This window comes from Enterococcus sp. AZ149 (assembly GCF_051714285.1).
Taxonomy (GTDB): Bacteria; Bacillota; Bacilli; order Lactobacillales; family Enterococcaceae; genus Enterococcus_D; species Enterococcus_D entomosocium.
Genome location: NZ_JBIORO010000002.1, coordinates 1 through 57671, shown reverse-complemented (window position 1 = coordinate 57671; position 57671 = coordinate 1). Strand labels below are relative to the sequence as shown.

Here is a 57671-nt window from a genome sequence, read left to right as displayed (position 1 = left end):
ACGCTTTTTCTGCTAAGGATTCTGACTGATAAATCGACCCTTCCGTGGTGTTTCTGACTCTTATCTTAGGTTGTTGGATCCGTTGCAATCCTTGAGGATAATAGATCGCAGATCCTTTGGAAAATACAGAGATCGTTTCCACTGATCTCATCGGCTGTTTTTTCGCAAATGCAAAACCGGTCGCCGTATTTTTCATCCAATACCAATCATACTTGTAATCCTTGAAGTTACTCATTCGCAGTTGAGTAGAAAAAGGTTCTGCACCAAATAAAACGATCGCACCGTCAGGTTTTATGACTCGCAAATACTGCGCCCATAAGCGATCCCAAGGCAAGATACTATCCCATGCACAAGCTGTCGTTCCATACGGTAAATCACAGATGATCGCATCGATCGAACCATCTGGTATTCTATTCATTCCTTCTAAACAATCTTCAAAATAAATCATATCTTTTTGAATCATTTGGTTCATCCTAACGATTCAGGCCTAAATCTTTTATTCAAGTCTTGATACGTTTATTCTACTGATTGATTTGTTGGGTCAATATCCGTTTTTATTGTCAAAAAAGTTGATTTTAGCCAATTTGAAAGTGTTTTGCTATGAAATAAATGACTGATACAGTAACCGAATTTCCAGCTTGTTTGTACAGCTGACTGTCCGAAGTTTTTTGATCGTATCTGCAGTTATAGTGATCAAGTCCGTTACTGATTATTTCTTCAGCGATCTGCCTATTACCGAATTTCGCTGCCAAAAAGGCCCAATCAGGAAACGACTGCAGTCGCCAACATTCAAGTGGTGTTAGTTTCCGGATCTGAAAATCATCGGTTACTACGGCTTGCTGATCACCTGTAACGACGGTATTTGCTTGCTGATTTCCCACACGTCCCCGACGTTTTGTAGATTTAGGATAAGCGAAATTGATACTATCGCCTGGTAGTGCTGCAGTATAGCCTTTTTTCGTGGCTTCTTTCACCAGTATTTTGGGTTCGTGGCCGCCACCACTCATGGTGGTAAGTGTAGGGCATAGCCCATCTACGGAATGGATCGCTGCAGCTGATCGATAAGAACCATCGATCGACCCTGCCACGATAATTCCGTGACGATCTTGTGTGGTTAAAGTAAACATCGGCGCTTCATTTTCCTTCATTCTACGGCCGTTTTGACGAATAGTAGCTTTATCTGGCGTTAGTATCGGGATCGCAATTTTATTTCCTTCTCCTTTGTTTGTGGTGATCGTAGGACTAAGTCCTGAAGCGTCATACACTTGGCCATTCATTCCGCCACCGCTTGGATTGACGTTGCCAACAACGATTTGTTTCGGTGTTTTGTAGTCCGTTGCGGTCAGAGTCCCCATCAGACCATCCGTGTAGTACGTTCTTTCTCGTGTAAAACGACTTAAATCATTCGCTGCATGTGTCGTTCCAGCTAAACGGATCCTTCCTGATTTTTGATCAGCTGATCCTTCTTCTCTTGTGAGAGGAAAAATCTTTTTGGTACCTGCTCCTCTAAGATGTCCGATAATAAATACACGCTCTCTGTTTTGGGCGACAAACTCTTTGCTGTTAAACAGTTGCCATTCCACGTCATACCCCAATTCATCCAGGGTTCGGAGGATCGTCTCAAACGTAGCCCCTCGTTCATGGTTGAGGAGTCCTTTGACGTTTTCAAGGTATAAAAGCTTAGGTCGCAAGATAGATGCGAAGCGTGCAATCTCAAAAAAGAGAGTTCCTCTAGTATCTGAAAAACCTTTTCTTTTTCCTGCAAGGCTGAAAGCTTGGCACGGAAATCCTCCCGTGATAATGTCCACACGTCCGATTCCTCGAATAAATTCATCTGAAAGTTTTGTGATATCATGCATTTCTACCTCCTGTTTTGTGTCAAAAATTGATTGATAACTTTTTCTGGCATGGCCATCGATCTCACAATACCCAACACATCGAAAGCCAGCTTGTTCCATTCCTAAACGAAATCCTCCGATTCCTGAAAAAAGATCTAAAAAGGTGCCTTTATTTTCTGTTGTACCATTTTCCATTGTTCACTCAGTTTCTTCATGCGCATGAAAGGTATTTCAAGTACCTGATGGATTAAGAATACCGAGAAAATGGATGGTTAAATTTCGGAACAATGGTGGTACTTAGACCTTTTTTAAGAAAGAAAAGCGATCTTTTTTGCCCTCCACGTTCCAGCCGCCTCCACCACTTAGGAGGGCAAAAAAAATAGACGTGCAAGGCACGTCTGTAGAGCAAAAGGTTGATATTTCACTGAAATCTTGCTATACTTACTATGTAAAGAGGAGTTGCGTCAACAACTCCCCTACAGCACCGTTTAAGACGGTGGCAGATATTTAAGTTAAAAAATAACCGCTGACCTGCTAAAGCTGACGGTTATTTTTTTTTGTCATTTTTCACTGCTGTTAGGATGCCAAAGATGATCGTTGCGATTAAAGAACCGAAACTAATCATTAGCCCTAATGCTTCAGCTACAGACAAAAGGCTTCTCCTTTCTAAAGAGTGAACACTTACTTTCATAAGCATCACCACCTTTCAAAAGATAGCCACCGTCACAAACTTTACTGTACTTATATTATACCATACCCCACGCTAAAAACCTAGATTTATCAAGGCTTTTAGCGTTTTTTTATGTCTAAATTCGAGTGAAATGCTTGTTCCTTCAGTCGCTCCAGCCACCACCACCGCTCCTTCAGAAACCGTGTTGTTGACACAACCCGAAGTGATCGATAGAAAAAAAATACCAGGATCAGGCAGAGATCTCTTGTTCTTTTAATACCAGGATAGACAAAGCATTCGCAAACTGCAGTAAGCTGGATTGAGAATCATCGACGATCACATTTTTCTGATAATGGATCCGATCGCTCACATGATTGATTGATAATCCGTAGACAAAACGCATCAAAAAAATCTTTCGTCTCCGATCGGTGATTTCTGGTTTATATGGATGGCTAATGGCCGTCAGACCCAAAGAAAACAAGTGGTGAAAGTAAAGAAACTCTTGTTTGAACTGCTGATTTTCTTGAACAAAGCTAGAGTGTTTGATTTCTGGTATATCTTGGTCTAAGAGCGAATACGTTGAATGGATCGGCGGCATTCTCGTCAATCCCATCCTTTCTCTTGAAACAAGATAACTAGAGAGCATCGATCCAATCTCTCCTTTGGTTTTTTCCCAATCGATCACCTCTTTTTCAGGTAATTCAAATTGGTGAACATCAAATAATCGCACATTATTCCTCTTTTCATGATAGGTGATACAAACAGCTGTCGTTTGCACCTAAATAATTTCTTTTTTAATTCAAAAAAGACCTGGAAAAAGATTCCAGGTCTTTGTTTCTCAAAATGGTAAATCATCATCTGGTAAGTCGATTGCCGAACTGCTTTGTGCAAATGGATCCGTTTCTTGTTTAGGTAGCGGTGGCGGTGTTGGTTTGCTTTTTTCAGCTGTTTCGTTGGATTCATTCGCACGCTGCTCAGACACATCTTTTGACTCCATTAATTGAAACGTCTCTGCCACGATTTCTGTGACGTACACTCGCTGTCCTTGTGGGTTATCGTAAGATCTTGTCTGAATACGTCCAGTCACGCCGAGAAGCGTCCCTTTCTTGGCGTAATTGGCAAGGGTTTCGGCTGGTTTACGCCAAATGACACAATTGATGAAGTCAGCTTCTCTTTGACCGCTTTGATTGGTAAAATTTCGATTCACGGCCAAAGTGAACGTGGCCACTGCAGCACCGTTCGGTGTAAATTTTAATTCTGGATCTCTTGTTAATCTTCCTACTATTACGACGTTATTGATCATGCTTTATTCCCTACTTTCTTCGCTTTTTTTGGCGCATTGACAAATGATACAAAAGTGATCTGTCCGGTATCGCTCAACTTGATTTTTGCATTATAGGTCGTCTTGTCAGCTTTTTTGATTCCTGAAACCACGGTTTCTTTCCCGAATAACAAATCCTTCAGATTGGTTTTCGTCAATTTTTTCTTCCGGAACTGATCAGATAACGTAAACGTACAGTTAGGATAATTCGAACAACCGTAGAAAGACTTTTTCAACACCACATTTCCGCCACATTTCGGACATTTACCGATCGTCTGCTTATCAGCTTCTTTTTTAACTTCCGCTTGGTAGGTATGGAAATTCAATTTCTGTATATCATCTGGCACATGTTCGATCAAATGCACGATAAACTTCTTGATATTGGCAATAAAGGTCTCTTGATTCCCTTCTTTTTTACCGATTTTCTTTAAGTACGTTTCCCATTTTGCCGTCATTTCAGCACTTGTCAATAAATGCTGGCTTTCAACTGCCTGGCACAATAATTTTCCTTTTTCGGTAACGATCAATTTATTTTTTTCTACTTTGATATATTCTTTTTGCTTCAGTGTTTCAATAATGCTCGCACGTGTCGCTTCTGTACCGATTCCTTCGACTTCCTGAAGGATCTTGATCGCTTGTTCATCATCTACGGTCTTATTAGCCGTTTTCATTGCTGTAAGCAACGTGCCTTCAGTAAATGGTTTCGGCGGCTGCGTCTCTTTCTGTACGCTTTTTACCTCCGCTTGAATCGCTTCACCGATCATCACAACTGGTAATGTTTGGCTCTCTTCGTTCTCCTTGTTGGTATCGGCTTTGAATAAGATCTTCCATCCCTCGACTTTTGGCACTTTTCCCGTCGCTTTAAAACAGAGAGTTGATACCATAGTTTCTATTACGGTTTCTTCATACGTGTAATCTGGTAAAAACATGGCGATCGTTGTTTTCATGACGAGCAGATAGATTTTCTTTTGTAGATCATCTAATTTATTAAAGGCTGACTCACTTGAGACTTGCTTCGTTGGGATAATGGCGTAATGCTCTTGCACCTTACTTCCATCGACATATCGCTTTCTTGGCTGATCTTGTGCCATGGGTTCATCTATGGATAAAAAACGGGCATAACTGTCGTAATTCGCTTTTAAGTACTGAAATTCACTGTCTGTAATAAAGGGTGTATCTGTTCTCGGATAGCTCAACAATTTTGCTTCATACAGTCCTTGCATGGCTTTCAAGGTCTGACTAGCTGTTGCTTTGTACAGCTGATTGATTTTTGACTGCAGGCTGCTCAATGAGAATAAATTGGGACTATTCGTTTTCTTCATTTTTGTTTGAAGATCTTTGATCGTTCCTGGTTGTGTGCCGATTGCAGCGCCCTTAGAAGAAACAAAGGAAAGTAGTTCCTCTTTAGTAGAAAAACGCTGTGACGGGCTTAATAGGGCTTTGAACGAGCCATTCGTTGCCTTGATCAATGATTCGATTTCATAAAATGGTTCTTTTTTGAAATGCTCGATCAGTTGTTGGCGTTGATAGATCATGTAAAGCGTTGGTGTTTGTACCCGTCCAAGAGAAAACGTTCCATTTGCCCCTTTTGAACGAAGATTCAACGTGTAAAGCATACTCCCGTTCATGCCAATGAGCCAGTCGGCAATTTGCCGTGTCTGTGCTTCTTGATAAAAAGGATAATAGTCCATTCCTGGTTTTAAGTTTTGAAACCCACTGCGAATCACATCTTTTTCAAGACTGTTGATCCATAAACGCTTGTATGTTTTTTTAGTAGAAAAAGCGCCTGATTCATGAATGATCGACCAGGCGATATTTTCTCCCTCTCGATCGCTATCTGTTGCAATAATGATCGTATCGGCTTTCTTTAGCAGTCCGGAAACGATCTTAAATTGTTTTTTCTTGTCAGCTGCGACCTGAAAATCGTATTGTTGCGGAAAGATAGGCAATGCATCCAATGCCCAACTCTTCCATTTTTCATCATAATGTCCTGGTTCTGCTAATTCGACCAAATGACCGAAGCCAAAGGTGATAAAGGTCTCATCTGAAAAAATTGGATCTTGGATCTCAAAAAAGCCATCCTTCTTCACGCTATGCTTTAACGCACCTGCATAGGAAGCTGCTTGACTTGGTTTTTCTGCTAAAATTACGGTAGTCAATACGTACACACCTCTTTTATTGTGATTGATAATCAGTATAACGAAAAATGGTTTAGATTTCTTATAAACCAGGAATCAGGGCGATAAAATTATAAGCACTATGAACGATCATCGATCCATAGGCTTTTTTTGTTTTGAGTGAAACCCACGAATAGACCAGGCTATTTAAAAAATAGGGCAGTAGAAAAACCTGCCCATGTAAAACAGAAAAAATGAAACTAGAGAAAAGAACTGCAGCTGGTAAATTCGTGCGTCGAATTAAAAAAGGCAATAGTTTGACCCGTATCAAGTATTCTTCAATGATCGGTGCCAATACAATAGAGAACGTTGCGGCGGAAATGGAAATTCCGTGTCTTGCTTCAGGAAGTCTAGGAAGATACGTTGAAAAAAATTGTTCGCCGATCCACATACTAAGAAGGGATAGCACCACGGCCATCCCTATTCCCTGAATGATTGTAAAAATCATTCGTTTCATCTGTTCACCTTCTTCATAAGCTCAATGCTGGTTCAGATTTGAGAGACTTTTTTCTTTGATTTTCGCCCTCGTTTACTTGATAGACCAGCTCATTGTTCCAATCCCATTTTTGCGTTTCTTGTCCGACCGGAGCTTGCGGAAACTCTGCTTGAAATTCAAGCGGCGCTTTTTCTTTTTGATTGAAAGTAAATTGTTGGAACTTATCAAAAAAGGCTTTTCCGGCTTCATCGTTATCGACACACAAGGCAATTTCTTCAATTCCTGAAGGACTGACTTGTTGTGCTTCTTCCAAATAGTGATAAACCGTTTCTGGTTTCAATCCTTCCATAGAAACAAACCAGGTATCTTTTAGATCGCTTTTATTCAAGGACATATAGCTCATAAGATCGACGCCAGCTTCAAAGAACTTCAACTTTTTCGGCTCGCCATTGCGTACATTAAACCCGATTTTACTATCGGATCCTGTCTGAATTTTCTTCCACGTTGAATCCGGAATCGTGCCTTTTTCGCTGCAGCCAGCAATCTTTCCATGATCATTCCATAATAACAAGACATTGTTGCGCTTGTCTTGCTGCAAGAGACCTTTATTATGAAGAACGCTAACGATTTCTTCATCAATGCAGCGATCCTCGGTCAAATACTTCTTCGCACGAACAAAGTCCCGTTCGTTTTCTTTGTTGTAGGTAAATACCCGTTGTCCAGACGGTGCTACATCGGAAATCTCATACTCGCTATCTGTAATATGGTGTACAGCGGATTTAAAATCCTCGATACCAACAACTTTTTGAACGAAATCGATTGGCCCGCCGCCAAAGTTCCCATTATTTTCAATGAACAAGTTCTTATCAGCCGTGATCACTAAGGAATGATTGTCAGCTAGCCGATACTGTTTTTTTGAGTCCTGAATCAAGTCGATTCCGTTTTTCAAAGCAATATCTAGGATCGATACCGTCTTCGCAAAAGCAATCTGTTCTGAGAACGTTTTGTACGTCTTTTGTGATTTGGTCAGCTTTTGTTTTTCTACCGTGGGCGCTTGCTCTTGTTCTTTTTGTTCCAATTCTTGATGGATCATCAGTTGTGTATCGATCTGTTCAATCATTTGGCGAGAGAACACTTTCACCTCTTCCATTTGAGCCAATTTATCCTCAACGGTCTGTCCATTCTTTGTCCAAGCCGCAATATAAGGAATCGATTCTTCTTTCGTATCAATGCCGTAATGGTGGGCAACGATATACGCTGCCAGCTCCGCTTGAAATTCTTTGACTGAGCTAGAATAAGTCGAGTTACTCGTTTTTGAGTGAAGCTTTGCATGTGCCAATTCGTGGATCATGGTTGGCACTTGTTCTGCTTGAGTAAACCGAGGATTCATGAAAAGCATTTCTGAGCCATCGATGCCCTGACCATATGCCCCTTTTGCGGTTCCTAACACCGGAGTAACAGTCGTAAGATCATCAATGATCGTCAGGCCTTCTGATAAGGCATAGGTTTCTAATGATTGGTATAAAAGTTTCGTGTTTGTGGCCTTCGTCAAATCAAAGTTATAAGGACGATTAGGGAAAATTTTCGGCAGATCATCAGCTGTGGCCGTCGTCTGACTAATATCAAAGACCGGCACGTTTTTGAATGCCCTTCTTTCTTCTGTTTTCAGTTCTCCTTTGAGAATTTTCTCTTTTTGTTGCTTGGTGGCTTTTGATAATGACTGCATACGTCCCTGTTCGTTGATAAAACATTTATACGTTGTTGGCGCCAAAACCCGTATGGCTTTTTCTCCCTTGCGAATAAAAAAGCCAGCTTCTTTGAATTTTTTCGCACCGGCCACAGCGTGAGCATGAGGTAATTGCTTTTGGATCAATGCCGTATTTTTTAGTGAGTAATTGTAAAACTTACTCATAAACGCACCTAATTCTAAGACGTCTTCCGGATCATCAAAATGATTCTTGATATTTTCCATGGCATCTTTGACGAGTTGGTCGGTTTCTTTTTTTAATTCATCGGCTGATTTTCTTTTTTTGACTGACTGTTTTTCTTCAGAATGTTCAACTTTGTTTTGAGTGTCTGGATTACTCATTTTGAGTTGCCCTTGTGTTAGCTGCGCTGGCTCTCCTTTATAGTAATCACTCGGATCAAATTCGATCAATCCATGATCAATAGGCAATCCCATATAAACATTATTTTGTTTTTTATAGTCATTCCATTGGCTAATAAAAGAGGAAAGATATTTTGGATTCAATCGGTTATTTACCAAAAAATCACCATTCAATTTCTCTTCAGCTTCTTTATGATCTTGACTGAACCAAATATTTTCTTCAGTTAACTTCGCATGTAAATCAAACTCATAGGACGCTACTGTACTTTTAAAAATATTTTCCTCATTCGTATAGATTCTGAAAAAAGCACCTTCTGCATGGTTTTCAATTCTTAAATAGTACGCTGCTTTTGAACGTTCGTTTGTTACAACATTCGTCTTATCTTGTGCAGCTAACGATTCGAGCTTTTTATAATAGTCTTGGTTACTATTGACCCCGTCCCCGACGTCTAAACGAAACGCATCGACGATTTCTCCATCTTTAATTTCCTGAAAGTAAAATTTGTAATACCCACTTTCCATTGGTCGATCTAAACGTTTGATTTCTTCGATCAAAGGTTGTGAAACGATCTCTCCTTCAAAATTACGAATGCTTTCCGACCCCTCGTTAAATTCCACTCGGTAGAAATGGTTCAAGGCAGCTTCTTGATCTTTTGTAGCATTGGGTATTTCTTCAGTGTTAAAATTTAGTTCGCTTAAAATATCAGAAATGACCGACTGTTCTGCTTCCGTTTTTGCCGCATACCGTTGAGAAGGTTCGAATGTTCCCGACTCTGTTAATTCAACGGCCAGTTTTCGATAGCCTTTTACAAAGTAGATCATTGGATTTTTTTTCCATTGTGTCAGACGTCCACTTTCAATCATTTTTTGCGCTTGTTCATTCATATGTTTATCCGCCCTTTCTGATCGACGCTTCAATTCTTCTAACTCAACCAGTTGCTTTTCGTATTTCCGAATTGTTGCGGCCGAATACATCGAGTTTCCTTGCTTTGCTTGTTCGATTTCTGCTTTGATCATTGCAATATTATCAACGCTCATGATCAGACCACCTTGATTATTTAGGCCGAGTTCTTTGCGTTCCTTTTGGTGTTCCAGCATCGAGATCCGTTCCTCTTGTGCTTCTATTTCACGAAGCAAAGTTCTAGCCCTACCTTCCAGCTGCTCTTGCCTATTAAAAAAAGATCGGCCATTTGCTTTGTCATTCATCGGCTGACCGTTTGTTTGTGCTTGATGATCAAAGACTCTTGAAATTTGCGCACTGTAATCTCTCTTCAGACGTTCCAACTTTATTTTTGCTCTTGCTAATCGACTATTGTCCGTTTCTTGTCGATCATTGTCCTGTTGTTCCATCAACTTTCCCTCCAAAAAAAAGACCGGCTTTCGCCGATCTTCTTTTTTTATTCTGCTATTTACTAATTGAAAGTAGCCGACTTAAATATTTGTTAGTCTACTTTTCAATTATTTTTTTAACAATTCGCGTATGATTTCCTTCAACAATAATCCCTTCATGGTTATTAATAAAACAGAAGTTCAACTGTTCTTTGTATTGTTTTTCTATATCCATCGTCACTTCGCTAAATGGAATATCTTTGTAGTGTGGCAGTGGATAAAAGTCAACCACATTTAGCCCTGAAAAAGAATTTAGACTTGGGGCCTTCTCAGGATCATCCATTGTTTTTACATATTCAACTGTTTTGGAAAGAACTATTGCTCCAGCAGACTCCCCAATATAAATCTTTCCTTTTTGTATTTCTTCAATAATTACTTGATCGGCTCCAGATTTCTTTAGTTCCTGTAGGAGAAAGAAAGTATTTCCCCCTGTGACATAGATACAATCGTTTTCTCTTAACTTCTTCTGTATTTCTTCTGGTTTTGCAGTAGAAACGTCGAGGTGATCCACTATTAACCCCATTTCTTCTAGAGCTTCTTGACCAGATTCAACATAAAAAGTAACCTCTTCAACATTGCTAGCTGTAGGAATAAATGTAACTTTCTTTCCAACCAAATCTCGATCAAATGACTGTAACTCGGTAGAAACTTCTTCAAATGAGGATACTAAAAATAAATTTTTCATAATTACTTCCTTTCTTCTTTTATTCTCCTCTAGATTATCATTTAAAGGTGCCAATTCATGTCACCTTTAATACAAGTCCTTATTTAAACAAATCGAATCTTTCATTTCAGTATAAGGAGGAAAGTTATCAATCTCTCTATAGTCAAGTCCTTTATACATACTCACTGCTGCTCGATTGTTTTTACCAGTCTCTAAAATAAGGCGGCTAAATCCATCATTTTTCACTTGTTTCTCAAGTTCAGACAACAGAATTTTCGATAAGCCTTTCCCTCGATAATTTTTACTGATAAAAACTCTCTTTACTTCAACAGTATCCGTTGCATATTTTTTAAAGGCAGCGCATCCAATAGCAGTTTCTTTATCATACATTACAAAGGCTTTAGTTATATCTGATAGTTCATTAAATGAGGCATACTTAGTTCTTTCTTCTTCCGGTCGATCAGCGCTGATCCCATTTAAATTTTCATCCAGCTCTTTAGTTAATTTAATAAAATCCAAATTCGCTGCATCTGTAATTAATATTTCCATTGAGTACCTCCAGATTTATGAATAGTTCTGTAAAATCAATTGTGATAGTTATTATCCTGTTATCGGTTAGATAGATATCGTAAGTCTGTGAAAAAAAATTTTCTATGGCCGATTTTGACCTTACTTTAGATCCAACTGAACGATCAACGGCTCTCCTTCTTTTGTTGCTTCATCTAACATTAAAGAATAAACATCGACATCTTCTTTCGTGATACGTACCTGTTGAGCACTCATTTCACCTGCACCCACTTCTTGAATGCTCATCGTTTGGTTCTCTGGATCCACTCTATTGATAAAGTAATAATTTTCCATGACTTTCCTCTTTCTCCTAACTGAATAGGTCTGACTCTTGACTCATTTTTGCTTGCTCGATTTCACGCTGCAGCTTTTCAAACGCTACTTTATTTTTGAATTGATTAAATTCATTGCTCGTCACCCGTTCTAGGTGTTTAACTTGATTTGTGACTGACCGACGATACTTGAATGATTCCTCAAATGGTTTGGTTCGCTCACTTGAATATCGTTTTGGCGGCGATCGACTTTCATTCGTCTCTTTCCGCATATAGTAATCATTTTTTAGTTTATCATATATTTCTTTATTTTCACTTTGTTTCCCTGATACAGAAGAAAGACGAAACGGTTTGTCTTGTTGGGAAGAGTCATTTTCCTTTTTCAATTCTTGAAGGATACTATTTCCTAATCGATAGTATATGCCATCCGGCCCGTACATTCGGCCATCGTAAAATGATTTTTTCTCTTTGTTGGGATCTCCCTCACCATAAGTAGCTTTCTTGAAAATGTCTTCCTCTTTTGCCAGCTGTTTGAATTCTTCAAAGTGGCCATTGTCTTTCATCAATGAATCAATCAGCTGGTTCATTGTTTCTCGACTTTCTGGCGTTAAGTTTTTACTATTCCACTTGCTTTGAGTCTCCGGCAGCTGTGCTTTTAATTCCTCAAGCAACAGCACACTTTCTTTTTTTGGTGCAGCCATTTCTGTTTTTATTTCATTACGCAGACCATTTCTCAAATCATTCAATCGTTCCAATTCGCTCGAACGATCAAAGATCAGATTTGCAAAAGTCGATTTCATTTTTTCTAATGTTTCATCGGAACGTTGCCCTTTTCGTTCATAGCGATTATGCTCTTTAACAAAAATTATTTCACGGGTAGGTTCGACTTCCGTCGTCGCAAAATGCACGTGAAAGTGACCTGTATTGTAATGGATCTCACCGACACTTATTGTTGATCCATTTAATTTTTCTTTCTCATAAAGAACGTTCATCATCTTTCGACCGGCCATGATCAACGGTTCCCTTTTTAATTCATTTGAATATGGATTGTAAATGCCTGATTCAATCAATGCTTTTGTATCGAAAGACACCACATCTTGAAACAAAACAGATTCATTTTTGTTCGCTCGATCGAATAATTCTTTGTATTGTTCAACTTCATTTTGTGTCAAATCATCATTATTAAAATCAAACATCCCTGTATTCAGTGACCATATTTTTTCTTGGGTTTCCTTTTGCATGATCTCGATTTGTACTTTGGATAAAGTCGAATAATCAGCGAGACGTTTGTTGATCTCACCTAATGATACTCTTTCTTCAGCTGTCAATTTTGATTGAGCGAGTAACGCATTTTTTCGATCCATATAATCCAAATAGCCTTCAAACGATTGACTCGAATCGTCATTCGTCATGGCCGTTTCAAAGTCAGAAAGATCTTTTTCTTGATACACTTTCTTATCTTCTCGATCCATATACTGTACATACTCAGAATCAAACGAAATAACAAAACCGCTCATTAAGTTTATATAAGAGCCAGCAGATTGTGCCATGTGATCACCTCGTTCATTTAAATGCCATCAGATTCAAATGCACGATACAAAAGCGCATTATTCGTGTCGACGTATTGTTGTAGAATGTGCTTAAAATCATCTAAACTATCTTTAATCGCATCAATTTCTCGATTATTCGTTAGATCATTGATCATTTCATTTTGAAGAATCTGGTTGATTACTTCGTTTCGAGTGACTTTCTTTCCTGTATTAAAGGTTTGTTTCTTAGCTCGCTGTTCGAGGTACGCAACCAACGGCTCGTTTTCAATTATTAAAGTAAATCTTGGCATGAGAAAACCTCCAGCTATTTAATCATTTTGAATCTTATGAGTGCCTAAAAGAGGTAGAACAATGAAAGAGCATAAGGTGAACGCACCACTCTCATGGAGAGAGTGGGAAAATAGGCTGTGCCTATTGCGTTTCAAGACCTTTAGAGAAGTCACCACAACCCTTTTTTTAATGGCACTCAGCTACCACTACAGATGGCACCTAGGTGGTACTTTTTGTGAAAAATGCCACCTAGGTGCCACCATCAACCCTCAATTATTTTGGTAAATATTGGGAAACAATATCATTAAAATCACGTTCTTTTTTGACATCTTCTTGAACAGATTTGACCTTTTTCTTTTCTTCTTTCTTTGATTCGTCCTTCCTATTTTTAAAGCGATAGTTCTTATTTCGAACAACTTTCTTACTCATTGTGACTGCTTCTTGATAAACATCTGAAGAAAAAAGGTCTTGTATTTTGGTATGATCTTGCTCCAATTTTGCATTGGTCATAATCTCTAATAAAGACAACGAATCCAATACTTTTTTTTCGAAATTTATTTCTTTTCTCACCCGATTAAGTAATTCAAGCAGCGCATATCGAATCATCGGACTGTCTTTAATATCCTCGTCAACGGGCAAATAGGTTTTTAATTCTTTCAAAGCATCTTCATGTTCCGTGTCTAAAAATACCGGAATTCGTTTCTTTGACATGCTATCTCACACACCTTTTTTTAGTTCGTCAATTTTCGATTCAATCAACTGAATTGTCTTTTCTATATCGGAAATCTTCGTTTGATTATCTGAAATATTTCCTTTAACTGATTCAATCGTATTCTCCAAAGTAGTGATTGAATCTTCCGTTTTTGCTAACTGCTCTCCGACTTGATATTCTTTTTCTTCAGTGAAAGAAGTAATTTTTTCTCGTGTATTTTTGATTTCTTCGATAAGAGATTTGTTCTCTTCCTCAATCATTTTTCTGGTTAGCTGCTGTAATCGAATATCATTTTCAAGTCCGCTGATTTTCAATTCAGCTTGACTTAAAGTTGAAAGATCACTTTTAACGATCGTCGATTTTTCTTGGGATCCATACAGACTAAGCGCTGATTCATCGGAATCTTTGGATCGTTTATACGTAACATCAAACCGCAAAGCGCCGAATTCATCGTCGATATTTTGTGCTAAAAGAACAAAATAATTTTCAGAAACGGGAATTACTTCTACTTTTAACGGTGTATTGATCTCTTCTTTTGTGACGACAGTTGCCTTTGTAACTGGCTCTCCATCAGATACAAGATCGACTTCTGAATCGACATAAATATCCATTCGATAACTTTTACTAACAGGTGAATATTGTTTTTTTAGTACGGTGACCTCTCCTGCATCAAAAGGAATCGGCTTTTCAACTGACGATTCCGAATACGCATTTGCTGGTTTTGATAACACAGCTTGACCGATGATCGATAGAAATAAAAAACCAAAAGCCATTAATATTTTGGTGTATGTTTGTGTCTTCGTTCGAAAATGTTTATGTTTTATTTTCGATTTCATTTCCTTTACTGAAGAAATAAAGTGAGAAACTTTTCCGAAAATAACCATCATTCATTCCCCTTTTTTAATTTGGTATTTGTTGCGATAAGCTCATAATGATCAATTTGATTAGAGTTACTGACGTGTGCAGATGCTACATAAACAAGAACTTGATTTGAATCCAATCCTTCATATATAAGATCAAAAACGACAAAATAGGTTTGATCATCGTTCGTATAAAAACGTAGATCTTCTACGCTCATTTTGGCATCTTCATTGTCCATATCCCCAATCGATTGCGTCATTTCTTGGTTATATTCGTCAGTAATCAATTTCTTTTCGTTCAACAGCGAAACACGATCTTTAAGAAATGGTTCATCTTTTGTGTTGAAATAGGTCGTCACAAAGTCTTGCACAACGGTACTTTTTTTATCCATTGATTGATTTGTTTGTTCACTCTCAACGGTTTCTGATGCCTGATTTTCAGTAGGATCAACAGTGCTGCTATTGTCCAGATCCGAATGGTTTTCTTCAATAGATTGTTCAATTTTAGGTTCTGAAGCAGCTTCTGACTGTTTGCTTGAATGCCAGATAAAGAGTCCAAAAACTCCCCAGCTAGCTAATAACCCAAGTATTAAAATACCGCTCAATCGTTGATAACTCATGATCTCAACTCCTCATTTTTATTTTCTTCTTGAAAATAGTCCATTCGATAAATACGTGGCTCATCTTCCATTTCAAATCGTATGCCGTGACGCTTATAATGACTGATCAAGCCTTCTTTGGCTGCTTCTTTATAAGATAGGAAGACGGCTTCTCTTTGTAGTTCTTTCCATTTTCGAATGACTACTTTTACAATAACTAGTCCTAAAACAAACAATAAGTATGCTGGTTGAATGATACAGGCCAAACAAAGCAACAAATAATTTACACCGCCAAACAAGAGAAAAATAAGCATATTATTTAGCACCCGAACATCCTTCGGCTTGTCTTTAGATAGAACTACAGTAAAGAAAACAGAGAAAATCATTAGTAATAAAACTAAAATTGTATAAATAAATACAATATTTTGATAGGTTTCTTTTGTAATATGGCTACCCAAAATAGCATTTAGTTTACTAACTGGCAACGTGTAAATAGATAGATAGCACCCGACTAAAATGATATAGTCGATCAAAATAGATCCATTCCTCAGCCATTTGTACTTCTTAAGTTGTCGATAAAGGTCTGTTTTTTTTAGTTCTTCGAACCATTTGTTTTGGATTTTAATTTGTAAATGCTCTTCTTTTAGTTCATGTTTCCACTGTTTAAAAGCTTCTTTTATCATTTTGTTATGCTCCTTTGCTATAACTTATTTAGGTGTGCCATAGCCCATAATATACTGACTGGTCTTGCCATAATTACGCTCTTTCGTGCTGTCTCCTGAGTTTCCTTCCAACGTATAGACTGTGCCGTTTGAGTAGCTTTTTACGATGCCCACATGGTCACTGATGCCGTCTGCGTCCCAATCAAAGAAGATCACCCAACCATCTTTTGGTTCCACACCGACTGGCTGCCATTCATTTTTTTGTTTGAAATTTTGAATACCAGTGGGACAATAGGCGAATTTTTCCATGTTCACATTTGCTTTTGCGGCCACATAGGAAACAAAGACTGCACACCATTCAACACGGCCACCATAGCCATACCATGACCAATATTTTTGTCCTCCTACATGCAAACCTTCATCGATTTCTGCTTGAGCGACTTTCGCCATATCACTGCTTCCACCAGGAAGGCTGGAACTTTTCGGTGTTAGATATTGTTTAACGATCATGGCATAAAACATATTTCCATAGTCATAACGATAGGTATAACCGAGGTTTACTGCTACCGGATTCGTGTAGGTAACTTGTACGCCGTGAGCGTATTTACTCGAAAAAGCGATCGCTCGATTTAAGTCGTAATTGTTTGTCGAAAAGGACAAGAAACCAGGGCCAAAATTATAGGCCTGAATGAGATTTAACAAATCCATATCCTTATGTGCTTTAACCAAACTAGCAAAATACTTTACGCCGACTTCAATGCTCGTATAAGGATCTGAGATCGTATTCGGTGCATTCCCTTGAGACTCACTGGACTGCATGACATCAGGATACCGAATGGCATTTCCTTGCGTCTCCGCTTCAATAATGCCAAGCAAGGGATTCACCATATCAGGGATCCCATTCTTCTCTGCTTCTTTTGTGACCTTATCTTTCCATTGCATCGTCATTTCTGAGACACTAATTCCGCCCCCTTCAATACCTCCATCAGTCGATGTTGTCTGAGAAGCACCACCGATAAAGATCACAAGAAGCAAGCTGGCTACCACAATAACCAGAGCAGTTAAAACAGCGGTTGAACTACCTAAAAAAGCAAGTAAGAGTTGGATTTTCTCCTTCTTACTTGCTTTTCCAGCCAACAATTTAATTATTTTCGATTTCATTTTATTAATGACCTCCTGCAAATCGTTTCAACTGTTCTTGATCAGGATCCGTTTTGATCTTGTAGTTGTTATTTCCTCCTAAATTGACGATTACTTCTCCTTGTTCGAGTAATGCCAGGTCTTCATACTGTCCATCAGTCAACAGATTTCCCATTGCTTTTTTCATTGTTTCACTGACTGAAGCATCCAGCTGTAGAAAGAATTTCGCATTACATAATTCAAAGACTTGTTTGATTTTTGAAATGTAATCATCAGAAGACGTTTCAGGCAATAGCTCTTGCGGTGATTGTGTCGCAAAGAAAGCACCTGCAGAAAATTTCCGCATTTCTTTTAAGAATTTGACCACTTGTTTGACGACAAATACCGTATCAGGACTTAGGATCTCTTGACATTCATCCAAGAAAAAGGCAAAGAATCGAACTTCATCAGGAGTAATATCGCCATTCTCCAAAGCAATTTTTTGTTTCCGGCCATTTTTAAGTGCCTGGTTCCAAACGATATTCATAGCCGTATAAAGCATGCATTTGTACACTTCATCGTCAAAGTGACCGATCGTTTCAATATCAAAGAAAAGGACATCTTCTTCATCAATATTTCGAAACGTGCTGCGTCCATTGAAGATCGACCCATATTGTTCGCACATTGACGTGATCACCGTTTGAAAGTTTTCCATTTCCACCATTTTGACGTCTGTCACACGATCCTTATAGCCGCTTTCCACAAATTGATCAACGAATTTCTTAAATTCACCAACTGTAGGATATTTTGAAGGATCCAATCCAATGATATGAATATCTTTTTGATTCTGTGTATAGTTTTCAGGTAATAGACCGTAAGAGATATAAAAATCATCCATGATCTTACCAAAATCGAGAATATCTACTGAACGCATAGCAGGATTTAAGAAGCGCACTTTGTTAAAAAAAGTTGCTCTATGCTGCAAGTAACTGTTCAGTTCATCGATCACTTTACCGCTAGTATCGGTGATTGTGGCTAGTGGTTCCATCGGATTTAACATGCCTTCTTTTCCAGAAAGATCATAAATTTTCCCGTTTTGCGACTGGATCAATTTATACCAATCTCGATTTTTTTCAAACCCTCGAATGATCGTCCGCTTGCCATATAACAATTCCTCAATTAGCTTCAGTAACGTCGATTTTCCCATACCAGATTTCCCAAGAAGCATAGAACTAAATGATTTTCTAAGTGCAGTGATCATGTACGGATTGTAGATAAATGACCCACCTGTGTCTGTTTTCCCAATATAGCCACCACCCGTATCATTTAAAAATTGGTGATTAAAAGGATAACCGCCACCGATCGCAGAACTTGGCACGGTTATGCCTTCCTTACTGCCTGGTTCATTTTGTTGTTCAGAATAACTTTGAAAGAAAGCTAGCCATTCTTGAGCTTGTTTGCCAATATAGGAAACGGATTTGTAGCCCATGGCTTTGAGCGAACGTCTAAGATCACCCACTTCTTTTTCAAGCTCTTCTTGTGTATCTGCAGTCACATAGATACGTATATCGACCATTTTACTGACTTCGTCGCCTTGATTGATTTCATTTGCGTAACGTTCCAAGGATCGGAACTCATTGACTGCTTCATTTCGTTGGGTACGGGTTCGGTTTTCTTCTGCTTGTGAGTCTAACTCACGCATAGCTTTGTCAATATCGCTTAAAATGACTTCTTTGTCGATCGGCGCTAGATCGAATTTTGTGATTGAATTTTGATTGTTCATGATCGTGGTCAACCAAAATGGCGCTGGCCGTTTGGCTAATTGATAGATGTGAAGGCAAGCATAGGTACCGTCCCCTGCGACCATTCGGTCTTCAGGAAACGTAATGCCGCCTTGAGGTTGGATTTTTTCGATGAAACTGAGGTCAAAGCCTTCTTTAACAAGTGTTTGAATTTCTTTTTCATTTAACATAATTTTTATCCTCCAGACTAAATCGGGGTATTCAGGTTATTTAATTTAATTAAGATCTGCTCAATTTGTTTCGGCGGAATATCCTTGATTCCTAGATTGGATCCGCCTGCTCGTTTTAGAATCGTTTTGGAAAGATTCAGCTCCTTCTCTGTTTTTCCATAAACGATAAAGTAGAATTCTAAATTTGATAGTTCTTGTTCGACCCACACCAAACGGCTGATCTGTTCTCGAATGATTCTTGCTCGAACGGAATTTCTTTCTTCCCTTGCCAGCTGCAGCTGTCGGTTCCAATAGGCAAGATTATCATCGATATTTGTAGGAAACATCATCGATAAAATACTCATTTCTTCTTCGTAGATCCGCAACATATTTTCAAAATGTCGCATAGCCTGATATTGCTCGCTGGCACTGAGACCGTTGATATTTCTTGTCGTGACTTTCAAAAAAGAGAGGTACCGGCCATTTTTTTTGACCACGTTTCCTCTGATCATTTTTTTGATTGGTACCAATTCTTGAATAGAAGGGTTCTCCCCTTTAGTGCGCTTTCGTCCTATTGATCGGAAACTTTGAACTTGTTTTGCGGCCATGCCTTACCCTCTCCTTTTTTTATAGCTTTGTACTTCATACACATTTCGATCCATAACGATCAAGCAATAGATCGTATACAAATTTCTTCTGTTGCCGTTTGACGCTGGCTTTGCACATAGGAACAAGCCAAGGAAAAAGAAAACAATGCCTAATAGGATCGACGTCACAAGAGAAAAATGCAGATACCCTTGTAGATACAAAAGGAACATCGAGGGGCCAAAGACGATCAGAAGATCCAAGATATACAAAGATTTGTATTTTAGTTCTTGTTTGATACTTCGTTGAATCACGATATTATGGTATTTATCCATGTTTTTTCCTCCTCTATTGGTACCAATCTGCTTCGTCATAACTGGTTGGAATATGTTCTACCGCTTGACGGTACTCATTTAAAGCCATTTCTTCTGCTGGCTGACCTTCAGATAAGTGCTTTCTACGACGATCGGTCACTTCCTTGGTTTCTAACAAGTTGTAGCTTTGTACAATATCTTCAGACACGTAACACCGTTCCCCCGACTGATTTTCATACGGTCGGACTTGGACTCTGGCCACAAAGGACACATGAGATCCTCGACACGTCATTTCAACAAAGGACTTTGCGATCGTGCCATACAGCACACATAAAAAGGAATCTGATTGATAGTCAGATTCCTTTTTTGTCTTGAAGTTTCGTTTTGATATTAGCAAGACACGTGTATAACACGTGCCACTTTCCGTTTTCTTTAAGATGGGACTTTCAGCCAGTCGGCCTTCAATACAATGGACATTTAACACGAGATCTCCTCCTAAATATAATCATCGGCATTTACTTTATTCATGGATTGATAGATATCATAGTAATCATTTTCTGGTGTCACACTCGACTCTTTCAAGTATTTGGTGGCCAATTCTTTTGGTGTTGAAAGCTCCTTCGTTTTTGATTCAACCGTTGGAATATGATACGTTGGTGCCGTTGATTTTTCTGCAGGTTTCTGGATAGTCACCGATCGATGGTTCGTTGGTTGTACTGATTGTTTGATCGAACCTGATTTTGGCTCACTCCGTCTAGCAGGTGTTACCGTTGATCGATCAATTCCTCTACTTGGTGATTGTTGCACCGTTTGAGTGCCAGCGCTGGCAGACGATTGATTGCTTCGTTGTACGATCGCAGCTGTAGAAGGACTCACACTTGTAGTCCGTTCAAATGCCACAGAAGCTCCTTCAGACGCTTGTTCACTCGATTGAACAGATTGACTTGGTGCTGCTGCAGAAGTGCCGTAAGACGTTTCTGGTGTTGCTCGTTTCACTTCCTGATCATTGGCTCTTTGATTGCTATCCGGATTTCCTTCAGATGCACTCGGATTGTTTGACTGTTGCGTTTTATTCCCCTGATTGACTTTGTCAGTCGCTGCTTGAATGGCGGCTTTTCTACTTGGCGTATGAATCGGTGGAATGGTCGTTCGTTGGATTTTTTGTGAAGCGTCCGTTTTCCCCGTTGCCAAACCATTCGCACGATTGCCGTTGATAGGGTCGATCGTTGATTCAGTTCGATTGCCGCTTTCACCCATATGTTTCAGCTCTTCAGCTGAAATATTGCCAATGCTTTTTCCATCTGTTTCTTTTCCTTGGGAAACGGTGCTGGAAGAAGCAGAAGCGTTCATTGGTTGATACATTGTTTCTGGTGAAAGATTGGTTCCTGAAGGCAAATCTCCATTAGCAGAAACCTGATCCTTGTCTTGAACCGATGGACTTATCTGATCATTTGGAACCGCTGATCGATTCGATCCTTGCGTTTGTGTCACCGGCTCTTGTTGATCATTCATACCAAATGTTTGGCGCATGTTGGCCGCAAATTCCTGCACACTGCTTTTAGAAGAGCCATTGTTTCCTGGAACCGTTGAGCGACTCTGAATCGATTTATCATTGTTGCTTTCATGTACACCGTTATTGACTCGCATACGACTGATCGCTTGGCCAGCATGATCTTTGATACTTTTTCCAGCATTGATTCCGCCTTTTACCGCACTTGTGCCTGCGCCGGCAGCTGCGGCAGTTCCGGAAGTCGCAGCTTTCGCCGCAACTGCTGTACCAACCATAGCTTGCCATCCTGAACGAACCCCGATATCTATGCCAAGGTATTTACCAAAGAAATTCGGCCCGTCGATCGTGATTCGAACCCCAACGATACACAAGATCAAGTACGCCAAAAAGCCTATGTGCAAGGTTCCGATATAGGAAAAATACAGTTTGAAAATACTCAAGCTAAACCCTGTCAACATGATTGCTAATAAGCTGCTTCCGATATCCAAAAGTATTTTTATTGTTCGTTGTCCGGTTTCAATATCAGAAACAGAAAGAACTGGAAACATCAATTTTGCAAATAGTAGTTCAAGCAAAGAGGTCGCAATGATAAACGCCGAACAAATAAACGCAAAAGACACGGTCACTAATGATAAAGTGATCGTGCCTGTCTTGTATGTGAAACGGAATTTTCCTTCGTCAAAAAAGCTAAAGGTACCATTTTTTATCTTTTCAGATGTAATATTTCCTTCTTCATCTGTTTTTAGTTTATATTCCAAATACGATACATCATCTTTGTTATAGGCCTTTTCTTTCATGTCCTTAAGACTATCTGGAGTAATTATTTCAGTCAGATCGGTCGATTGAAATCCTTTTTCTGATAAATTATTCTTTGGTGTTCCTGCCTGCCCATTCAACCGTCCAAAGCCTTTTTTAGACGCATACTGCAGATCCGCTAAGTTTTCTTTGACGATACTATAAGACAAGGTGCTTGCTTCTCCACCATCTAGTGTTTTTGTTTGTCCGTAAACTTTTTCAGCCAAATCGACACTGGACGTGATCATGCCAGGCAGTTGAATGCCCAAACAAACGATCAAAGCTGCTCGAAACAAGCCAGCTTGTAAATTAACACGTTCATTAAGAATAAATTTATAAGCTAAGATAATGATCATAATGACCAAAATAGTACCAGATAGGATACGCATACTGGTGTAAATCGTACCGATTTTTCCGTTTTCTAAAAAGCCAAATACCTTAAATACTTGATCAAGTATATCTTCCACTCCTGAAGCCAGTTTGTACAATCCCTTGATCCAGTTACTGCTTATCCATTTGAAAATATAGCTAAATAGATTCGCATCATGAATCCATTCGCTAAACTTTTGTAAAAATTCCGTTGCTTTTTCCGTGATTTTCACCTTCCAATCATAAAAAAAGGAAGACTCAATATCGAGTCTTCCTTTGCTATTAATCATTACACTTATTTTTCTTCATACATTGAAACGAAATACATCGGATCATCTTCATAAATGGCTTTCACTTCATTTAATGTTGAATCAGCTTTGGCATAATTTTTTGATACTGGCACAAAGGCATATCCTTCGTGTTTTTGATCGTAAAATGCTTTGAAGTCAGTAGTATCAGAATATCCACCAAGCAATTCAAATATTGCCTTTCCTTCAGCATTTTCTATATGGTATTGATATAGCCCATCTCCTTTTTTCTCTACAGAGTAATCCAACTCTTCTGAAATGCCGCCTTTTATGCTATATGCAGTTACTTTTCCCTCAGAACTTTTTTCAATCGTAAACCTTGGCTGATCTAAAGGCGAATTGGCTAAATAATAGACTTGATCTCCTTCAAAAAGATCTGCCAGTTTGGCTTCAGGTGAATTTGAACATCCACTCAGAAGAAAAACACCACTAAGTACCATTAATAAACCGATACCAATCATTTTTAAACGTTTCACATTAACCCCTCTTTTTCTGTCAATTTGAATTTAGTATAGCACGTCTACTCTGTATCTAATCGGACTAAGTTAGAAATATCTTTATAGTATGAGTCGTTTAAATAAAAATTAGCCAGTTGTAGAAATGCACACCGTTCTTCTTCATTAAAAAGTGGTTTAAGATCTTCAGTAACCGCTTGTTTCAAAAAGTCGATTAAATCAATTTTTTGTGATTCTTCCGGATCCTCGACTATCGAGAGTTTGATAATTTCTCGATAGTTCTCCAAATCTTTTGTATCAAACCGTTTGAGGACTGATGCAAAGGTATCTTCATCGATTTGTAACAGTTCCTCTTCTGGCTGAAGGCCTTCTTCCAGAGACAAAAGCAGCGATCGGTTGATTGATTCTGTAATCAAATCATCGACGTCGATTGCGTTTGCTGCTAAATCAAAGGTTTTATGTTCAGAGGGAATGTTAAAGTCTTCAATCGGTCGGTTTGGGTCAAAGTACTCACCCAAATATTCAAATCGAAAAGGCATCGACGTCTCTTTCGTAGAAAAAATAGAGTACGACCGGATTTTTTGGCGCTTTTTGTTTTCCCTGTGCAACCTCAGTACAACCATTTCACCCATCATAAGCGTAGATAATTTATACGGGGTGATTATTCGTTGAGAGCCGACGTTGGTTTGTTTACTCGTATCAAGAGAAAGTGGATCCTGTTCACCAGTCGAATGTTTTTCTACCGTTTTCTCACCAACTCTTTTCGATATTTCTTCGTGCGTATCTTTGTCTTGGCTCATGATATACAAATGGTTTTGGCAATTTTCTTTGATGATCTTCGCCGTATAGTCTCCATACACAGAGCCTAATTGCGCATAGCTTTGTAAAAATAGATCGAACAGAATGTTTCGCCCTAAACAAACGGTCACAATGTTATCCATACTTTCAATGGCTGGCATGTTCCCAAATTCATCCAGGATAAAATGGACTCTTCGGAAGCACTTCCCACCTCTTGTATTTCCAGCATTTTGTGCAAGTGTTGTATACAGTTGTTTAACAAACATGGAAGAAATCACATTTTTAGACGGATCATAATCCGGCGTGATCATGAATACAGCGATCGGCTTTTCTGTGTAGAAAAGTTCACATTGCTTCAACTCGTCTAAATCTCCGCTGGTTCTATTTAACTCACCATCTTTTTCAAGTAGCGTGATCGAATAGGTTGCTTTTTTATCTTGAAAAACCACTTCTAATTGATCGCCAGTGTTTAAATTCAAATTGAAGTTCAAATCCACCACACCAGCCATATTCGGACGGATCGTTTCTACTCCTAATACTTGCCCATTACGCAAGAAGCGAACTTTCAAAATTTGATCATACATCGATCGATCAAACTGGAAGAACAACGACTTAGGAAAACCCACCGACTTCAGCCGAAAACTATTTTTTGACGTCATCTTCGCAATCGCTTCAAACCCTTGGAAAATCGTTAACTTATCCAAGACAGCACTTTGAATTGGCCCTTTATTCTTCGAATCCATAGAAGAGAATGAAGAGTATTGTGCTTTGGCGATATGCCCTTGCGGCAAACGTTCAAAGTAGAGATCGAGTTGTGTGTACTCTTTTTTCGTGACCCGATCAATGACTTTTCGATTTGTCATTTCAATGATCCACTGTGCCACATTGTACATTGTAATCTTTCCTAAATCGTGTTTTTCTAAATAATAGTCGATTAGGGCTAAGATCACGCCGTTTAACAGTTTCTGCGCACCGCTATAGACCCATTTGTTCTGACCGGCGTTTGGATCGTTGAACAATGCATACGTGAATTGATCCACCAACATCTGCGCAGAAGAAGAATCCCCTCTTACATAAGCATCAATGATCAGCTGCAGCGGATTATAACTCATGGATTGATCGGGTGTTTCTAAATTAAGTACTTGTACCTCATAGCCCCTTTCTTCTAATGTTTCTTTTGATCCTTTGTAGAGTTCTCCTTTCGGGTCATTAAAAATCAGAGAACACTGTTCCTTCGCTCGACTCAAGATATCAGTCAGTGGAAAAACGATCGACTCACCCTTACCTGATCGACTCGTCCCTAGAATGAGTGAATTGACTGTATTGAGATCGATATAAAACTTGTTCATATAGTGCGTGATAGGAATACCGCCCATTCCTTCAAACCGTTCCTTTCGATCAGGTACGGCCGAATATTGCTCTTTGATCTCTTGGATCGTTGCTAAACGGGCGTCTCCTTCTTGCCCATAACTCAATGAATCAAATTTTCGAGTCAGCTTTTTAAAGACGAACCAGGCAAAAAAGAAGGCCAAAGGCAGCGTGATAATCAGCTGCTTGTTCGTTCCTACATGAATAAACAAGGAACGGGCAAAATAAGGGAACATCTGAAACAGCTTTCCAGCCGTTGAAAAGTCTTGGTTAATCGAAAGTGTAAAAGCTTGGCCAAGAATCGGCAGAAATGAAACGATAAAATTGATCAGATAGTTGCTCATAAAATAAACCAAGAAGAAGGCACTGAAAAAGCCAAGAAACGCTATTGGTGCATGACGCTTATGTTCTTCGGCTAGTCCTTCTCCTTTTATCGAATAACCCCTTCCGATAAAAAGGGCAATTTTTTTCAGACCGAACACAGAAAATAATCGGTAGAAAAAGGAGCGTCTCTTACTTCGTACTCGCATAGACGCTCACCTTATTCCAATACCGATTTTGCTTCTTTCGGCTTGTCCTGTAACAAGTAAGCAGAAGCGATCTGTTGTTTTTGACCCATGGTTAAATCCTTTTTCAACGCATCTGACAGCTCTTGGTAGATGGACGTAATGGCCTTTTGATCTTGTTGTAGAATGGCCAGATCCAATAAACCATAATCAGATTCGCCTAGCTTTGTTAGCTGCTTTAAGGTGTCTGTGTCCTCTTTTTCAAAGACGACTTGAACCACATGGTCAATATTTTCAGGATATTCTTTAGCCGCTTCAATATACTTGCCAGCACTGATTTGATCATCATAAGAAGGAACTGCTGGTTCCGTTGATTCGAAACTCGCATAAGAATTCTCTGTTTGAACAGCTGCAGATACAGTTGTTTGATTTGAATCTTGTTGGGCTTTTGCATGAACATAGCCGCCAAATCCTGCCACGGCAAGTAAAACCGCACCACTTAAAGTGATTTTTTTCCATAAAGATGGTTTCCCTACTGCTTGTTGTACGGCACTTGGTTGTGTTGGCGCTGCTTGTAAAGGCGTTCCTTGTTGTTGCTGTTGGATAAATGCCATCAGCTGTTGTTGCGTGGCTAAGTTTTCAGCCCCTCTTCGGGTCTGATCATCAATCAGTTTTGCAAGAAATTGAGAGATTTCCATTTCTTTTTGTTGATTTTGTTGCTTCGTCGATTCAACATTCTGCACGGCTTTATCTTTTAGGGACAATTCTTTTTCTTTTATAGCCAATTCACGATCACGCTGCGCAAGTACGGCTTTTTCCCGTAACTCTTGTTCATGGATCCGACGTTGCTCTTCAAAGACAGGCTGTGATTCAATCAGTTTTGATTTCATTGATTGTAAGTATTGCAGTTCTTGATCCGTGACTTGTTGCACTGATTCGACCAAGATCGTGCTTAACTCTTCGAGTTGACTGTTCTTACGCTCAATCAATTGGCTGTACTGTGACTTATGAGCTTTTTCTTCATAAGAAGCAGTGATTTTTTCTTCCTCTTGTTCGATTGCTTCTTGTCTCATTTGATTGAGTTGTGCCGCTTTTTCCTGTTTGTCTGCCTGCAGTTTGACATCGATTTGATAAAGCTCGTCTTGATGGCGCTTATTCAATCGTTCAAGTTCTTCTTGTTGGCGCTTTTGGATCCTCGCTTTATCAAGCGCTAATTGATTCTCTAAAGAAGTGAACGCTGCTTCGATCTTATCAGTAAATTCTTCACTTAGAATTGCTTTTTTAGCAGCTAATTCCGCAAGACATTCTTCAGAACCGTCGTCTGCAGTAATTTCTTGATAAGCGATCGTCAACTTTTTGATCAATTTGTTCTCTACGTCATTTTTTAATTTATATAGGCTTGAGATCAACTGTTTGTAGAACGTTGGATTGTATTGCGTCCGGATAAATTCTTTCTTTCGTTCACTAATAAAATCATTTTTATCCGCTAAATCAAAATACACGATCAATTCTTGCGTCTGACGATCCAGCTTTGCTTCTAGTTTAGCGATCAGCGATTCGATAGGATTAAAAATCGGTTGAGTCGTTAGATCCAAATACGTATCCAAAGGAGGGATCACGATGCCAGGAGCCGGCTCTTTCGCTGTAGATACACGATTCAATTCCTCTGAACTCTGAGAAATTGTGGTTTCTTGCTTGCTCTCTTCTGGATCTTCAAATGAAAGCTCGCCCTCTTCTATCGTTTCATAATCAGGAATATAATCGTCTTCAGATAAATCTAGTACTTCTTCCTCTTCTTCGACAGGCGCATTTAATTGGTCTTCGGTAATAACAGGAACTGCTTCTTGTTGCTTTTTCGGTAATACACGAGAAAGCAGATTTTCCGCAACCTCCGGCAATTTCACTTCTGGCAAGGACAAGCCGCTAAGAAATGATGGTTTTGGTTCGTTGACTTCTTGTTCAACAGGTTCAAATGGCTGATCGAACTCGATTAAAAGATCATTTTCCAATTCTTCAAACTGTTCTTTTTGGCTTCCCTTTAAGTTTCTAAGCTCCTGAATAATATCCTCGTCGATCAGTAGGTCTAAAGGTACATCTTTTGTTAAGGGGAGAGTGAACTCCCAATAGTCTTTTGTTCCTTCTATACGATGGATCTCTAAAGTCATCTTATTATCCAGCGGCCCAACGTCTGCTTGAACCTGGTAAAAAAGTTCTCTCGCTTCAGGAAGAGAATACTTCTTTTTCAGGGTCAATCGCTTCGTAGCTTTGATTTCTTTTGGTAATTTTGTAAAACGCAAAATATAATTTCCCATGGTTCTCTCCTTTAAAAAAAGATGGAAAGTGCTAATGCTTCCCATCTTTTTATACATTTAATTTTAGAATCCTTTACCAATCCCTTGAAAGTAGGTTGCTAATGAAACAGCTGACATAATTACGATCATTCCTAAAGCAATCCGAAACCACATACTTTTGGCCATGTCCGCTTTTCGATCTGAACTCATGAAAATAATTCCGGCAACGATCGTCATAATAACGGCCAGTGGTAGTGATAGTTTTTGTAGTGCTGTGTAGATTGTTTTTCCTGAATTATCTAAAGAAGTGACCCAATCATTCGTTGGTAGTGTTAGCAGTGCTAGTTGTAGTTTCATTAACATGTTTATTTCCTCCATTTTTCACTTGGTTTTTATCTGATACAAGAGTATTGATTTTTGAAAGCACGTAAGACTCGCATTGTTTTTCAATCGTTGATTCTTCCCATTCCTTGTCTTTTCCTTCAAGAATGGCCATTTTTTTATCTCGTAAATGATCATTCGTCCATTCCTTAAAGGGAATACCTTCTTGAGAAAGTAATTCTTTTGCGGCTTCTACAAATGGTGACACCGCTGATTTTTTCCCTGCCATATACTTCTTCCTTCCTGGCTAATTGACTATCTAAAAAAAGAAAAACCCCTCGATTTTTTCGAGTAGGTTCGCTTTTGTCTTGGTTCCATTTCTGGCAATGCTTTTCGTTCTTCATTGAATTGCCGATTGATTTCTTGGTAAAGCTTTTCTCCTTCCAAGCGGTTTGACTCAAGAGTAGATATCTCCTCTTGCAACATATCTAACAGTTGTACCATGTTCCGTGTAGGATCAACGACCACGTCTTCTAAGATTATTTCTTGTTCGCCATTGTCAATCACTACTGACAATTTCGTAGGCTCCGTGATTGAACGCTGTAGCTGTTCCATGATCTGTTGTGCTTGAAAGATACCGTGAACCATCTTTGTGTTCAATGCACGGTATTTTCGTGTCAATTTTTTGTTGACGTGCGAAAAATGTACCCGATATTGCCCGGACACACGATCACCCCTTTCACATTCTTATGCTTTGCTGCGTCCACCACTGTTCCCATGCAGCTTTTATGACGTCTTGATAATCAATGACTACTTTAAGAAAAAGCGCACCCACGACCAAACTGATAATCACCCGCAATAGCTTTGAAAATACTTTTCCCATATCTTCACCTCACTTGAGAAGGCGCTTGTCCTTCAATGCCGATTTTCACAGAGATATTGTCTGGTAGAAATAAAACTGGATAGGTCGCTTTGATCGTATAAGCCACCGTATCTCCAAAGGCAGCCTTTTTCCCTAGTTGTGTACTTTCTATCGTATACCAGCCGTGAAATTGTTTAGTTGAGTACTCTTTAAGCTCTGAAACTGCTTCAGCTGTCAGTCCACCTTTTCGCTCGATTTGATAATTGACTTGTTGCCGATAAGTAGTGATCGTTTGAAGTTGATAACCGAAAACGACGACGCTCAAAAAGGCAAGTACAGTCAAACAGTAAAACAACATGCTGAAAATTTCTCCCTGACTATCTTCTATATCCATAATTTATGCTCCTTTCTTTAGAGATAAACATAGACTTTTCCAAGTTGGAAAGGAATGATCGCAATAGAAGCACCGAGAACAAAGACCAAAATCGCTCCTACTAGCTTCATATACAACCCCGAAAATCGACTGAGCTTAAAATGGATGATTTGTTCAATACCAGCCATCATTTCTTCGCTGGTAATCCTCGAAAGCTGATCGATCACTTGCAAATTCGCTGATCCTTGTGCCAAACGTGCCAAAGTAACCATAAATAACCGGCTGCTGTCAGTGCCAGACATTTGTTTAGCGAACATCTTAAACGGATCGAAACTGCTTGGATTTCGACTCATATCCAACATGAGCCGTTGTAAGATCTTCTTATCGATTTCATGTGGCATCCTTGGAACGATTCGCTCAAAAACAGAACGAAGATTGATCCCCCCTCTTGTTTGTTTTAATATCGGAACAAGTAGCCGTGAAAATTTTGAAAATTGAATTTGACGTTCAAATCGAAACTGCTGATAAACGACCTTAACTGATTTGATCGTGTCCAAATAAATCAGCACACTGACAACTAGCCCAATAGGAATCAGATACAAACTCATTAAAAAGCCAAGAACCACAAAGATAGAAAAACAGATGGCAGAGGTGCGAATTTTCTTTTTCGCCCACTTTTCAATGTTTTCCTTAGTATTATTCATTTCTAATAGATTTTGATAAACAACATCTGAAAGTAAACGGGAAAAAAATGGTCGATTCTCACTTGGTTCAGCGGTTTTGTTTCGAATAACGAGATTCATTTTTTGGTTCGCACCCCCAATTCCGTGACAGAATCATCAAAATACTGCTTGAAGAAACTATTTAAGATCACACTAAGCGAAATGAGACAAATGGCTGAACTGACATAACCGATTGGATGGTGCGCATAGCCGTCCATGTATTGCGCAAAATCACCATTCATGAAGAAAGAAACCCCATGAAATAGTAAGATAATAGCGCCCATTAAAAAAAGAAGTGTTTGCACACCGCTTAACATTTCATTCTTCTTCTTTAAAAACGAATTGACTTTTTCTAACATTTTACTGTGGTGTTCTGTTAGGTATTGCAACGAATCTGTATTGTTTTTCCCTTCTTGAATAATCGTGTCAAGCTGTTCCAAATACTGACCAAAAATCGCATCATCATGATACTTTTCAGATAAGGTATTCAATAAATAAGAGACCCGTTCCGGATCAGACCCTACACCAAGAGCGGCATACAAGCTTCGGAGATCTTCAGAAAGTTCTCCTTCTGTTTCATCGATCACATAGGCCAAAGACTGAAGAACAGTCAAATCATTGTCCATCGTCACTTGTGTGAGATTCAAAAGAAATTTGTTTCTGGCCACCAATGACTGTATCTGGTACCGCCGATTCACGACCTTTGGCAAGATAAAACGATAGCCGTAGATGGCACCAATCACTGTACACCCGACAACGATCCACCAAATATAAGTCAGAATCAATGAAAAAACGCCTAAGACTACAGCTGGGAGTCCAACGAGCTGAACGATCTCTTTTTGCTTTAATCGCTGCCCGTAAGCACTGTTTAATGCATGTAATTCTTCAAGATTTACACGGTTTTTAGTTTCCGTCTGAAGTTGATTGATCCGCAAACTCTTTCACCGCCTTTTGAAGAATCTGTTCAAGCTCTTCCGATTTATTAATCTTTTCATTGGTCATTTCAGGAAAATCAAAAGTTAAGAAGCGTTCTGCTAGCTTTTCCTTGTACTGATCAGACAACTCACCCGTAGTAACATAGAACTGCCCGTTGTTTAATACTTGTTTAAACAAAGTAGTGGCCGTATCTTTTACTGAATACTCTACGATTTCTGACAAATATCGAATTTTTTTGAAAATAAGATTTTCCGAATCGATCTCGATATAAGCAGTTTTGATCTGAAACCCAAAGTCAAAGAATGTAAGGATATCTTCAGTAACTGCTTCTTCATTGATTTTGTACCCCATACTAGACATGGTGACTAACCTTCGAGGATGTGCGCGACAATTTGTTGAGTGAATCGACGTCAATCCCGAATGGTTTGTCCGTGCAGCTTGGATCATTTCATAAGCTTCAGAACCCCGTGTCTCTGACGGAACGATCCATTTAGGATAATTCCGTAAAGCGGCTTGAACCAGATCTGAAATCGTCACGATATTTCCTGTAACGAGAGAAAAAATATCATGATCTGGCAAAAGTTCCTTGATCCTTGTTTCAGGAACGTCCTCAATCATAAAGATACGGTCTTTTTTTGGTACAAAGGACAACATCATTTTGATCAATTCCGTTTTCCCAGAACCCGTCTCCCCACCGATCACGCTCATTGATCCAGCCTTCATAATTATTTTAAGAAAGTCTAAAACAAAAGATGGCGCAAAATCGACAAACGTTTCTTCGGTCAACACTAGACCTGGTCGACTGACCCGTAAGGACATCGTAGTGCCACTTGGACTGATCACTTGATGCATAGCGTTTAATCGTAAATTTCCTGATACACTATCCAAGATAGGGTCATTTCGAGTAAATGGCTTTCCTACAGTATCCGCAAACTTCTTTACGATTCGAAATACCGTCTTTTCAGGATCGGTCAACTGTAATTGTTCTGCCGTGTAAATTCGTAGTTGATCCGCACTTTCGACGGTTAGAAACGTGCTGTTCCATCCGATATCCGTGATTGTCTCGTCTTGCAAAAGCAGGCGATCGATAAATTCAAAGCCGACGATCTCATTGATAACATAAGCCGCTTTTTTGTGTCCTTCGTCATTTTTTCCAAATCGTTGTTCTTCTTGAACCAACTTAACGAGCTTTTCACGAGAAACTTTAGAAGTGAAGGCACGCATCACTTCATCTGGATAATGCTCGACTAAATCGTCTCGAATCACTTCGACTCGACTATCTTCAACTAATTTTTTCAAATAATCGTCTTGCTCTTCTTCAGCAGCTGAAGGTACATTGCGAAATTGATTGGTAGTCACGAGATTTCTTACATTTCTTAACACGTCTTTTTCATCTTGAAATACGGACTTTTTTTCTCTAATAACAACCATTGATTTACCCTCCTTCCGGCGTACTTAAAATGCATGTGGCTTCGTCAATGGATCCATCGGACTCTACATAGGCACGAATGCCTTTGATTCCTTTGTTATCTGCTTCTTTTAAGTAGTTGAACGTCACTTTTACCGTTTTTTTTGCATAAAACGGCTGCTTCTTGATCGTCTGCTCAAACTCTTTTTCAAAGTTGGCTTGATCCAAGTAAAAAGTGCCTGGTTGAATGCGTGCAGAATCATCTTTGTTACTGATTGCAGCTGTTCTTAACGCTTCAGTAATGTTAAATGCTTCCGTATCTTTCTTGGCATTTCCGATAAAAAACCACGCAATTAAAATCATAAAAAGTGCTCCTACGATCATAACCGTGATCTGTCGCCAATAATGTGTCATTCCTCCCTCTCCTAACCAAGAAAAAGGAGAAGACAAAGAGTGTCTTCCCCGATCATCTTTTTATCCATTATTTTGTTGGTAATGTTGAAACGTAAGTAGTGATTTTAGCGAGCATTTGTTTTGTTAAGTCAGGAAAAAATACGAAAGCTGCACCCCCGACGATCGCAACTAAACCTACTGCAATCGCAATGTTCATCAATGTGTGAGAATGATGTTGAACTGTATCCATGAATGTCACCTCCCTTCAGTAGAAATAGAAACCGGCTATCAAAGCCGATCGTTACTTGAAAAATAGTTGTTTGATTTCATCAAAAAATTTGGTGCAGACTGCCAAGATCCCAGTAACGAATACCATAACGGCCTGAACAAATTGATTTTGTTGAATCGCTGAGGTCAGCGAACCGGAGACATTGCTGCTTCCAGCACCAAAGTTTAAAAACGAAGAACTGATCTGATTCAAGTAATTGAACGGGATCCCGATCAACTGCTTAAAGAGAAAGAAAAAGACCAGGATCCCTAAACTGCTAAAAACTACTTTACGCAATAGGTGCCTGGACTGTTTTAATTCCGATCGTACATCAAAAACGGCTGAACCATACATATTGCCCAACTCCTTACTTTCCTCTTAACCACGTGATCTCTGCTTTTGACCATCCGTTTGGCACAGTCGTATCAGGATAAACCGGCGTGAGTAACAATTCATCTTCTTTCTTTGTTTTACTATCAATCGTCGCATACATGTTTGCGTAGATCGAAAGCGTTTGGTTCATCGATACTTGAATAAAGTTCCGGCCAACCACATTCGATTGCAGCGTCAGATTGTAGTCCCCTTTTTCTGCCCAAATCGGCAAATAAAACTTTCTTCCCCCATCAAGTAATTTGTTTGATATCTTTTTTGTTGGATTTTTTACTTGTTCTTGCGTATACAATGCACCCGTCTTCTCCTCTACGCTTATTTGAGGAAACTCAAATTTTGTAGAAGTAATAGCGGCCGTCGTTTGTTTCGCTACTTGATTGATCGTACGATCTAACGGGATTTGAACGTTCCCTTTTGATTCGACATACTGAAGATCTAAATAGGTATCGACTAGCTTCGTTGGAGAAGAAAGTGTAAACGAGAGTAGTGGCGTATCTTGGATCTCACTACTGTAGATCGGCGCTAATGTGATTGGTAGCCCATAGCCCGTTTTTGACGAACGCTGCTCTTCAAAATCAAACTGAAGAGTCTCTTTCTTTTCTACATACGTTTTGGTTTTTCTCGTTGCTTCTGTTTGGCTCACTGCGCCATAGGAAAGCTTACCGTTTTTCAGATCCGCATTTGTGATAACTTTTTCTGAAGCGGTATACCCGAATGTTGAAAAATCGATCGTATCTGTTTCAGCCTTTACTTTGTCAGGATTTTTCAGCACCTGCAGTGAAAGAGAGTAAGGAACCTTCTCTCCTTTAGTAAAGCCTGCAGTAGGTAAATCAACAGCTAGGTTTGAAGCATAAGAACCAAGCGAAATATCTTTTGTAAAGACAGTTTTCTTCTGTTTTTGATCAGTTACAGTCAATCGATAAAGAACGTTTTTCAATTCTTCTTCGTAACTCGCTGACTTTGAAAAAGTGATCGTCGCCTTCAAGTTGTCCGTCAATGACGCTTTGCCAGTCAGTATTGAAACTTTCTCGGCATTGATCTCTAAGGACGGTAGATAATACGGGATCTCAAGTACAAGATCTTTGCCAGCAACGACCCCACTTCTAGTCACTTTCGAGCGGTAGCGATTGCCTTTCACGTCGAATAGATCATCCAGCGACTTATACTCGTACGACTCCCCATCGTACTTGGTCTCAACGACTTGTTTAAGCAGCGCTTTTTCTGTTTCTGTCACATGATTCACTGTCAGCTTGAATGCTGGTAAAGTCGTTGTAACAGCGTTTGAAGCAGCAGTTTTCGTTCCTGTTTTCACACTACCTTGCTTACTGAAGGCCAGTGTTGCTTTGTTTTTAGCGGTCAGAACTTCTTGTTTTAGCATCATTTTCGTACGTAGATCATATGATTTCCCATAAAATCCAGAAGTTGTAAGGGCGTTGCTTTTTGCAGTAGCAATCACTTTCCCGTTCGTCAGATCTTTGGTAATTGTAAATTGATCTGTCACATCACTACCTTGCGCCAAAACTTGTACCGTAGAAATCGCAACCGTTTCAGCTGGAAACTGGTCTTCTATCACAAAATCAGCTAAGTAACGAGACCCTAGTTTTTCTACCGTACTTGTCGTTAAATCATATTGTAGAAAATCATCGGAAGCAGCTGACCAAGTATTGCTGGTTTTGCCTGTCTCATTCTTGTCTGATACCGTCTTTGAAGCACTCAATTTGTACTGATTGGTGATTGTTAATTTCACCGGCTTTGCTTCAGTCACATCTGCAGTAATGGTAAACGAGTAGTTTTTACTATCTGTTTCAAAACCAACCAATGGCGTTTTTTCCTTAAAGTAATAGGATCCCAGCGTTAGATCCTTTACTTTCAGTTGGCCATTTGTGTCGGTTTTTAGGTTATCTTGTAAAATGGATCCGTCCGATTTGTATAGTGTAAATACCACACCATCTAACGACTTTTGATCGACGTCTGCGATTTTGGTAAGCTCTACAGCGCCAGCGAGTCGCTCGTTTGTCCAGGTCTTCGAAACATTCGTATTTTCCCCTACCGTGATTGAAAACTCCGTTCCGTTTAACTTGTAGCCTGAAGGAGCAATTATTTCTTTCACTTTGACTACTGACCCAGCCTTTAATCGTTCTCCTAGCTTTGCCTTCCCATCCGTTCCTGATTTTACGTCTGTTGTCTTTCCATCATACGTAAAGCGGAAGGTCGCATTTGCTAGCGGCTTTTTCGTATCTGCATCTACTTTCAAGACATCCACTGTCCCTTTTCGCTTCACATTCACGGTTACGGAAGTTGAAACATAAAAAGAACCAGTGACCAGTTTTTGATACGAACCGTTCGCCCAAACAGTAGTGGGATATTTTTCGTTTGTTTTCGAGCCTTTCACCATATTTACAGTGATTTTTGTTGCAGTGGATCCATTCGTATCGACGGTCAGTTTATTGCCACTGATCGTCGCTTTTGCGCCACCACTGACGGATTCTACATAGAGGTTATGATCGCCCCAACTGTTTTTCACAGTAAAGGTCGCTTTTTCTCCTTCATAGACCGTCTTAGACGTTGCGTCCCACTGGGGACGTGTGCGGATCTGACCAGCACGAGTGGTGATTTTGCTTTTCCAGTCCGTCACACCATCTTTGTGGTTAGGGGTAATGGTGATACTTTTTGGTTTTTCATTTGAATTTTCCCAAACAAGAATTTGTGCGGCCATCCAACGTTGCTTTCCAGCGTCGTTATTTGCCCAACCGCCTAATTCACGGTACGCACTAATAATGGACGTGATCGTTTCTTTTTGAGAAGTACTCAAATAGCTGCTTCCGGCATCTGTGTATGTCTTAGCTGCCGTAACCCCTGCTTGTAGACAAAACGCATCTTTCCCATCGATCGTCCGCCGGATCCCACGGTCTTCTGTGTAAGAATAGCCGTTGCTGCGAACGATATACATCAGCCAAGGATAACCAGCTGGCGGATTGATCGTTGTTTCAGAGACTGTTTTTGAAACAGAAGCCAGTAAAGCAACTTTGCTTTCTTTTAGCATAGAAGGAACATCATTCAAGTTGTTCGTTTGGTTCAGTATCTCTTCAGCATAAAAGAAACGTGTCTGCATCAAGATCTGTTCGGATTCTTTTAAATCTTTGGCCTTTGACAATTCTTCAGCGACTTGATCTTCTTCAATAAATGGAAGATCTTCACTATTGACTGCCGATTGCAGCGATTCAACATCATTTAGATCGATTTCATCAAAGTCTTTGATTTCTTGATCTGCCTGATCCGCTTTTTCCTGACGCTTTTCATCGATCCCTACTTCAACAGCTGTAAAATCTCCTTCTGTTTTTTCAGCGATTTGCGGCGTATCTGAAGAAAGCAGCTGTTCTTTGTCTGATTTGTCTGCTACCACGTACAGTAAGCCATCAGCACCTTGAACAACGGTTGATTCCTGTTCTTTGTTTAAGGTCTCTTCCGATACTGCAGCCACTTCCTGATCCGTTTTAGCGGTATCTGTTTGTTCTTGTGCCAAAACATAAGGAAAGTTGGCCATAGCAAGAAGAGAAATGATCATCACTGAAAACGAAACGACGAGTTTGTGCTTCTTTTTCATTGGTACCTGTTCACATCCTCTCCTTCAAAATGGATTTTCGAAAAGGACGGTGGTGCTCGATTACGCATTCTTTGTTCCTTGGCCATATAAGATCATAGGCGGTCTCCTTCGTTTAAATAACTTTTTGAGTTCTTTATATTTAGCGTATGCAGCTCTTGTTTTGATATGTGTTGTTCTTGATCAACGATAAATAAAAAGTCGCCATTCGTGAAAATATCTTTTCCAGCGGCTTTTTGTTTTGTTTTATCTTTATCGATAACCACGTCTACATGATCCGTATTACCGTGTAATACTTGTTTCCCAGCGACCACTTGCACAACGGTCTTATAATTACTTTTCGTGATCAGTGAAACTTCGTCAATTTCAAAAATACTTTGGCGATCGACCAAGCCATTATTAATAATTTCTGCCAGCTTATTCACGCTCAAGCGAATATACTGTAATGCTTCACCGTTTCCTGTAAAACTTAGGGAAACCTCCTTTCCTACGGTTAAATACAAGGTTTTCTTTTCAGCATCCATCTGTTTCTGCCCTCCCTTCACTTGTTGATATTTTCTTTAGTTATGGACTACGACAGACATTCTTCATCTTTTTTCTCCTTTTTGGGTAACAAAAAAACTTGAGAAATTTTCCTCAAGCTCCCGCATTCAAATATTCAAAAAATAAAGTCAATATATTTGTAATAATTCTTCTTTTTATTATAATTACTTAGGACATAATAATTTGGTCTTTCTAGCGGAAACTAGGAGACCTTTTTTTATCCCTTCAAACAAAGATTAAAATCGATCCCAATCATCTAATGCACGTTGATCTGGCGATAATTCGGCTAATTTTTCATTGTAACTATCACCAATAATTTTGTGTTTCAAGGCCTTCAAACTATCGATTTTGCTTGATAGTTCTGCCCTTACTATTAGCCTATCCTCGTTCAGATCCATCAACTGTGCGTTGATTCGATGAATCATTATCTCAATTTCCTGTAGAGTGTGCTTCTTGAAAGAATGATCATAGTAACAATTTTTTAGTAAGGACTCTTGATTTTCTTTTGATAGGTATTGGTCAATATCTTCCAAATTAGACATTTTCCCATATAGATATAGCCCATACAGACATATAGTAAAGGTTACTATCATATAGACAATACTACTCATATTGACCTCCTTTAATTGATTTAACAATTTTGGTGGATAGTGGACGTTTTTATCAGAAAATGGAAGCTATATCTTTTCTTGGTCATTCGCATTTCTCCATCTTTTGTTCAACCCCAAGATAGGTAAAGTTTTTCAGAATCTGCTAAATCAATAATCGTGTCTAAAAAGCTTTCAATTTTTTCTTTAGCTTCTAGGCTTAATCCTAATCTTTGTGATTGAACTTGCAGTTTGTTTTTTGCATTTTTCACATTTGAAAGGGTTGTTGTTCCATCGTAATCTAATCCTTCCCAATCTTCTTCTTTCATATCAGCAGTTGATTCTAAAGTAATTTTTAAAAGGGAAAGTAGAATGTCGTTTTTTTTACTCCCGTAATGAGAGTGAAATTGAGCGAAGCAGTCGAATGATTTTTCACACCACTTTTCTTTGTTTCCACTATATACAAGTAAATCAAATCCCATAAAAATCCTCCTTGATTACGATAGAATGTAGAGCAACCGCAATGTGGACAATCGTTAATTGGTAAAGTCACTTTTTGTCCCCTTCTTTCTATTGGAATAATATTTTAACTTACTTTTCTTTTCCCAAAGAACATCATATTTCGACATATCTTTGGTAACGTAGTAATGATATTTCATTTTAAGACGTATCCAGTAATATCGGATCATCACTCTGCCTCCTATTCCAATATTTATGTCATCTATTAATGGCGAAATTTAAAAGCAATTTCGCTACTATAATTGCAACAGGAATAGATAATAAAGTTATAGATATTCTCCACCACATATTTTTATAATAAAAAATCTCAATTTCATCTTTTACAATCGCAGCTCTTTTTCCGTACGGTAATGTTCTCTTGTTCTCAACCGATAGACCTTTTTTATTAATTAAGAATTCTACGACTTTTCCACTTGCAAAATATAAAACAGGTGGAAAACCTATTAAAACTAGTAATGATATTATTGAGAGTAGAATTTTAATAACCATATCCCCCATTCCATTATTTCTGTCACTACTGGACTAACTCATACCTAATCCGCCCATCGACATGGCGACTCCTAGTCCAAGTCTGACCAGAGATTTCTTCCTCTATATATCGAGCTTCATGTATCATGCCTAAAGATTGAAATACGTCATCAATTGCAATTTTACGTTGTTCAAAATTCCCGTTATAACCCCCAACATCATTCCTATATGCGTTTTCTGCGATACATACGTCTCTGTAAACTGATTTAATTCGTTCTTTACCTTCTGCACTAATTAACTCCATTTCCAACCCTCCAATTCCGTTATTTCTTCAGTTTGTACACTTAATCATTTATTCTTCTTCTCTCTTTTTTCTAAAATAATTGTCCAAACACATAGCTACTATTAACAGAATTACCAAACTAAGCTTTCCTAGCATAGTCCCAAAAACAATATTTATTAAGCCTGTTAAGCTCTCTATAATTTCACCCAAAATAACAGCCATAGCTCTTAGTACTCTATAAAGAATCTCCAATTCTTGCTTCCTCCTAATTAACTACCCTCTTAGCGAAAGCTTTTCTAGAAAAATCTTGATCTGCAAGATGCTTATTAAAAGCAAAATGATGATAGTTATTGCAATAAGCCACTTGATTAAAACAAACGATATAACCAACCCTTGAGTACCGAATAAAAATAATGTACCTATGATTCCAATACCAAATAAAGTTGTTATTACAATTAGCATCGACAATAACCGACTTTTCAGCTTTTCCATTTTTCTTATTTTCTTCGTGATCTTGACTATTTCAGAGACTTTCACTTTTATCACCTTCTAGAAAATGAAGTTGAAGTAGCGTTTATCGCAGCGAACGTGAAAGTGAAAATGAAGATAAATACAGCAACCTTCAGCAATCCCATACTAACTTTAAACATCATCTTCAAGAAAAACATTCCAACTGCCAATAATTTATTTGTCTTCGTCATAACTTCCACTCCCTTTTTAAATTTTAGTATTAACCAATTAAACATCTTTTGTTTACCAGATTCGTAAATAGAACAAAATAAAAGTCGCAGATTTTTACAACCGGAGAAATCTAACTCCTATGAAGGCCGGATATTCGCTCGCACACGTGCGGTCTTGGCAAATCCTTCAATGTTTTTGGCTCACCAGTTCATTGTATTCCTGGTTACTCTAAACCCCTTAGTAGCCATGCTGTTTAGTTTAGAGGGGCGTTCTAATACCCACATTCATATATTCAATTAGTTCTCAATACTCGTTCGTTATCAACTCATATCAAGAGATTTTGCTAGAAACTAGCAAACAAAAGATGTTTAATTTGAGATTCAAAAAGCAGTTACGCTCGTTTTCGTTCCTGGTACCAATAATTTTGAATCATTTCCTCATATTCTTTTTCTTCTATCGCAGTGATCAAGGCATATACTTCTAACGCTCGTTCTGATCGATGATTCCGGACTTTGAAATATTTGTTTTCTCTTGTCGTTATCAGACGACCATTTGAATTTAATCGTTGAGCAATGACTCTTTCCTTTTGATCAAAAAGAAGTTTGATTTGTGGAAAGATCGTTTCCGTTTTTGCAGCCCCGAAAAATATTTTTTTTGGCTTTCCTTTTTCAAAAAGAGTCGTATAGCGATAGGCGTTTTCCCCTTCGATCATCCAATGCTGCGTGTTAAATAGTTGTACCGTTGTTTTGATTCTTGCTAGATCTTTAACGTATACTGCTAACCCTTTTGTCATTGTCATTCCTCATTTCCTAGATCATACTTACATAAAAGCAAACAAAAAGGAGGTAAATTCACGAGAACATGAATTTACCTCCTAAGAATCGCAGTCTCTTCAACGAAAATAACAGATGGCGTCAAAAATGATGATTTGGCCTATCATACACCTAGATCAACTGTAGAAGAAACTAAAGATCAAACATACATTTTTCAATAATACATTGAATCAGAAGTTTCTTTCTACAATCATTATCTGTTATAATTACATCGTTGTAGAGAAGCTACGACGCAAAGGAGCTCAATCCGTTCAGGTGTTGCATCACTTGATTGGAAACCGAGGTTTATCAATGACTCCTGCATGAGTTGGCGCTCTTGCAGTGACGAGATTTACTTCGGGGGCTCCTTTTTGTTTGGCTTCGTACAAGTATGTCAAACAAAAATATTGTTTTATTTTTATGTGTAAAACATAGCATAAGAAATTTATTTTGACAACAATTTATTTTTTCAATCTAAAATAACATCCTTGTCTCTTCTTCTACTATCGGTCATTTTAACTAAGTATTTAAGTTACTACATCAACAATACTATATTTCACTTTCACATTAATATTATACCATTTTGTTTGTATATAGACAAACATTTTTTTGCTTTATATGGTATTTTCAAAAATAAAAAGGCTAAATTAATGACTAATGAAGAGTACACAAATATTAAATATCATCTAGCTAAAGCGATCAAAGAAGCTAGACTCAAACATCAATATACAATAAGGGATTTAGCTGAAATTGCGGATATTAATTACTCGTATCTTTCAACAATCGAAAACAATCGCATTGAAAAACCTTCGATGTATGTCTATCTGACATTGTTTGAAATACTTGAGATTCCAATTACGGAGCTATTCAGTGAAATTGAAAATATGCCGCCATTTAATCGCTACCCACCTGAAAGCTAGTTTCTAACTAGCTTTTTTTGTTTGGATTGAAAAGAGTGAAATTGTAAGCATTGAAAATGTATTGTTACCGCCGGCGTGTTTTTTTAATGATCATGTTTACAAAATCACTCTAAAATAGACTTTAAAACTTTATTTCACAAATACTTTTAGCGTGTACCAATTTGCACATCACGTGTTTGAACACTACCTGAACCAGCAAATAAAAATAAGATCCAATCTAAACTCATAGGTGTTTTCCTCCGATACTTTAATAGTGTAAATTTACAAGTCAAATAGTACCACTTGGTAAAATTTTTACAACAAAAAATTGAGAAATTGCGGAATCCGCAATTTCTTATGGAGGTTTAATGAGCTGTGAATGAGGATTCTATCATTTTAGTGCAAATAATCGAGGATTTGAGAAAAAGTCGTGGATTATCTCAGAAGGAATTAGTTGATACGATTCTTAGTGAAAGTTCGTATGTAAGAATAAAAAAAGGTAAAAGTGAATTTCCGATATATATACTTGTGCCACTAGCAAAAAAATTGAATGCCAGGATTGAAGATATCTTAGATCTCTATTATCGAAGTGAAAATCATGAATACAAAAACCTTTTCAAGCGATACAATATTGTCACTGATACACATGATATAGCTGAAGCAATTATTCTCTATGAAGACCTGATAAAAAATCAAAAAAACAGTCTAATGCTAAGCAGAATGCGATTGTTGCTAGAAAAGTATTTTGCAAAAGATACAAGACAAATACCTAAAATAGATATTCTTGAAGTCCAGGCATTGATGAATCAAATCTTAGTCACAAATCATCTGACTTCTTACGATCTTCAATTCTTCGCAGATTTTATGACCCTGCTATCAATGGATCAGCTTCAGATTGTCAGTCAAAAATTGATAGACGTCGACTTCAATGTTATGGACTCATTTAATCATTTCTACAAAAAGTATTATCCAATCTGCTTAGGAAACCTATCCGATTGCTTAATGGATTTAGGTTATTTTGAAGAAGCCAAGCAGCCTTTAAATAAATTAATAGCTACAGCAGACCATGTTGACTCCATTGAACTGAAAATTTGGGCCCAATACTTAGAGAATGTTCTAGCCATCTACACCGAAAATCAAAACAATGAAAAACAAAATAAGCTAAACAAATTGAATCAAATTGTTACTAATTGGCGCAACTTATTACCCTCAAGTCGTTTGGTAGAAGGGCTATATGGCGGTTTCCAACGTCTATCTGACAGAAACGGTGATCGTCCAAACAATATTCATATTCCACCTGTATACATTTTAAAACCATAAGAAAAAGCCTAGTATTCTTTGCTGGGCTTTTTTTATATATTTAAAACTGAAGTTTCCTATTTTCCCAAATCATCAATACAAAAAAAGAAGAGATAATATTCATCTCTTCTCGAAAAACTATCTTGCTTTAGTTGTAGCAACTACTTTGTTATTTACAATTCTTCTACAACTTCCTGCATCAACTTTCGCTAAAGCCTTCTTCTCCAAATCCTTTGATGAATATTTCTTATTTACAATCGATCTACCAACATTATTATTGAAAAGATCCATCTGCTTTTCATTAGCTGGTTGATTTTTATTCTCCTCGTGAGCATCTGCCCATCTTTTCGCATTTGTTTTACCGTTAGAAGGATTGAAACTTGATCCATATCCAGCTAACATCGTTGCCATCTCAGCATTCCAATAAGTATGTCTAAAAGCATCTCCGTTTCCATTATGCAACCCGTTTTTATATAGTGCATTTGTCCTTTTTGTAGCCAAACTAGAAGCAGTATACACTTGTGCTGCTTGCGCAGGATATGATTTGACAAGCTTTTTTTCCGCACTATTCAAATTCTCATAAGCAGATGGCAGATATCTTGCTGTTACCCTATAGCTTTTTGACTCATATATCTCATTGTATAGCTTAATCATATATAAGTTTTGATCATCTTCAGATAGATCTTTAAATGCTTCATCTGAGCTCGAAATTTCATAAGCTCTAACAAAGTCATCAATTGTTAAACTATCTATTACTTCATCGCTTAGACTCTCATTCGATATTGTTTCTGATACTGATTCATCTGTTGCAATATCATCTGCATAAGCATGGATACTACTTGATACTGAAATACCAAAGAATAAAACTAACGTTAAAAATATTTTTTTCATTTTTAGTTCTCCTTATTTTTGGAAAATCAATTGTTTTTCTGTTTTGTTTATACCATCATCATAGTTGCAATCTAATACTATTTTACCCGTTGATTCGTCATAACTAGCTACTTTTACCAATAAAGAAAAGTTTTTAGTATTGCTATCAACATATCCAGTAACTGTTTGCTCTTCTCCATAAATGGTAACTGAAATAGAACTCTCACCACTTAGACTAGCTTCCTCTATTGGTTGATTCGTAGACTTTATCGAATTACTTTCATAAAGAACTTCTGAATCATTCAGATAATTTCTTGCTATTGTAATAGGAACTTCTATTGCACCTTTATTATTTTCAATAAAAATACCTGTTTTACCATTATTTTTCAGGAAAAATAGTGTACCAAGTACTACCAAAACTGTGCAAGATAAAACAATCGTCAATACTTTCCTTTTTGATTTTTTCATATCTTTCAGTAAATTCGAAAAATGAATCTACTGTTCCCCCTTTCTAACTCAAGTATATTTTAGTAATAGGATATTGTAAATATTTGTTTTATCGATATTTTAAACATAGACAAGATATAATCTTATTTAAATTATACACTATTGCTGTTTTAAATAACCCTTACAAAAATGTAATAATATTACCTTTCACAAATAAATACAGATACTTGGACCTTCCCAAAAAAGTAAACTGACAAAATCATTTATTAAGTTACATTGCCTATATCACTTAACGAACACGTAAAAAACTAAAATACAACGAAGAATGATCGACATAACTAATTAATTTGTTCTTTTTCTTTTTTTGGATTGATACTCTTTAAGAACTTCTCCTCCAATACCAATAAATGACGATAAACATCATCCATCGACCAGCCTGAAGAAAGACTAAGACAATATAAAAAATCACAAGGTAATGTTTTTACTGCACGGTTTCTTGTTACCCAGCTTGCTACTGTACTCTGCTTATAGCCATGCAACTCACAAAATTGCTCTACTGTCATACCTAACCGCGAAATAATAAATACATTGATCGGGTAGGGATATACAAAGGTATTGATACTCATAGTCAGAAAGACCTCCCACCATATTATTACGTTTGCGATAATAGTACTACTCTTTCTTAAGACCAGCAAGCAAGGCGGAGAAAAAAAGGAACGTATCACAGATATAATGTAATAGGCAATTTGCACCTTTTAATTTCAACCTGTATCGATCATGAACAGATCTGTTTGTACGCCGATCTTATTGGGTTCTATCAAGCGTTTCAGTGCTGTCTGGATAAACGTGTATTCTCTTCCAAAAGCTTCTGAGATCGCAGCGAAATAGGCCCCCTGGCTTTCTTTTTTTAGCCGGATAACGGAGCGCATCAATCCATGTATCGAAGCTAGCATAATACCTCCATTACGACCAGCACGAACACGAAAATGAATTTTGTTCTCTTCTCTTAACTGCTTCAGTACTTTGTCCAGGGAGCGTTTTGGGATCTTTAAACTTTCAGTTAAATCTTTTTTTGTAGAAATAATGTATGGTTGTTCTTCATAGGATTGCTCATTCAAATAGGACAGTAGATCTTCTGCCCATTCATGACTATGTGAATACTTGCGAACAGCTCTTTCTTTCTTGAATTTCCACCAACCCCGTTTTTTGTTGAATAGCTGCTCTTCAGAAAGATTGACATCGACCCACTCTTGGCATAATAGGACAATTTTTTCTCTGTGCGCTGCTTGATATTTTCCGGAGTAAGCGGAACGAATGATTCTGGTTAATTCTCGATCAGATAAAGGGTTAGCCAAGCGGTCATTGAATTCTAACATCGTCAATTCACATGCTTCTACTTCGTATCCTGACGAAAAGTATGCCAAAGACAAGGTGAATATGACATTATTTCGACCATATACGCCCTTTTCACCTTGTATTTTTTGACTTTTTAGCAACAGCTGGAACCAGGGTTCATCTACTTGCCGAAATTCTTGAGTAGATGGTAATACAAAAACGTTCTTGATCTCCGCTTTTTTGTCCGCATCTTCTCTCATTGACCAGTCGATCCATTCTTCGAAACTATAACGATACTGTGGTTCAAAGAATAAAACATTCTCTTCAGAAGGCATTCTTGTGATCCCAAAATGATTGGCATTTACATCGACAGGAAACCGATAATCATTTGAAAATTTATTTCTTAGATTTTTTGAGATCATTTTGGCCACATTGATCACTTTAAAATTTGATTTCTTCGTCACGTATGCAGGCTTGTCTAGTACATAGAAAGCTTGAAATCCATGCGGTGTACGTAGAATCATTGTAGGCATAAAGCCGATCTCGTGACTGGCCAAGATAATTTCTCCATAGTCAAAGTTTGGATCCAATGTGTCAAAATCAACAAAGAATGTATTGATTTGACGTAAATTGTCCTCCGAATGACCTTTCGTAAACATTCTGGCTTCATCAGCATACGTTCCATAGCGAAATACATTTGGTGTCCAATGAGTGAATCGATTATTGTTTTCGATCACCCCTTCTTCTGAAGTGATCACTAGTCCAATCCCCTCGATCATGTGTTCCTTTGAACGGTACGCAAAAATAGCCCCCTTCCCCGACTGATCACTAAAAGAGACCGGTTTTAGGTGGCTGTTTTTATATTTGAATTTACGGATACCATTTTGTAATACCGTCGAATATACGACATCCAAAGAAGCTGCCATGACTTTATTCCTTCCCAAACTAAAAGAGAACACAAATAATCTTAAAGATTTGTGTTCTCCCAATAGCTTAGAAGTCTTAAATGAATGACAAAATAAGCGTGTATATATTGAGTTGCTCGTCAAAAAATGGTAGAATAAGTCTGTAAGTTCGGATCGTCAGTCCGAAAGACTTATCAAAATTACATAAGTGGTTGTCAGCCACTTACATAACTTCTGAGACGAGCGAGAACACATAGGCTTTTTATGTGATTCAGATAGAATAGTGAGGCCAATTTCACTTTTTTATCCGTCTCTTTTTTTTTATGTAATTTTCTTTTAAAGTGTAAACTTTTTTTTAAATGCTGTAAACCTTTTTTTTATACTACAAAGTTACCCTATTTTTAAACATTTGTAAAGATTATCAAGCGACTTAATTATAAATTATATTTTATAAATTATAATTTATAAAATATAATTGACAAGATATTTCCTTCTGGTATAATGTTCTTAGACAGATATATATATTATATTTTGCAATTTATATTTTATATTTTATAAACGGGAGGTTTGTTTAATGGAATTATCGCAAGAAAACTTGAAAATTGTTTTTGAATATAGAAATGTCGTCAGAAGACCATTAACTATTACTGTAGCAAATTCCAAGGGTGGAGTAGGTAAAACTACTATTATAAGATACTTGAGCTATGTACTTGCTAATATGGGATTTAAAGTGTTGGTAGTGGATGCCGATCCGCAATCAAATACTACAAAGACAATGTTGTTGACTAAAAATTATCACTCTAAAGACGATGACATTTTCATTATTGAAAAAACTATGCTAGCTGGAATCGTTGAACGAGATTTAAAACAATTAGTTCTTCCAATAATTGAAAACTTGGATTGCATTCCATCACATATAGATTTTAAAAACTTTCCAAAATATTTAACTAAGCTTTATGGGGACGCTATAGAAGGAATAGACGCTGATTATATCGAGGTCGAAAAAAACAGAATTTCAGTCTTGAAAGATTTACTTGAACCAGTCAAGCCGGATTACGATTTTGTTCTCATCGATACCCCACCTACTATGTCTGATTTCACTAGGAATGCTGCTTACGCTTCTGACTATATTATTATGGCTTTTCAAACTCAATCTGACAGCTTGGATGGCGTTGAAGATTATATATCAGAAGAAGTCACTCCACTTGTTGAAAAATTTGATTGTAAGACTGAAATAGTTGGAATACTTCCAAATCAGTTGAGTAAAGGTAGTATAGATCGACAAGTTGTCAATGATGCTATCGAAAAGTTTGGTGATCAAAACCTTTTTGATAATATTTTACCACATGTTAAGCGAGTGCAAACAACACCGAGGACAGGTTTAAATACTGACACTTATTGGGACAAACTTGCTTATGAAGAAGTTTTTGTACCTTTAGCAAAAGATTTCATTCATAGAATAAAGTTATTCGAAGGAGAAAACTAACATGACCGATAATGCAAAACCAGGTTTCTTTTCAAAGCAAAAACCTGATAATTCTTATAAAGAAATCCCTAAACCGAAATCAGCATTTACTTCTGACAACACAGATTTACTAGAAAATATTCACCCTGAAGAAGACGTATTGAAGATAAACAACAAGTCGCTTGGTATACCAGCGATAGTCTGGTGCGAATTTACTGCTTTGCTTGATACTACTGATAATGATTATACCTATGAACTACTCGAAGAATTAATTCACGAAAGAACTGCACGTTTCGATCACAATCAAAAAACAACCTACAACCGAATATTAGAGCGTAAGAAAGATCAGGAAAGAGAACGGATATATAAGAAAGAAAAAAGGAAGAAGATATAAATCTTCTTCCTTTTTATATTTTGTAAAGTACAATTTATAATTTATATTTTGCAAATTATAAATTGCAACAAAAATTAAGCCTTTAGATACAATCAATTACTCGCTGGCAAAGGTTTTATAAATATTATTTTATAATTTATATTCTATATTTTATAATTTATAAATATAACCAGTCGTGTTCTCTTGACTATAAAAGCGAACGTGTGTTCTAATGTGTATATAAAACGTATCTTTTTTTAGAAAAGGGGATTTATCATGGTTATGCAATTTGGCGTAAATCCAAGGTTTGACTATACTAAAGAACCTTCCCGAGATATTCTTTGTATCGACTGTAAGTCATTTTATGCATCCGTAGAATGCGTAGAAAGAGGACTAAATCCTTTAAAGACAAAGTTAGTGGTCATGTCCTATCCTTCAGAAGATCCTTCTCAGCGAGGAAGTGGGTTGATTCTGGCATCGAGTCCGGCCGCAAAAAAAGCCTATGGAATTTCTAATGTCAGTCGATCACGGGATCTTCCTTTTCCGTATCCGGAAGACCTCGTGATCGCACCGCCGAGAATGGCACTGTATATGAGAAAGAATATGGAGATCAACAATATTTACAAGAAGTATGCTGACGAGCAAAATCATTCCGTATATAGCATTGATGAGAGCTTTGTGGATGTCACAGACTCATTAAGGCTGTTCGGTGCAAAGGACGCAAGAGAGCTGGCGAGAATGATTCAAACAGACGTTTATCGACAAACTGGAATTTTCACAACGATCGGGATTGGTGACAATCCGCTCTTAGCCAAGTTCGCACTAGACCTCGAAAGTAAAAAAAATTCAGATATGAAAGCAGAATGGCGTTATGAAGACGTTCAGCAAAAGCTTTGGTCTGTAGAAAACATTACAGACGTTTGGGGGATAGGACGTCGGACAGCAATTAGACTGAACAGAATGGGCATATTTACTATGCATGATTTGGCACACGCAAATTATTATCAGCTGAAGCAAAATTTTGGCGTCTTAGGTACTCAACTATATGCACACAGCTGGGGCATCGATCGATCATTCTTAGGTCAGAAATACAAAGTAAAATCTAAGTCGATAGGGAACAGTCAGGTCTTAAATCGGGACTATACACGTCGAAAAGAAATAGAAATTGTAATCAAAGAAATGGCCGATCAAGTAGCAACTAGGTTACGCCGTACAGGAGCGAAAGCTGAAGTCGTTTCTTTGTGGATCGGCTTTTCAATGGGCTACGTCGATCAATCAGGAAGTCGAGGATTTCACCAGCAAATGAAGGTGCCAGCAACCAATAGCAGCAAGCAAATAGCAAACTACTTACTGAAAATATTTGATCATCATTACAAGTACCAAGACATTCGAAACGTGGGAGTAAACTGTTCAAAGCTCGTTTATTCTAATGCTCTACAGCTTGATCTCTTTGAAGATCCGGACGAACAAGTGAAAGACTTAAAAATTGATTATGTAGTAGATACTATACGCAAAAAATTCGGGTTTAAATCGATCGTTCATGCAAATAGCATAATGGAAGGTGGACGTGCGATCGCTCGCAGTAGCCTTGTCGGAGGGCATGCAGGGGGTATGTCTGGACTTGAAGGTGCTGAAAGTCATGGTAAAACGTACTAAGAAAACATTTACGGACTATAATCAATACAGAGACCGGCCATTCGGGCTGAAATGGGCAACGGCCTACGCCATGGATGATTTGATGAAAGGTGTTTTAGCAAATGAAGCCTGGGCAACGAAAGAAGTTGTTGGCTTGGAGCTAATGAATCGTGAGGAGATCGACACAATACTTTCAGAGTCTTTCCTTTATCACAAACCTATAACGCTGCAATTAAACACTAAAGACGAATTTGGGCGATTTTTGGATCCTGTCGAAGGACAATTTCTAGGTGAAGCATATGAAGATTATTTTGTACTCAATGAACAAGCAATCTATTGGACAGACGTCCGACACGTATCCATAAAAAAAGAGGAAAAATGGTTCAAAGTTGATTATTTTCAGGACGGAGAATCTTCTCGCAACAAACAAAAGAAAAAAGCGAGTAAAATAGAAAAAGAGATTGAATTAATCAAAAATGAGTATTATCAGGACTTTGCAGATGACGATTGAAGATCATTGTCCATCGTTTGCTTATGAAATCGCCTTAGAATGGCTCTGTGGCACACGATTTTTAAACAAATCAGAAAAGGAGGGGGAGAATATGTGTGGAAGATATTTTTTTGATTTATCTTCAAATGAATTAAAGAGCTATTATGATCACGTCGTTTTAAATGCTACAGGTAAACATATTCGTGTTGGTTTTAATGAAATTTTTCCAACTAATTATATAGTAACACTAGGACTTAATCAGGATTCAAGGGTAGTACCAGGAATCACTCAGTGGGGGTTCCAAGGATTTAAGCCTGGCCAACTGATGATCAACGCACGTTCAGAAACAGTAGAAGAAAAGAAGACTTTTTCTAAAGCTTTTAGAGAAAATCGCTGCGTCATACCAGTTTCCGGATTCTATGAGTGGGATTCCGAAAAACGAAAACTATTGTTTACTGCAGGGAATAATGACGTTTTTTATTTGGGAGGATTTTATCGTGTGCATAAAACAGGTGCGGGTTTTGAAACGGAATCGATTATTATGACGACAAAACCTAACGAGTCAGTTGCCCCAATACATGATCGTATGCCGCTTATTATTCAAAGAGATCATATAAAAGAATGGATCACAGATTTGGATTTCGCACGTAACTATCTTACAGCTGATATGCCAGAACTAACTCTTACTGAAGTAGCAAAATAAAAAAGAGCGGATCTTTTATAGATTCGCTCTTTTTTCTAGCAAAAATTCTTCGTATTTTTTTAATGTCTCTCCTAAAGAAATCAAACGTATATAAGTGCCATCTCTAATAAATATTTCATCATTAACCCATCTTCTTTTTTCTACCACTCTTGAGATCATATCTATAAGAGATTTTACTTCATTAGGGAAATTGAAAAATCCATGTTCTGGATAATCAGAGTCATAGAACAAACCAAAAGTAGCAATTTCTTCTTTTTCGTCAATACTGTTGAATAGATCACTTGCATCAGATCTACTACCCTCATCGTTAGAAAAAGAATGAACACGTCCCATACCTATTATGCCAGTAGTTCTTTTAGCATAATTAAGCAATACTTTATCCTGAAACTCAGGATCATTACCTAATTTTCTTTTATAAATATACATTGCAAAATTATTTAACCTAAAAAATGCAGATGAAGACATAGTCGGAAACATATGATTAAACAAATTACTTGCAAAGTAAGAATTAAAAATATGTTTTTCAGAATCGTTAATAGGCAACTGTCTTAACCAATTAAAGTACATTTTAAATACGATAGTATTTCTCTCGTTTTCGGATTGTTCTTTGTTCACCGATTTACCTTTATAAACAAGCTTCTTTGGAATATATGAGCTAAGATCTGTTGTGTTATCTTGCTCAACTTTATATTTTATAATATTAATCATTTCAGTACCTGTTTCTTGCGTTAAATTTCTAGTAATTTCTGCTTTAGCTTGAATAAAAAAATCATCAAAGTCTTTCGTAAAATAATATCTTAAATCTTCTTCATTTATGCTTTGTGTCAAGTATCTTGTATAAAGCCTTTTAAACTGCATTTTTGTGTAAAGATTTCCTGTATTACTAAATAAACTATTTATTTCCTCATATACAAATTTTGAAATCAAACTTCGATTCTCATAATTTATTTCACAATAAGGTGCATAGATAGAAAGTAAACTTTCTCTGTGCTTATCATCATCAAATGCTTTATATTGCTCAATAAATTTTTCTAACAATTCTACTTCATCCATATCCAAACGCTGATTTTCTGTTCCCCATATGACTTTCCAAGTGTCAAATTGATGATCCTTTTCAAGTTTATCCAAGAAATTTTGACGTTTAATATTCCTATAGTTCTTTCCATTTATTTTCTTAGAAATTATCCAGCTGTAACAATTTTTTAAAAAATAACCCATCATTATAATACCTAATAAATATAGAATAACTATAATCGGTTTGGCAATCTCAAATCCCCAAAATATAAGTGGAATTGTAATCAACATTAAAGCAATTATAGTTTTCCCAGTATCTATAATTTCTGAAAAAATAACCATTTTATCCCAGTCAAAAGAGTTGTCTTTTGTGTTGCCATTATTTTCTATAAGCAAAATAGCAATTGGTATTAAAAGTGCAATTATTGCAGCTGATACAGAAATCATACCATCGAGAGATACTTTTTTTAAAAAATCACTTTCACCGATTTCTTTTAAGACCGCAAGTATTGAAACATTGAAATGTATATCCACTTTATCCAAACTTCCTCTCTTCAAACATTTCTTGATAAAAATAAAATTCTTATAGATCTAAGCTTTTTACTGCAGTATCTTTATCCTCTTGTGTAATTCCAATATAACGTAACGTTTCACGCTGTGAAGAATGATTGAGCAGCGATTGAATGATTTCTGTTTTGGTTCCTTGCTTGTAGAGAAAGTAGCCAAACGTTTTTCGCATCGAATGCGGCCCAATCTCATTTAAACCGATTGCGTTACCAGCATCATGAATGATTCGCCAAAGACTTTGGCGATTGAGCGGTTCGTTTGTACCTTTGCGACTTGGAAACAAGTAGTGATCAAATTCCTGCTGAAGGAGCTGCTCTGGAAATTCCTGATGCACATATTCTAAAATCGTTTTTCGCAATTTATTGGAAATGTACACCGAATTGTGTTTCGCTGTTTTTTGTTCCTTCATTGATAGTCGATCTTTGACCACTACACGGCCACGAGTAATTTCTAACACATCGGCCAGTTTTAATTGACGCAAATCAGAAATTCGATACGCCGTATTGATCCCGATTGAAAAAAGAACCAAATTTCGTTGGCCATATTTTCCAGAAGCCAAAATTGCTTTCATGGCATCGATCTTTTTTTTGTCTCGAATAGGTTCAACTGTCTTCATTTTCTCTCTTCCTTCTAATAAGACTTAATATCATTATAACATGTAATAAGTCTTATTTAAAACGAGTGAAAGAAAAAGGCTCAAAAAGAAACGTGTATTTCTCTTAGAGCCACAATGGATAGCGTCTATTTCTCCAATGAGACACAACTAGCTTGTGTCTCTTTGGTTAATAATTAAAATATAGACAGACATGAATTGAAAAAGCAACAAATATTATATCTTCAGTATGAATACCGGACTGTCTAAGGCCTGCACTTGTTATCATTTTGTGTAATCACTACTCTCCTAAGTTGCTTTAGAACCTCTTAATATATTAGTCAGGGTATCCTTTCTTAATTTACCAAAAGAAATATTAATAATCTTTGCTTTATCTTTATACCTTGGATCAAACTGTCTATATTTTGGTTCCAAGGAAGTCGGATTCTCGATTATGAAATCTGTTAATGCTTCATATATCTTTGTTTCCTCTACATTTTTTATTTCTCTAATCATGCCTAAGTAGAAATTGTCATAAGAATTTTTTATTGACCGATAAACATCGCATACTTCTCTCTTAGCTTCTTTGTTTCGTTCATAACAATCTTTTAATTTAAAACTGTCAATCGAGTTCTCAATCTGCATACGTTTCTCTGGATCGACACACTTGTTCTCTATTTTTATTTCAACTTCATTATTCTCATAATTATAATATGATTTGTATGAAATTCTCGTTTGACTAAAATAGACACATGGATCAAACCCCTGTTGCCGTATATTTAATAATCTAGAATATTTGGCATTTTTAAATTTTTGATTACAGTTAGAACAGGAAACTATAAAATTCCCATAACTTAAAGCGAACATAGGAAAATCTACTTGAGATAAAAAGTGGTCTAACTCTGCAGTACTTTTTTCATGATTATCATACTCAATTATAGGGGAGATGTTACAATATGGACAGTAACTGATAGCCCATTCATCAATTATTTTCTTTCTAAACTTATCACGATGATTCGAATATTTAACTAAACTCTTTATCTCGATAGTATCTTTAAGAAACACTTCAAATGCTTTCTTGAAAAAGTCATCAAATGTTGTTTTATCAAAATAGACATCCTTATCTTGACTCGGAAAAATAATAGTATCTTCAAAAAAAAGACCCAGTACTTGAGGGAAATCTCCAATGAATTTTTTGAATGATCTATAAACTCTCTTTCTATCTGCTTCTTCTCCGATATATTTTTTAGTAAAAACAAATTTACTCTTTCCGTTTGTATCGGTTTTGAAACGATAAGAGTTAAAAGCCATCCATTCACAAAGAGAAAAATAAATTCCAAAGTTATACTGGTCTTTACTAAATAAATCATCAAGTTCCAATGACGCTAAATCAGCAATGCTATCCTTCAAAGTATTTGGATTAGAATTTATTTTTTTTATAATATTGCTGTAATTTAAACCATCAAGAGCTTCTAATAATTCATTTTTAACAGCATTCTTCCCTTCCAATATTTTATCATCATCTATTCGAATCATATTAAACATCACCTCTGGTAAGCACATAAGCAAGAAATGGATCATCAATTAAATCAATAATGTTACTTTCTTTTGACTTAATACTCTCTATTTTTTTTCGAGCAAATTCTCCAATCGGATACTCTAAATAAAAGCCCCCGGATATAATATCAAAGATATTTGCTGCGAATGATTTATCTACCGTATTTATTTTCTTATTATTACCTTCACCTACTATTTGATAAACATTCGAATTTGGGACGTCTGAAACAAGAAATGGAGAATGAGTGCTAATTATTAGTTGAACCTTTCTATTTGTGAAAGAGGGAATTAAACTTAATATATTGTCAATAAAGCATCTGCTCCATTCAGGATGCATATTGATATCAGGCTCATCTAGTACTAGTAACAAATTATGATCTGTATATTCGTTTACTGCTTCAAAAATTTGTGTAAACGTACTACAGTATACATACTGACCGTCACTCAAGTGACGTGCTTTTATGTCAATAATATTTGAAAAATACTCTACTATAACACTAGTTAATTCATGCTCATACGTTGTAAATGAGTCTATACTTAAAACAAATTGATTACTATTTTCAAATCGTTCGTGGGGTAATTGCATAATGTATTCTATTAATTCACGTAAAGGTAATTTTGAATCGGTTTGCCCCAGATCAAAGAAGTCATCCAATATTGATATTAAATACTTAATTTTATATTTTAATTCATCTAAATCCCCATTAAGTGACCCTATGCCAAAGATTGTCTTGCGTTCTAGGATTTCTTTAAGAATTTCCCTTTTTGATTGTTTATAGTTTTCATCATTTGTCGACCACTCTAGATTATTGAGTGATGATAAATAAATTTTTTCCAACATTCTTAAAATAAAATATTCTTTTACATTTTCACTATATATCTTATCCTGATTCTCTCTGATATACACGCTTGCAGAATGTTCCTGAAAATCATTCGTTTTAAAACTGAATTCTTCTAAAAACTGCTGATATCCCACTGAATAATCAGACAGAAGACTTAAGTTATGAGAATCAGATTCTGCCTGGTAAAGAAACATAAGTTCACCAGGCTTTGAATTGTACTTTTGTTTTTGTTTAAATATAAACTCAGCATTAAACTCACTGTTATGATTGAGATAAGTTGACATAAAATTTATTACTTTATCAATTCTAATAGCGTTAGTATATTTTTTATTTATAAAGCCTGCTTTTGAAGAATTTAATTTTTTTTTCTCTGACCAACTTATATTAGGAAATAATGTCTGATAAACCGTAGTAATGAAAGGAGGATATTTTTTTTCTTCTGTCATATGAATTATTTGCTCTTTTTCTATCTTAAAGAAGAACTCTTCTTTGTTGATCTCTCTATCATTAAGTACTTTTTTTGCCAGACTAAGTGATCCTTCGAAATAATAGATATTGTCTTTTACATGATAAATATTAAAAAAAACGGTATTAGGCAAGTACTTTTTTCTATGATTCTTATCTAAAGTTATCAGTTGTAGAATACTTGATTTCCCAGCACCATTTTTTCCAATTATCAGACTAATATTAGTAACAAACTCTCCAAAAAACTTATCCTCATTTTTATTTTTTTCTATGGTCAACTTATCACTTAAGTACGTCACTTTAAAATTATTAGAAAAATTTATACTTTGTTTTTTTATACCAAATTTAGAACTAAAAATATGCGTGAATATTAATTCTCCTTTGCTCAAATTATCATCTCCAACTCATTGCACTTTTATTACAACCATTTTATCACATAGATTTATAGCAAATCTATCTCCACAATTAATAATGCCTATATTTCTGCTGAAGTCAGACTGACTATTAAATACACATTTCTTATATTTTACAAAAAGAGTAGCTTTCTGACCTAATTAATTGAGCTACTAAAAGAGCTATTAAC

At 37.3% G+C, this 57671-nt stretch carries 60 protein-coding genes (1 of these 60 running past the window's edge); 7 read left to right on the top strand and 53 right to left on the bottom strand.

Translation table 11 applies throughout. The features are described 5' to 3' along the window. From IGI94_RS16700 to IGI94_RS16480, 45 genes are all read right to left on the bottom strand, one after another. Positions 1–463, bottom strand: the 5' portion of a protein-coding gene (locus tag IGI94_RS16700; protein ID WP_438900013.1) for a DNA-methyltransferase. Its footprint begins 290 nt before the window's first position; only the first 463 of its 753 coding nucleotides appear in the window; its start codon is at positions 461–463; its stop codon lies beyond the left edge, outside the window. Between the two features lie 112 nt (positions 464–575). Then, positions 576–2033, bottom strand: a complete 1458-nt coding sequence (gene dcm / locus IGI94_RS16695; RefSeq protein ID WP_438900012.1) for a DNA (cytosine-5-)-methyltransferase — start codon at positions 2031–2033, stop codon at positions 576–578. Between the two features lie 352 nt (positions 2034–2385). Then, a complete protein-coding gene (locus tag IGI94_RS16690) occupies positions 2386–2529 on the bottom strand; it encodes a putative holin-like toxin (protein ID WP_080542687.1) in 144 nt (47 codons plus the stop codon). 229 nt (positions 2530–2758) lie between these two features. Further along, the gene (locus tag IGI94_RS16685; RefSeq protein WP_140966463.1) at positions 2759–3238 is read right to left on the bottom strand and encodes a transcriptional regulator; all 480 of its coding nucleotides are present in this window, start codon (positions 3236–3238) and stop codon (positions 2759–2761) included. A 108-nt stretch (positions 3239–3346) separates the two neighbouring features. Further along, the gene (ssb, locus tag IGI94_RS16680) at positions 3347–3811 is read right to left on the bottom strand and encodes a single-stranded DNA-binding protein (RefSeq protein WP_207490838.1); all 465 of its coding nucleotides are present in this window, start codon (positions 3809–3811) and stop codon (positions 3347–3349) included. After that, positions 3808–5988 carry a DNA topoisomerase 3 gene (locus tag IGI94_RS16675; RefSeq protein WP_438900011.1) on the bottom strand — a complete coding sequence of 727 codons (2181 nt, stop codon included), beginning with the start codon at positions 5986–5988 and terminating at the stop codon, positions 3808–3810. Before IGI94_RS16675 ends, ssb begins: the two co-directional genes overlap by 4 nt. 61 nt (positions 5989–6049) lie before the next feature. Further along, positions 6050–6463, bottom strand: coding sequence for a CPBP family intramembrane glutamic endopeptidase (locus tag IGI94_RS16670; RefSeq protein WP_086373472.1), 414 nt, complete (start codon positions 6461–6463; stop codon positions 6050–6052). Between the two features lie 13 nt (positions 6464–6476). Continuing rightward, positions 6477–9899, bottom strand: coding sequence for a DUF3991 domain-containing protein (locus tag IGI94_RS16665; RefSeq protein ID WP_438900010.1), 3423 nt, complete (start codon positions 9897–9899; stop codon positions 6477–6479). Positions 9900–9996: 97 nt separating this feature from the next. Further along, positions 9997–10623 carry a Type 1 glutamine amidotransferase-like domain-containing protein gene (locus IGI94_RS16660; RefSeq protein ID WP_438900009.1) on the bottom strand — a complete coding sequence of 209 codons (627 nt, stop codon included), beginning with the start codon at positions 10621–10623 and terminating at the stop codon, positions 9997–9999. A 66-nt stretch (positions 10624–10689) separates the two neighbouring features. Continuing rightward, positions 10690–11151, bottom strand: a complete 462-nt coding sequence (locus tag IGI94_RS16655) for a GNAT family N-acetyltransferase (protein WP_431416698.1) — start codon at positions 11149–11151, stop codon at positions 10690–10692. A 120-nt stretch (positions 11152–11271) separates the two neighbouring features. Then, positions 11272–11463, bottom strand: a complete 192-nt coding sequence (locus tag IGI94_RS16650; protein WP_431416699.1) for a hypothetical protein — start codon at positions 11461–11463, stop codon at positions 11272–11274. A gap of 16 nt (positions 11464–11479) precedes the next feature. Beyond that, a complete protein-coding gene (gene mobP2, locus IGI94_RS16645) occupies positions 11480–12991 on the bottom strand; it encodes a MobP2 family relaxase (protein WP_438900008.1) in 1512 nt (503 codons plus the stop codon). Positions 12992–13008: 17 nt separating this feature from the next. Next, a complete protein-coding gene (locus IGI94_RS16640; protein WP_438900007.1) occupies positions 13009–13281 on the bottom strand; it encodes a hypothetical protein in 273 nt (90 codons plus the stop codon). A gap of 253 nt (positions 13282–13534) precedes the next feature. After that, on the bottom strand, positions 13535–13972 hold the full coding sequence (locus IGI94_RS16635) for a hypothetical protein (RefSeq protein WP_016612339.1): 438 nt from the start codon (positions 13970–13972) through the stop codon (positions 13535–13537). Positions 13973–13978: 6 nt separating this feature from the next. After that, on the bottom strand, positions 13979–14857 hold the full coding sequence (locus IGI94_RS16630; RefSeq protein WP_438900006.1) for a hypothetical protein: 879 nt from the start codon (positions 14855–14857) through the stop codon (positions 13979–13981). Beyond that, the gene (locus IGI94_RS16625; protein ID WP_207490882.1) at positions 14857–15093 is read right to left on the bottom strand and encodes a hypothetical protein; all 237 of its coding nucleotides are present in this window, start codon (positions 15091–15093) and stop codon (positions 14857–14859) included. The genes IGI94_RS16630 and IGI94_RS16625 overlap by 1 nt, the downstream gene beginning before the upstream one ends. 356 nt (positions 15094–15449) lie before the next feature. Continuing rightward, positions 15450–16115: a hypothetical protein gene (locus IGI94_RS16620; protein WP_207490876.1), complete on the bottom strand. Its 666-nt coding sequence runs from the start codon at positions 16113–16115 to the stop codon at positions 15450–15452. A gap of 24 nt (positions 16116–16139) precedes the next feature. Continuing rightward, positions 16140–17255 (bottom strand): lysozyme family protein, encoded by a 1116-nt coding sequence (locus tag IGI94_RS16615; protein ID WP_207490875.1) that lies wholly within the window; start codon positions 17253–17255, stop codon positions 16140–16142. Positions 17256–17259: 4 nt separating this feature from the next. Then, positions 17260–19185, bottom strand: a complete 1926-nt coding sequence (locus IGI94_RS16610) for a VirB4 family type IV secretion system protein (protein WP_200127098.1) — start codon at positions 19183–19185, stop codon at positions 17260–17262. 17 nt (positions 19186–19202) lie between these two features. Beyond that, positions 19203–19772 carry a hypothetical protein gene (locus tag IGI94_RS16605; RefSeq protein WP_207490874.1) on the bottom strand — a complete coding sequence of 190 codons (570 nt, stop codon included), beginning with the start codon at positions 19770–19772 and terminating at the stop codon, positions 19203–19205. Between the two features lie 3 nt (positions 19773–19775). Next, entirely contained in the window at positions 19776–20084 is a 309-nt protein-coding gene (locus IGI94_RS16600) for a DUF5592 family protein (RefSeq protein WP_005230821.1), read from the bottom strand. A gap of 13 nt (positions 20085–20097) precedes the next feature. After that, positions 20098–20547 (bottom strand): single-stranded DNA-binding protein, encoded by a 450-nt coding sequence (locus IGI94_RS16595; protein ID WP_143112415.1) that lies wholly within the window; start codon positions 20545–20547, stop codon positions 20098–20100. An 11-nt stretch (positions 20548–20558) separates the two neighbouring features. Then, a complete protein-coding gene (locus tag IGI94_RS16590) occupies positions 20559–23027 on the bottom strand; it encodes a pLS20_p028 family conjugation system transmembrane protein (protein WP_438900005.1) in 2469 nt (822 codons plus the stop codon). A 5-nt stretch (positions 23028–23032) separates the two neighbouring features. Then, on the bottom strand, positions 23033–23521 hold the full coding sequence (locus IGI94_RS16585) for a hypothetical protein (protein ID WP_438900004.1): 489 nt from the start codon (positions 23519–23521) through the stop codon (positions 23033–23035). Between the two features lie 44 nt (positions 23522–23565). Next, positions 23566–26196 carry a VirD4-like conjugal transfer protein, CD1115 family gene (locus IGI94_RS16580; RefSeq protein ID WP_438900003.1) on the bottom strand — a complete coding sequence of 877 codons (2631 nt, stop codon included), beginning with the start codon at positions 26194–26196 and terminating at the stop codon, positions 23566–23568. Between the two features lie 11 nt (positions 26197–26207). Then, a complete protein-coding gene (locus IGI94_RS16575; RefSeq protein ID WP_438900002.1) occupies positions 26208–28484 on the bottom strand; it encodes a hypothetical protein in 2277 nt (758 codons plus the stop codon). A 63-nt stretch (positions 28485–28547) separates the two neighbouring features. Next, entirely contained in the window at positions 28548–28826 is a 279-nt protein-coding gene (locus IGI94_RS16570; protein WP_230319195.1) for a hypothetical protein, read from the bottom strand. Further along, positions 28780–29073, bottom strand: coding sequence for a DUF5415 family protein (locus IGI94_RS16565; protein WP_207490871.1), 294 nt, complete (start codon positions 29071–29073; stop codon positions 28780–28782). Before IGI94_RS16565 ends, IGI94_RS16570 begins: the two co-directional genes overlap by 47 nt. Before the next feature lie 26 nt (positions 29074–29099). Then, positions 29100–29510 (bottom strand): hypothetical protein, encoded by a 411-nt coding sequence (locus IGI94_RS16560; protein WP_144772028.1) that lies wholly within the window; start codon positions 29508–29510, stop codon positions 29100–29102. A 13-nt stretch (positions 29511–29523) separates the two neighbouring features. Next, positions 29524–29667 (bottom strand): hypothetical protein, encoded by a 144-nt coding sequence (locus IGI94_RS16555; protein ID WP_186366433.1) that lies wholly within the window; start codon positions 29665–29667, stop codon positions 29524–29526. A 4-nt stretch (positions 29668–29671) separates the two neighbouring features. Next, the gene (locus IGI94_RS16550; RefSeq protein ID WP_140966476.1) at positions 29672–30040 is read right to left on the bottom strand and encodes a hypothetical protein; all 369 of its coding nucleotides are present in this window, start codon (positions 30038–30040) and stop codon (positions 29672–29674) included. A gap of 17 nt (positions 30041–30057) precedes the next feature. Beyond that, complete coding sequence (locus IGI94_RS16545; protein ID WP_207490870.1) at positions 30058–30822, bottom strand: hypothetical protein; 765 nt, start codon at positions 30820–30822, stop codon at positions 30058–30060. Next, positions 30819–31676, bottom strand: a complete 858-nt coding sequence (locus IGI94_RS16540) for a type II secretion system F family protein (protein WP_200127117.1) — start codon at positions 31674–31676, stop codon at positions 30819–30821. Before IGI94_RS16540 ends, IGI94_RS16545 begins: the two co-directional genes overlap by 4 nt. After that, positions 31645–33108 (bottom strand): CpaF/VirB11 family protein, encoded by a 1464-nt coding sequence (locus IGI94_RS16535; protein ID WP_207490869.1) that lies wholly within the window; start codon positions 33106–33108, stop codon positions 31645–31647. Before IGI94_RS16535 ends, IGI94_RS16540 begins: the two co-directional genes overlap by 32 nt. A gap of 4 nt (positions 33109–33112) precedes the next feature. After that, positions 33113–33499: a hypothetical protein gene (locus IGI94_RS16530; RefSeq protein ID WP_086373492.1), complete on the bottom strand. Its 387-nt coding sequence runs from the start codon at positions 33497–33499 to the stop codon at positions 33113–33115. A gap of 67 nt (positions 33500–33566) precedes the next feature. Further along, positions 33567–33728 carry a DUF2065 family protein gene (locus IGI94_RS16525; RefSeq protein WP_139843268.1) on the bottom strand — a complete coding sequence of 54 codons (162 nt, stop codon included), beginning with the start codon at positions 33726–33728 and terminating at the stop codon, positions 33567–33569. A 51-nt stretch (positions 33729–33779) separates the two neighbouring features. After that, positions 33780–34100 (bottom strand): hypothetical protein, encoded by a 321-nt coding sequence (locus IGI94_RS16520; protein ID WP_086373493.1) that lies wholly within the window; start codon positions 34098–34100, stop codon positions 33780–33782. 13 nt (positions 34101–34113) lie between these two features. Further along, the gene (locus IGI94_RS16515; RefSeq protein WP_438900001.1) at positions 34114–37740 is read right to left on the bottom strand and encodes an MSCRAMM family protein; all 3627 of its coding nucleotides are present in this window, start codon (positions 37738–37740) and stop codon (positions 34114–34116) included. A 92-nt stretch (positions 37741–37832) separates the two neighbouring features. Further along, the gene (locus tag IGI94_RS16510) at positions 37833–38261 is read right to left on the bottom strand and encodes a hypothetical protein (RefSeq protein ID WP_010749173.1); all 429 of its coding nucleotides are present in this window, start codon (positions 38259–38261) and stop codon (positions 37833–37835) included. Positions 38262–38516: 255 nt separating this feature from the next. After that, complete coding sequence (locus IGI94_RS16505; RefSeq protein WP_207490867.1) at positions 38517–38891, bottom strand: hypothetical protein; 375 nt, start codon at positions 38889–38891, stop codon at positions 38517–38519. Positions 38892–38998: 107 nt separating this feature from the next. Then, positions 38999–39349, bottom strand: a complete 351-nt coding sequence (locus IGI94_RS16500) for a hypothetical protein (RefSeq protein WP_142960383.1) — start codon at positions 39347–39349, stop codon at positions 38999–39001. 235 nt (positions 39350–39584) lie between these two features. Then, positions 39585–39875 (bottom strand): hypothetical protein, encoded by a 291-nt coding sequence (locus IGI94_RS16495; protein WP_207490866.1) that lies wholly within the window; start codon positions 39873–39875, stop codon positions 39585–39587. A 25-nt stretch (positions 39876–39900) separates the two neighbouring features. Next, the gene (locus tag IGI94_RS16490) at positions 39901–40158 is read right to left on the bottom strand and encodes a hypothetical protein (protein ID WP_207490865.1); all 258 of its coding nucleotides are present in this window, start codon (positions 40156–40158) and stop codon (positions 39901–39903) included. A gap of 48 nt (positions 40159–40206) precedes the next feature. After that, positions 40207–40389 carry a hypothetical protein gene (locus IGI94_RS16485; RefSeq protein WP_142960385.1) on the bottom strand — a complete coding sequence of 61 codons (183 nt, stop codon included), beginning with the start codon at positions 40387–40389 and terminating at the stop codon, positions 40207–40209. An 820-nt stretch (positions 40390–41209) separates the two neighbouring features. Further along, positions 41210–41611, bottom strand: coding sequence for a hypothetical protein (locus IGI94_RS16480; RefSeq protein WP_142960386.1), 402 nt, complete (start codon positions 41609–41611; stop codon positions 41210–41212). Between the two features lie 669 nt (positions 41612–42280). Between IGI94_RS16480 and IGI94_RS16475 the strand changes: the two genes are divergently transcribed. Then, on the top strand, positions 42281–42550 hold the full coding sequence (locus IGI94_RS16475; RefSeq protein WP_034872731.1) for a helix-turn-helix domain-containing protein: 270 nt from the start codon (positions 42281–42283) through the stop codon (positions 42548–42550). A gap of 354 nt (positions 42551–42904) precedes the next feature. Next, on the top strand, positions 42905–43849 hold the full coding sequence (locus tag IGI94_RS16470) for a helix-turn-helix domain-containing protein (RefSeq protein WP_438900000.1): 945 nt from the start codon (positions 42905–42907) through the stop codon (positions 43847–43849). A gap of 117 nt (positions 43850–43966) precedes the next feature. On the opposite strand, the gene IGI94_RS16465 is transcribed toward IGI94_RS16470, so the two are convergent. The 4 genes from IGI94_RS16465 to IGI94_RS16450 form a co-directional block, all read right to left on the bottom strand. Beyond that, positions 43967–44719 (bottom strand): DUF6973 domain-containing protein, encoded by a 753-nt coding sequence (locus IGI94_RS16465; protein ID WP_438899999.1) that lies wholly within the window; start codon positions 44717–44719, stop codon positions 43967–43969. Positions 44720–44731: 12 nt separating this feature from the next. Then, positions 44732–45142 (bottom strand): hypothetical protein, encoded by a 411-nt coding sequence (locus IGI94_RS16460; RefSeq protein WP_375354828.1) that lies wholly within the window; start codon positions 45140–45142, stop codon positions 44732–44734. A 341-nt stretch (positions 45143–45483) separates the two neighbouring features. Continuing rightward, positions 45484–45771, bottom strand: a complete 288-nt coding sequence (locus tag IGI94_RS16455; protein WP_086373500.1) for a type III secretion system protein PrgN — start codon at positions 45769–45771, stop codon at positions 45484–45486. 135 nt (positions 45772–45906) lie between these two features. Continuing rightward, a complete protein-coding gene (locus tag IGI94_RS16450) occupies positions 45907–47406 on the bottom strand; it encodes a primase C-terminal domain-containing protein (RefSeq protein WP_142967631.1) in 1500 nt (499 codons plus the stop codon). Between the two features lie 553 nt (positions 47407–47959). On the opposite strand from IGI94_RS16450, the gene IGI94_RS16445 reads away from it, so the two are divergent. From IGI94_RS16445 to IGI94_RS16425, 5 genes are all read left to right on the top strand, one after another. Beyond that, the gene (locus IGI94_RS16445; protein WP_029485251.1) at positions 47960–48871 is read left to right on the top strand and encodes a ParA family protein; all 912 of its coding nucleotides are present in this window, start codon (positions 47960–47962) and stop codon (positions 48869–48871) included. 1 nt (position 48872) lies between these two features. Next, positions 48873–49244: a hypothetical protein gene (locus IGI94_RS16440; RefSeq protein ID WP_016612373.1), complete on the top strand. Its 372-nt coding sequence runs from the start codon at positions 48873–48875 to the stop codon at positions 49242–49244. Positions 49245–49499: 255 nt separating this feature from the next. Next, positions 49500–50879: a Y-family DNA polymerase gene (locus IGI94_RS16435; protein WP_438899998.1), complete on the top strand. Its 1380-nt coding sequence runs from the start codon at positions 49500–49502 to the stop codon at positions 50877–50879. Next, complete coding sequence (locus tag IGI94_RS16430; protein ID WP_438899997.1) at positions 50863–51369, top strand: hypothetical protein; 507 nt, start codon at positions 50863–50865, stop codon at positions 51367–51369. The genes IGI94_RS16435 and IGI94_RS16430 overlap by 17 nt, the downstream gene beginning before the upstream one ends. A 91-nt stretch (positions 51370–51460) precedes the next feature. Further along, entirely contained in the window at positions 51461–52051 is a 591-nt protein-coding gene (locus tag IGI94_RS16425) for an SOS response-associated peptidase (protein WP_438900021.1), read from the top strand. Between the two features lie 15 nt (positions 52052–52066). Here the strand turns inward: IGI94_RS16425 and IGI94_RS16420 are convergent, their stop codons facing one another. The 4 genes from IGI94_RS16420 to IGI94_RS16405 all read right to left on the bottom strand — a co-directional run bounded on the left by IGI94_RS16420 (position 52067) and on the right by IGI94_RS16405 (position 57477). Then, a complete protein-coding gene (locus tag IGI94_RS16420; protein WP_438899996.1) occupies positions 52067–53608 on the bottom strand; it encodes a hypothetical protein in 1542 nt (513 codons plus the stop codon). A gap of 40 nt (positions 53609–53648) precedes the next feature. Further along, complete coding sequence (locus IGI94_RS16415) at positions 53649–54248, bottom strand: site-specific integrase (protein WP_438899995.1); 600 nt, start codon at positions 54246–54248, stop codon at positions 53649–53651. 285 nt (positions 54249–54533) lie between these two features. Next, positions 54534–55760, bottom strand: a complete 1227-nt coding sequence (locus tag IGI94_RS16410; RefSeq protein WP_438899994.1) for a hypothetical protein — start codon at positions 55758–55760, stop codon at positions 54534–54536. Between the two features lies 1 nt (position 55761). After that, positions 55762–57477, bottom strand: a complete 1716-nt coding sequence (locus tag IGI94_RS16405) for an AAA family ATPase (RefSeq protein WP_438899993.1) — start codon at positions 57475–57477, stop codon at positions 55762–55764. Between the last annotated feature and the right edge of the window lie 194 nt (positions 57478–57671).

Bases quoted from the DNA above. Each gene is read 5' to 3' on its own strand.
- IGI94_RS16535 (WP_207490869.1), bottom strand. From the start codon at position 33,108: ATGGTTGTTATTAGAGAAAAAAAGTCCGTATTTCAAGATGAAAAAGAC.
- IGI94_RS16665 (WP_438900010.1), bottom strand. From the start codon at position 9,899: ATGGAACAACAGGACAATGATCGACAAGAAACGGACAATAGTCGATTA.
- IGI94_RS16610 (WP_200127098.1), bottom strand. From the start codon at position 19,185: ATGTTAAATGAAAAAGAAATTCAAACACTTGTTAAAGAAGGCTTTGAC.
- IGI94_RS16490 (WP_207490865.1), bottom strand. From the start codon at position 40,158: ATGGAGTTAATTAGTGCAGAAGGTAAAGAACGAATTAAATCAGTTTAC.
- IGI94_RS16425 (WP_438900021.1), top strand. From the start codon at position 51,461: ATGTGTGGAAGATATTTTTTTGATTTATCTTCAAATGAATTAAAGAGC.
- IGI94_RS16615 (WP_207490875.1), bottom strand. From the start codon at position 17,255: ATGAAATCGAAAATAATTAAATTGTTGGCTGGAAAAGCAAGTAAGAAG.
- ssb (WP_207490838.1), bottom strand. From the start codon at position 3,811: ATGATCAATAACGTCGTAATAGTAGGAAGATTAACAAGAGATCCAGAA.
- IGI94_RS16435 (WP_438899998.1), top strand. From the start codon at position 49,500: ATGGTTATGCAATTTGGCGTAAATCCAAGGTTTGACTATACTAAAGAA.
- IGI94_RS16465 (WP_438899999.1), bottom strand. From the start codon at position 44,719: ATGAAAAAAATATTTTTAACGTTAGTTTTATTCTTTGGTATTTCAGTA.
- mobP2 (WP_438900008.1), bottom strand. From the start codon at position 12,991: ATGGCACAATCTGCTGGCTCTTATATAAACTTAATGAGCGGTTTTGTT.
- IGI94_RS16670 (WP_086373472.1), bottom strand. From the start codon at position 6,463: ATGAAACGAATGATTTTTACAATCATTCAGGGAATAGGGATGGCCGTG.
- IGI94_RS16555 (WP_186366433.1), bottom strand. From the start codon at position 29,667: ATGGGAAAAGTATTTTCAAAGCTATTGCGGGTGATTATCAGTTTGGTC.
- IGI94_RS16635 (WP_016612339.1), bottom strand. From the start codon at position 13,972: ATGTCAAAGAAACGAATTCCGGTATTTTTAGACACGGAACATGAAGAT.
- IGI94_RS16630 (WP_438900006.1), bottom strand. From the start codon at position 14,857: ATGGTTATTTTCGGAAAAGTTTCTCACTTTATTTCTTCAGTAAAGGAA.
- IGI94_RS16445 (WP_029485251.1), top strand. From the start codon at position 47,960: ATGGAATTATCGCAAGAAAACTTGAAAATTGTTTTTGAATATAGAAAT.
- IGI94_RS16620 (WP_207490876.1), bottom strand. From the start codon at position 16,115: ATGATAAAAGAAGCTTTTAAACAGTGGAAACATGAACTAAAAGAAGAG.
- dcm (WP_438900012.1), bottom strand. From the start codon at position 2,033: ATGGAAAATGGTACAACAGAAAATAAAGGCACCTTTTTAGATCTTTTT.
- IGI94_RS16455 (WP_086373500.1), bottom strand. From the start codon at position 45,771: ATGAGTATCAATACCTTTGTATATCCCTACCCGATCAATGTATTTATT.
- IGI94_RS16605 (WP_207490874.1), bottom strand. From the start codon at position 19,772: ATGGCCGCAAAACAAGTTCAAAGTTTCCGATCAATAGGACGAAAGCGC.
- IGI94_RS16430 (WP_438899997.1), top strand. From the start codon at position 50,863: ATGGTAAAACGTACTAAGAAAACATTTACGGACTATAATCAATACAGA.
- IGI94_RS16580 (WP_438900003.1), bottom strand. From the start codon at position 26,196: ATGCGAGTACGAAGTAAGAGACGCTCCTTTTTCTACCGATTATTTTCT.
- IGI94_RS16600 (WP_005230821.1), bottom strand. From the start codon at position 20,084: ATGGATAAATACCATAATATCGTGATTCAACGAAGTATCAAACAAGAA.
- IGI94_RS16550 (WP_140966476.1), bottom strand. From the start codon at position 30,040: ATGGATATAGAAGATAGTCAGGGAGAAATTTTCAGCATGTTGTTTTAC.
- IGI94_RS16545 (WP_207490870.1), bottom strand. From the start codon at position 30,822: ATGAATCTCGTTATTCGAAACAAAACCGCTGAACCAAGTGAGAATCGA.
- IGI94_RS16690 (WP_080542687.1), bottom strand. From the start codon at position 2,529: ATGAAAGTAAGTGTTCACTCTTTAGAAAGGAGAAGCCTTTTGTCTGTA.
- IGI94_RS16510 (WP_010749173.1), bottom strand. From the start codon at position 38,261: ATGGATGCTGAAAAGAAAACCTTGTATTTAACCGTAGGAAAGGAGGTT.
- IGI94_RS16520 (WP_086373493.1), bottom strand. From the start codon at position 34,100: ATGTATGGTTCAGCCGTTTTTGATGTACGATCGGAATTAAAACAGTCC.
- IGI94_RS16480 (WP_142960386.1), bottom strand. From the start codon at position 41,611: ATGACAAAAGGGTTAGCAGTATACGTTAAAGATCTAGCAAGAATCAAA.
- IGI94_RS16575 (WP_438900002.1), bottom strand. From the start codon at position 28,484: ATGGGAAATTATATTTTGCGTTTTACAAAATTACCAAAAGAAATCAAA.
- IGI94_RS16640 (WP_438900007.1), bottom strand. From the start codon at position 13,281: ATGCCAAGATTTACTTTAATAATTGAAAACGAGCCGTTGGTTGCGTAC.
- IGI94_RS16525 (WP_139843268.1), bottom strand. From the start codon at position 33,728: ATGGATACAGTTCAACATCATTCTCACACATTGATGAACATTGCGATT.
- IGI94_RS16625 (WP_207490882.1), bottom strand. From the start codon at position 15,093: ATGACGCAATCGATTGGGGATATGGACAATGAAGATGCCAAAATGAGC.
- IGI94_RS16410 (WP_438899994.1), bottom strand. From the start codon at position 55,760: ATGATTCGAATAGATGATGATAAAATATTGGAAGGGAAGAATGCTGTT.
- IGI94_RS16570 (WP_230319195.1), bottom strand. From the start codon at position 28,826: ATGTTAATGAAACTACAACTAGCACTGCTAACACTACCAACGAATGAT.
- IGI94_RS16415 (WP_438899995.1), bottom strand. From the start codon at position 54,248: ATGAAGACAGTTGAACCTATTCGAGACAAAAAAAAGATCGATGCCATG.
- IGI94_RS16530 (WP_086373492.1), bottom strand. From the start codon at position 33,499: ATGACACATTATTGGCGACAGATCACGGTTATGATCGTAGGAGCACTT.
- IGI94_RS16495 (WP_207490866.1), bottom strand. From the start codon at position 39,875: ATGGTTATTAAAATTCTACTCTCAATAATATCATTACTAGTTTTAATA.
- IGI94_RS16440 (WP_016612373.1), top strand. From the start codon at position 48,873: ATGACCGATAATGCAAAACCAGGTTTCTTTTCAAAGCAAAAACCTGAT.
- IGI94_RS16565 (WP_207490871.1), bottom strand. From the start codon at position 29,073: ATGGCAGGGAAAAAATCAGCGGTGTCACCATTTGTAGAAGCCGCAAAA.
- IGI94_RS16505 (WP_207490867.1), bottom strand. From the start codon at position 38,891: ATGAGTAGTATTGTCTATATGATAGTAACCTTTACTATATGTCTGTAT.
- IGI94_RS16650 (WP_431416699.1), bottom strand. From the start codon at position 11,463: ATGGAAAATTATTACTTTATCAATAGAGTGGATCCAGAGAACCAAACG.
- IGI94_RS16655 (WP_431416698.1), bottom strand. From the start codon at position 11,151: ATGGAAATATTAATTACAGATGCAGCGAATTTGGATTTTATTAAATTA.
- IGI94_RS16590 (WP_438900005.1), bottom strand. From the start codon at position 23,027: ATGATTAATAGCAAAGGAAGACTCGATATTGAGTCTTCCTTTTTTTAT.
- IGI94_RS16515 (WP_438900001.1), bottom strand. From the start codon at position 37,740: ATGAAAAAGAAGCACAAACTCGTCGTTTCGTTTTCAGTGATGATCATT.
- IGI94_RS16475 (WP_034872731.1), top strand. From the start codon at position 42,281: ATGACTAATGAAGAGTACACAAATATTAAATATCATCTAGCTAAAGCG.
- IGI94_RS16450 (WP_142967631.1), bottom strand. From the start codon at position 47,406: ATGGCAGCTTCTTTGGATGTCGTATATTCGACGGTATTACAAAATGGT.
- IGI94_RS16660 (WP_438900009.1), bottom strand. From the start codon at position 10,623: ATGAAAAATTTATTTTTAGTATCCTCATTTGAAGAAGTTTCTACCGAG.
- IGI94_RS16500 (WP_142960383.1), bottom strand. From the start codon at position 39,349: ATGGGATTTGATTTACTTGTATATAGTGGAAACAAAGAAAAGTGGTGT.